Source organism: Sphingobacterium tenebrionis (assembly GCF_037126265.1).
GTDB lineage: Bacteria > Bacteroidota > Bacteroidia > Sphingobacteriales > Sphingobacteriaceae > Sphingobacterium > Sphingobacterium tenebrionis.
Window position 1 is genome coordinate 1 of the sequence record NZ_JAYLLN010000003.1, and the last position, 57,671, is coordinate 57,671.

Below are 57,671 nucleotides of genomic sequence, written 5' to 3' on the forward strand. Positions count from 1 at the left end.
CATTCGCCATCGCAAAATCTGGAAAGGGCTACATCGCAAAAGCGGCCTAATCAGAATATTATTTGGAGAAAATTTAATTTATTATTTGGATATATACACAGTTCATTGCGAGGAGGTACGACGAAGCAATCTTTGGACTAATCGAAAGATTGCTTCGTTCCTTGCAATGACGAGTGGTCGCTTTGTTCCTACGATGATAATATGTTTTAAATGCCTTTCACAACGCTTCTGAATTATTTTTTTTAATGATTTTTTTGACCGTCAGGTTTTGGCGGAGTGGCTTTGTTCCTTTGGAAAAATAAAGAGGTTGATGCAGAGCATATATTGTATTAAAATCATTGGAATATTGTATTTTACGGGAAACCTTTTTTTATTGTAAAACGGAAAATTTACTTTTGAAGATTTATCAGCCAAACCCTATTAGCAGATCAAATGATTAACAAAAAATTGGATTTATTATTTATTTCTTGGAAGAAAGAGATGGAAAAAAATGGGCATGAAGGATTTTGTTACGATGGCTTAATCTATCGTGGAGGACAGGAGGATGAACTGTGGACATCCGCCTCAAGGAAGATACTCTTTCTACTTAAGGAACAGAATGATAATGATGGAGAAGATGTACGCGAGTGGAGTGGTTCCATTAATGGAAAAAGTCCATACCGAAATTTCTATAATCGCATTTCTGCATGGCTGTATGGCCTTACCCACGCCACGAAAGCAGGCTATCTAAGTGCCTCAGAAGCCTTTGATGCTGGGAATCAAATGAAGGCATTATCAAGCTATTCCTATGCGTATGTTAATCTCAAAAAGCAAACTGGAGGAGCTCAAGCAAATGACAAAGAAATTTTGGCGCATGCTCTGATATATCAGGATTTTTTGAGGGGGCAATTGGATATTCTAGGAGCAAATATTGTGGTTTGCTGTGGAGATGTGGTATTTCAATCAGCTAAAGAGGTAATATATGGCGATTTAGAATTTATACAGGTCAATGATTGGATCTGGCTAAACAAGGAAAGGAATTTAATATTGATCCATAGTTTCCATCCTGCAGCGTTGAATAAATCCAACGAGCAGATGTATGATTGGATGATGGAGAAGTTTATCGAAGTGTTGTAAAAAAATAAAGTAAATGATAATAGATTTAAAATTAGAAAAACCAAAAGAGGATAAAATTATCCCATTGGTAATTGGAGGTATCTTAGGGGTCATAGGTTTATCTGTAGGTTTCGCTTATATTTTAGATAAAATTTTTAATAAACAGAATAAAATAAAACTCTCAGTCTTAGGTATGGAGTCTTCTGGGAAAACGCTTTTTTTACAGCAGCTCAATTCAGCTTTAAAAGGGGGGGTAGCATCAGGTATTTCTGATTACGATGAATTTGTAATTAATCTGGGTAAAGATAAGGATTTACTTGTCCGTGCGGGTAAAGATATCCCCGGCTCTAATGCTTTTGTAAATGAATATGAAAAATTATGTCAGGAAGGCGATGTAATTGTTTATCTATTCGATATCAGCAAATATCTAAATGAAGAAGATTTAGATTATAGACGTCAATGTAATAGCCGTTTGGAACTTATCTATGATTATGGTAGTCAATATCAAAAATTGAAGAATATAACCATCATTGGAAGTCATATAGATGTATGCAACAAATCGGAACGTGAAGCGAAAAAGATATTGTATTCGCAGTTGCAAGACAAAACTTACTTTAAGCTCCTCGAAAATCTGCATTTGGTAAATATTACCGATAAAAGAGTGGTGAAAGGACTAATAAAACCAATTTTTGAAAGATATGCATAGAATTTTAGTGAGCCAAACAGCCAATAACGACGGACAAGGTCTTTACGTCGTTGATGGCGTCTTAGTAAAAGATGCAGATCAAAAATTAGCTGCCCATCGTAAAACCATGGAGGCTAGTAATTGGCGAAAAGTATATCATTCTGAAGAATTCCAGATGCGAAGAAATGGAAATGCCCTTATTATGCAAGCTTATTTTACCAACAGAGATCATGTGGGGCGTAGGATCTTTTTCATCTATTTTCTGGATGACTTTAATTCTACAGATGAATTGATCGAAATCCTAAAAAAGGATGCTAACCAACTCGAACGACAAATCGATGCGGATACCATTTCTATGATAATTTCAAGTATTCAGAAAGACAAAAAATTAATGAAGATAATCACCGCTTTCTTAGCCGCAATTGTATTTGGATTGGCATGTTACTACATTATTAAGAAAATATGAGAAACTTAAATACCCCTGAAGTTATTTTATTTAAGACTGATGAGGCAGCCTTAAATTACCGTTATAAAATTCCGTACGCGTTGGATCCGACAATCAGCGTTAAATCCATTGATTATGAGAACAATTATTTTAGAGAAAATAATTTGGAGGTTGTTGGCGGTTTGCCCAAACTAAACTCTATATATTATAAACATCCCTATGAGCAAAATAAATATGTGTCGGCAGATCAAGGCGAACTCTACTTTTTAAAACAAAAAATGGCGCTCTATCGTATGGTTGGAACCAGGTTGGGGGCAAAGAAAATTAAAACCATTATTTGTTCAAGTCAATATCAGTCACAAAAATTGGATTTAGATAGTAAAGGGTCAGTTAAGATAGTAAGTGGGGAATTAAAGATAAAAAAAGATCGGAATGAGAGTACTGAACAAGTATTAATGGTGGAGAGATCATGTGAAGTTCTGCCAACCTTCGATATTGACAAGAATATAGCCTTCTTAAAGGACTATTTTGATAGAAATAATTTATATCATGAGGTTGATCTGCTGACGTTGATTGAAGGCAGGAATTTTAATGAAACCGGTGTGGTTACAAAATCTGAAAAAAGCAGATCAGAGGTGACGCATGAATTTAACAGTTTGGTAAAAAAAGGATTGGAACTAACCCATCCTGCTTTTAACCTTTCTGCGGATTACCAAAGTTCTGTTCAGACTATTAATAAATTGGTTTTAGAAATTGAGTTTGAATTTTAAATGGAATCGAAATACAAATTCTGCGTCTGGTTGATCGATTCCTTGATGCGAAAGCCTTTAAACTTTTTAGAGATCCAGCAGCGCTGGGAGCAATCCGCTAGTAATGATGAGGGTGCCAAACTTTTTGAGCGAAGTTTCAATCGCTATCGTCGACACGCCGAAAAATTGTTTGAGGTTTTCATCATCTTTGATAAGCGGATTGGAAAATATACTATTGCCAATCTGGATGATCTGAAAGGTAATAAATTGTTAGGTTGGATCTTGTCCAGTTACCGCTTTAGCCATATTGCTTCGGATATCCGAAAAAAACCTTATGTAAAATTAGAGGCAGCCGCCCCTGCATCGGAACTCCTGGATCCCATTTTAGAGGCTATAGAGGAAAAGACCGTATTGAATTTCGATTACAAATCCCATTATAAGGATGTCAAGAAGGTAAATTTCCTCCCGGTATTTGTGAAGTTATGCCAACAACGATGGTACGTGATTGGAATGAACATTAAAACTGGACAAGAAAGGATATATGCCTTGGAAAGAATCCATCATTTATCGAAATATGTGGAGTTTTCGAATCAAAAAAAGAACTATAAACATACGATAAACCCTGATGAATATTTCCATCATAGCTTTGGGGTAATCAACGAGGGTGAACCCCAATTAATTTCGATCAGGGCTTATTGGCCGCAGAATGCTTATCTAAAGGACGTGCCATTACATAGTTCCCAAGAATTATTGCTGGATTCGGAAGATTATTCAGATTTTGAACTTTACCTGCGACCAACCTATGATTTCATTCAGGCGCTATTGGCCCAAAGGGAAAAAGTAGTGGTTTTGGAGCCTTCCTCATTAAAGACTGAGATTAAAGCTGTGATTAAAGCCATGCTCAGGGAGTATGAAGCCTGCTAAATACGCTTTCCATCCACAAATCCGAATAATCCAGATTCACCTACAACAAAGGGCATCAATATTTTGTTATTTTAGCGTTTCATTTAAATAATCGCTTATATCAAAGGCAATTTGTTAAATTAGAATATGGATAAAACGATTCTCATTACCGGCGGTGCAGGCTTTATCGGTTCGCATGTGGTACGGTTGTTTGTGCAGAAATACCCGAATTATCGGATCATCAACCTGGACTCCCTAACCTATGCCGGAAATCTCGAAAACCTTCAAGATATTGAATCTGCGGAAAACTATACGTTCCATAAGGCCGATATCAGAGATAAGGACGCCATGGATGAGGTGTTCAATACCTACCAACCGGATGGGGTAATCCATCTGGCAGCCGAGTCGCATGTGGATCGTTCCATAACCGATCCTTTGGCATTTGTCTATACGAATGTGATCGGAACGGCAAATCTGTTGGAAGCTGCAAAACGTATTTGGGCAGGGAATTATGAAGGTAAAAGATTCCATCATATTTCTACCGATGAGGTATTTGGCGCATTAGGAGAAACTGGATTCTTCACGGAAGAAACCAAATATGATCCCCATTCGCCGTATTCGGCATCTAAGGCTTCATCCGACCATTTTGTTAGGGCTTATCATGATACTTATGGACTGCCTATAGTCATGACCAATTGCTCCAATAATTACGGTCCCAACCATTTCCCGGAGAAATTGATTCCATTATGTATCCTGAATATTCTGAACAACAAACCATTGCCGATCTATGGGGATGGAAAATATACCCGCGATTGGTTGTTCGTGGTGGATCATGCCCGCGCTATCGATCAGGTATTCCATCAGGCGGAGACCGGCACTTCCTATAACGTAGGCGGTTTTAACGAATGGAAAAATATTGATCTGGTTAGGGAACTTTGCAAGCAGATGGATACAAAATTAGGTAGACCCCCCGGAACCTCGGAGAAACTGATTGAATTTGTAAAGGATAGACCAGGTCATGACCTGCGCTATGCCATCGATGCGAATAAAATTAAAGATGAATTGGGCTGGGAACCCAGTGTGACTTTTGAGGAGGGACTTTCTTTGACGATAGATTGGTTCTTGAATAACCAAGAATGGTTGAAGCAGGTTTCCTCTGGAAATTATATGCAATATTATGAGGATCATTATTCGTCGAGGTAGGTGAAATCTCATCCTTGCGGAACTATCTCGTCATTGCGAGAAGGTACGACGAAGCAATCTTTCGATAAGGTGAAGATTGCTTCGTGCCTCGCAATGACGTGGGAATTTAACGATGAGCTGGGAAATTAAAAAATAAAAATGAAAGCTACAGAAACCAAACTTTCCGGATGTTTTATCCTTGAACCTAACGTATTTGGCGACCATCGGGGATATTTCTTCGAGAGCTTTAATAAACAATCCTTCGAAGCCGCCACAGGTGCCGAAGTAAATTTTGTGCAGGACAACCAGTCCTTTTCTTCCAAAGGCGTACTCCGGGGATTACATGCCCAAAAAGGAGAATTTGCCCAAGCAAAATTGGTCAGGGTCCTTCAAGGTGCGGTTTTAGATGTGGCGGTAGATGCCCGTCCGAATTCCCAAACCTTTGGGCAACATGTAGCCGTAGAACTCTCCGCAGAAAATAAAAAACAACTGTTCGTTCCACGTGGATTTTTACATGGATTCATTGTCCTGACCGATACCGCAGAGTTTTTTTACAAATGCGACAACTATTATCATAAGGATGCGGAGTGGGGCGTCAAATACAACGATGAACAATTGAATATCGAATGGCAAATGCCTTCCGAACTATTTAAACTATCAGAAAAGGATGAAATCCTGCCCAGCTTTGCAGAAGCAGTTAATCACATTTAAAGATTCAGTAAATCATTTTAAAGAAATCATAACAATTTCAAGACTTAATTAGCAAGCATGAAGAAAAGGATAGTTGTTACAGGGGCAACAGGTCAATTGGGATCCGAGATTAAAAGTATATGGCCATCTGACAGCGCCTATGAACTGATTTTTCTGGGGAGGGAGGAACTTCCTTTGGATGATGTGGAAATGATCTATGCCCGATTACGTAAATACGATCCTGATGTGATTATCCATGCTGGCGCCTATACGGCTGTTGATCTGGCAGAGTCTGAAACTGATATGGCCGATAGGGTCAATAACCAGGCGAGTCGAGAAATTGCCAAAGTAGCTAAGGAATGTTCGGCCAAACTTCTATATATTTCCACGGATTATGTGTTTCCGGGTGATGTTTCCCTGTCTCTTACCGAAGATCAGGATACGGATCCAATCAACGCGTACGGACTAAGTAAATTGCAAGGTGAACAAGGTATACAGGCCATTCTTCCCGATAGCATCATTATCCGTACCTCTTGGGTATATTCCAGTTTTGGGAAGAATTTTGTGAAAACCATGTTGAACCTCATGGCCAGCAGGAAATCGATCAATGTGGTCAATGACCAGATCGGTTCGCCGACCTATGCTAAGGATCTGGCCAAAGCGATACAACACATTATAAAATCGGATAATTGGCAAGCTGGCATCTACCATTACTCCAATGAAGGAGAAGCATCCTGGTTTGATTTTGCGAACAAGATCAAGGAATTTTCAGGATTGGCATGTGAAGTAATTCCCGTAGATTCGAATGCCTTTCCAACCGTTGCCAAAAGACCAAAATATTCGTTATTGAACAAGGAGAAGATCAAAAAGACGTTTCAGCTGGAAATTCCTCACTGGGAAGTAAGTTTGAAGGAGATGTGGGGGGGATTATAGATGTTAGATGATAGATATTAGACATTTAAAACTTTGATTAAGATAGAAGATATATGAAGGGGATTATATTAGCAGGGGGATCAGGGACGCGTTTGCATCCGCTTACGCAGGTGGTTTCCAAACAATTGTTGCCGGTTTATGATAAACCGATGATTTATTATCCTTTATCAGTATTGATGTTGGCGGGGATTCGGGAGATCCTGATCATCTCTACGCCTCAGGATCTACCCAACTTCCAACGCTTGTTCGGAAATGGGGAACAATTGGGATTGGAGATTTCCTATGCGGAACAGCCCAAACCGGAAGGATTGGCCCAGGCTTTCATTATTGGTGCTGATTTTATCGGGAATGATTCTGTCTGCTTGATCTTGGGAGATAATATCTTTTATGGAGCCGGTCTGCAAACCCAGTTGATGGAAGCGAGAACTAAAGTGGAAGAAGGAAATGACGCGGTTGTTTTTGGGTATTATGTAGAGGATCCAGAGCGTTATGGTGTTGCCGCATTCAATGCAGATGGTCGGGTAACGGATATTGAGGAGAAGCCTCAGCATCCAAAGTCTAATTATGCGGTGGTGGGCTTGTATTTCTATCCGAATTCGGTATTGGAAATTGCTAAGGGGGTGAAACCTTCGGCTAGGGGCGAACTGGAGATCACGACGGTAAACCAAACGTATCTGGAACAGGAGAAGCTTCACCTGCAATTGTTGGGTAGGGGTTTTGCTTGGCTGGATACCGGAACGCATGAGTCTTTGTCCGAAGCAACGGAATTTATTAAGACCATTGAAAAACGGACATCGTTGAAAGTTGCGTGTTTGGAGGAAATTGCTTTGAGCAAGGGGTATATTGATAGGGATAAGCTCAAATCGCAGATCGATGGGATGAAAGGGGTGTATTATGATTATTTGAAGAAAATTGTTCAGATTTGATTTATTTTTCTCGTTTTTGTGAGCGATATTTCCGTCATTGCGAGGAACTCCACCGTCATTGCGTGGAACGAAGCAATCTTTTTCCTTCGTCATTGCGAGAAACGAAGCAAGCATTCGACTAGGATAAAGATTGCTTCGTCGTGCCTCCTCGCAATGACGTAAGTGTGAATACTCCCTTCTAAACGATCTAAACCTCCACCTTCTTCTTTAATCTTTGCTTAGCTTTTTTTACCCCTTCAATAGAAACACCCAATAGATCACTCATGCTTCTATTGTTTAGATCCAGTTTCATTAAAGCAATCAATCTCAGGTCGCTTTCAGAAAGTTTTGGATTTTCCAGCTTTTGCGTTTCCAGGAATTCCGGATATACCTTATCGAACACATGCTTGAATTTCAGCCATCGTTCATCCGTCATAATGTGGGATTCCAACATGCTACTTAGGTTTTCGGAAATCTCCAAAGCCAATTTCGGATCATGGGTTTCCTTCTCTTGGATCTCTTTCCTTAAGTGCTGTATAGTTTGGTCGTTATGCCGAATGGTATCCGTAAATTCCTGTAGGGAATTTTTGAGTACCGAAAGCTCCTGATCCAGTAGCTGTTTCTCAAATTTCAGGGCCAACTGTTCTTTTTCCAGTTCTGTGCTCCGGATCTGTATCCTGGTCTTCGATCGGTTGATCAATAACAGCACAATGATAAATCCCAGGATCAATAACACCCCGACATACTGATAGTTCTGTTTGATCTGTTGCCTTTTTGCTTCTGCCTGTTTATTGGCCTGTTCATAACGTTCGATTTCCCATTGCCAATAGATCTTCTGCATAGCCTCATTATTGCTTCTGGCCTCTAAAGAGTCTTTCAGCACTAAATATTTTTTTAACTGTGCCAGTTCCAGGTCTTTTTGACCTTTCCCAGCAGCAATATCCGCCAATATTTTTGCAGCATCCCGCTTGAAAACTAAAAAATAGGGTTTATCAGCCATTAATGCCGTACTTTCTGCGATATGCTTTTCAGCTAGATCCCATTTTTTCTGATGGGCATACATTCGGGCAACCTCCAGGTTGGCGCGCATGGCATCCAACACCTCATTATATTTCAAGGAGAGTTCGATATTCTGTTTGACCAAAGCAATGGCCTGGTCTTCATTCCCTTTTTCCCATTCATAGTCTGCTAGATTCCCTGCGATAATACCCATCCATACCGAATCTTTGGCCACGGTGGCAATCTCCAAAGCCTGCTTATAAAAAGGATAAGCCTTGTCGAATAAGGCTGCTTTTTTATAATAAACACCTATGGCATTGGTCATATCGATCTTCTGGCGGCTATGTTCTTCGGTGTAAGGTAATGCAGTTTTGAGAAAGGAAATGGCTTTTTCCTGATCGCCGATGTAGGAATAGAAACTAGCGATAAAGTTATAATGTTCCGGAAGGAGGGGAACTTTCTCTGTATCTACCTCTGCCTCGAGATCAGCTGCCAATAAAAAATATGGAAACGCATCCTTCACTTCACGATAAGTATACAAATAATATCCCTGTCTGATATTGCCTATCATCCTTAGCTCGGGGAGATTTTCTCTTTCTATCAATTCCGATGCTAATTTATAATAGGCATTGCTTCGCGGATTTACCTGATCAAAGGCAATGGAAAAACCATCCGCCATCAGCATGTAATAGGCCCACTTTAGTGGGATGCTCCGTTCCTGATTGGCCAATTCCAATAAGGGGTGCAAATTCTTGATCAGGCCAACTGTATCTTTCTGAAAATCGACCTTCATCTTTAGGGCAAGTTCCAATTGTTCTCTTTGGTTCTTTTGCGTTTTGATGTTGGTAATTTCCTGGGCAGACAAATGCACTATACTACAAAGTACAACAAAATAGGTTAAAACTAATTTGGTTAATGTGGTTTGCATTGCCCTTAAATTTCGATAAAAAATTGTTAAAATAACGAGTAAGAGATAGATGTTTTTTCATTATTGATAGCAGGCGTGCTTTTTTTTGATTGGGTAGTGGCAGGGTAGTGGGTGATTTTCGTATAGTTTTTAGGTATTGTTTTTATGGTAATCGGTTGTTTTTCAATAAAAAAGAGTTTTTGTCCACCTTTTGTCCACCCCCGCTTGTTTTGAATATAGGTAGATGTCATGCTAACTTTGTTGCCGAACTATTTTTTTGAACTAATCAATCTAATTATGTATTATTTGTTATTCACGCTGGTCATTATTGTAGCTATAGCGAGTTTTTATTTCATCCGCAAACGGAAGGTTTCCAATTTTCAAGAACATGCAGAGATGCAGGTCCGGGTTCTATTGGACCGTAATAATGTGGATTATGTGAAGCAGTATGGTTGTGTACTCTTCCAATTGAATATTTTGGATGATCAGCTTAAGGAAGTGGTCATCACGGAGCTAAGAACTACCAACCGGAATTTTCTGATCAATAACTTTGAGAAATTGAATTTTTTTATCTCCCCATCGCATAAAGGGGAATCAGCGATGAGATCAGTTGGCTTTTCCATATATAATAATTATCTGAAGAATTACAAGCCGAAGAAGGAGGGATTGATTGTGAAGGGATATATCAAAGATTTGAAGAATATGAAAAGAGCTTTTATGGTGACATCGTATTTTAAGATGGAACCTTTGGGAAAGGAGATTGAACAGGAGACTTTTAATGGAAGGGCATCGTCATTGGCAATTTGATTTTTTTCTGAATTTCGGGGTTCTATCTGACATAGTAAGGAGGTTTTCCCCTGGTACCTCCTCGCTATGGATTGAATGTTCGACCATGACTATTTGCCTTCCATCAGCAAGTGCCAAATAAGTACGATGAATTAAAATGTAAGGAACTTTTAGCACTTCCCCTCACTTACTTGCGTTTACAACCCGAGGATCATGGAAGTCAGATGGGGCCAGATATAATCACCAACATTAATAAAATGTTAAGTTTTCTTGTTTACTCATCAAAATTTGGTTTATAAAAAATCAATGAGTACTTTTGTTGCTCACAATACTAACATGCTTGATACGATCATCACGTCCAAGACCAGGCTTAAGTTGCTGATTAAGTTTTTTGTGAGTTCCACTAACAAGGGATACCTTCGTGGGATAGCAGAAGAGTTCAATGAGTCGACCAATGCCATCCGGAAGGAGCTGAACCAGCTTTCTGATGCCGGATATTTGTCCAGGACCTCTGAAAACAACCGAATCTACTACCAGGCCAACACCCAACATCCCTTATTCCAATCCTTACAGAATCTAGTCCGTACCTATCTGGGTATTGATCAGGCCGTGGATTATGTTCTGGAACGCGCGGGTGATGTGGAAACGGTATCCCTATTGGGCGATTACGCCAAGGGGGTGGATTCTGGAACGATCGAGCTGATGGTATTGGGCGATGAGCTGGACAAGGCATACTTATTGCAGTTGAGTGCCAAACTGGAGAAACTTCTGGATAAGGAGATCAAGCTCTATTTCGAGCGGCCTGAGGAAGTTCTTCAGCAGATCATTTTGTACCAGGGTGAAGATTAGGAATATTTTTTACACTCCAACAGAAAAAGGAATTTATATTCAATGGAAATAAAGAAAATAACATGTATTGGCGCAGGCTATGTTGGGGGACCGACCATGTCTGTGATCGCCCAGAAGAACCCCGATATCCAGGTAACGGTTGTGGATCTGAATGCACAGCGTATTGCCGATTGGAACCAGGATGACCTGAGCCAATTGCCGGTCTACGAACCGGGATTGGACGCGGTAGTTGCTGAAGCGCGCGGAAGAAACCTTTTCTTCTCTACGGAGGTGGAAAAGGCGATCCAGGAAGCCGACATGATCTTTATTTCAGTGAATACACCAACCAAAACTTACGGTAAAGGCAAAGGACAAGCGGCAGATCTGAAGTTCATCGAACTTTGTGCACGTCAGATTGCAGATGTTTCTACCAGCTCGAAGATAATCGTGGAGAAATCTACCATTCCGGTCCGTACGGCGGCAACCATCAAGAATATCCTGGACCATACCGGAAAGGGCGTGCAATTCCAAGTCTTATCCAATCCGGAATTCCTTGCCGAAGGTACGGCGATACGGGATCTTCACCATCCGGACCGCATACTGATCGGTGGAGAAAATCCAGAGGCTATCCAGGCCTTGAAGAAGATCTATGAAGCCTGGGTACCATCGGAAAGGATCATTACGACCAATCTTTGGTCATCGGAATTGTCCAAATTGGTGGCCAATGCGTTTTTGGCACAACGGGTATCCTCGATCAACTCGATCTCGGAGCTTTGCGAGGCAACTGGGGCCAATGTGGATGAGGTGGCGAATGCCATCGGACAGGATTCCAGGATAGGATCCAAATTTTTAAAGGCCTCTGTGGGCTTTGGGGGGTCCTGTTTTCAAAAAGACTTATTAAATTTAGTATATATTGCCCGTTCTTATAATCTGCATGCAGTGGCGGATTATTGGGATCAGGTCATCAAGATCAATGATCACCAGAAGACGCGGTTTGCGGAAAAGATCATCCAAACGATGTACAATACGGTAAATGGCAAGAAAATTGCTTTCTTGGGATGGGCATTCAAGAAGGATACGAATGATACGCGGGAATCGGCAGCGATCTATGTAGCGGACCATTTGTTGGAGGAGCAGGCACAGATTGCAGTGTATGACCCAAAGGTACAGGATGTGCAGATTTACAAAGATTTAGACTATTTAGCGACAAGAAGCCTGGAAGAGAACAAATCCCTCTTACAGGTTAAAACTAACCCTTATGATGCAGCAGCAGGCGCGCATGGCCTGGCGATATTAACCGAATGGGATGAATTCAGAGATCTCGATTGGGGTAAGATCAAGACACAAATGAAGAAACCGGCCTTTATTTTCGACGGTAGGAAGCTATTGGATGGAAAGAAACTGACGGAGATGGGATTTGTGTATTATGCAATTGGTGAGTAACAGGAACAATATTATACCCTAGTTATTTTTCTTATGGAAAAAACAGAAAAGAAAATCAAGAAAAAATCTTTAAAAGATTATAATCCAGGTCCTAGAGTAGGAATTACTTTCAGTACGTTCGATCTATTGCATGCGGGACATATCATGATGTTGGCAGAAGCAAAACGTCAATGTGATTACCTGATCTGTGGATTGCAGATGGATCCGACATTGGATAGACCAGAAAAGAATGCGCCAACCCAAACGGTTGTAGAGCGTTATATTCAATTGAGGGGCTGTATCTATGTAGATGAGATTGTTCCATACTCTACGGAACAGGATCTGGAGGATATTCTGAAATCTTTTAAGCTGGATGTTAGGATTGTGGGTGATGAATATAAGGATAGGGATTTTACAGGACGTAAGTATTGTGAGGATAAAGGAATTGAACTTTACTTCAATAGCAGGGACCATCGCTTTTCTTCTTCGGGATTGAGAAAGATCGTAGCGGAGAAGGAAAATTTGAAAAACGGGAAATAAGAACATCTACACTAACAATTGGATCTACCAATGAATAACAAAAGGGATAAAATAGCGATACTGGGATTGGGTTATGTGGGATTACCACTAGCCTTGGAATTCGCTAGAAAATATCCTGTAGTTGGTTTTGATATCAACGAAAGCCGTGTAGAACAATTGAAGTCTGGTATAGATGAAACCTTTGAGGTCGATCTGCATGAAGAATCAGCTCTATTTGGTTATAATGAAGAAGGAAATGGTATTTTGTTCAGTTCCGAACTTTCAGATATTACTGATGCCAATATATATATCGTTACAGTTCCTACACCCATTAATTCCTTTAATGTTCCGAATTTAAAACCTTTATTGTCGGCTAGTAAAATGATAGCTGAAAGGTTAAAAAAAGGTGATTTGGTTATTTATGAGTCTACGGTTTATCCAGGTTGTACGGAAGAGGATTGTATTCCTGTGTTGGAGAGGATATCAAAATTGAAATTCAATCAGGATTTCTTTGTCGGTTATTCTCCAGAACGGATCAATCCCGGTGATAAGGTGAACACCTTAGTGAACATTAAAAAGGTTACCTCGGGTTCTGATGAAGAAACGGCTGAAAGAGTGGATAAACTTTATGCTTCAATCATTAAAGCAGGAACCTTTAAGGCTGCTTCGATTCAAGTTGCAGAGGCAGCGAAGGCCATTGAGAATGCACAGAGGGATGTGAATATCTCTTTTGTTAATGAGTTGGCCTTGATTTTTGATCGATTAGGGATAGATACTCAGGATGTGTTGGATGCGGCGTCTACAAAATTTAATTTTCTGCCTTTCAAGCCAGGTTTGGTTGGTGGGCATTGTATTTCCGTAGATCCTTTTTATTTAGCGCATAAAGCGGCTCAATTAGGATATCAGCCCAATGTGATTCTATCTGGAAGAAGGGTTAATGAGCGTATGGCAAATTTTGTGGCATCTAAGGTAGTGAAGCTAATGATTGCCAAAGATATTGCCATTAAGGGATCAAGAGTATTGATTTTAGGAATAACTTTTAAAGAAAATTGTCCGGATATCAGGAATTCTAAAGTTGTTGAGATATATAAAGAACTCGAGGATTATGGCGTTAAGGTAGAAGTATTTGATCCTTGGGCTAATCCTGAGCAGGTTTTAGCAGAATATGATATTGATTTGTTGAAGAATTTGATAGTAATTGAAGGTATAAAGGAAAGATCCCGAAATGGGATTACTGCACAACCAATCAATCAAGTAGAATATTTTAATGGCAATTTAATTGAAATAGAAGTAGCGGAAGGGACAGGGAAATATGATGCAGTAATTTTAACCGTTGCGCATCAAGAATTTAATGAAATGGATATCCGAAGTTTGGTTAAGGAAAATAGTGTTGTTTTTGATACTAAGGGTATTTTGGATAGAAATATAGTAGACGCAAGGTTATAATTGATTTTAATTGAAGATATGAAAAAAAATCTTATCGTGTTTGGTACACGACCAGAAGCTATTAAAATGGCACCATTAGTAAAAGCTTTTCAAAATCAAAATGATTTTGAAACCAAGGTTTGTGTAACAGCCCAACACCGTGAAATGCTAGATCAGGTTCTGGATTTTTTCCAAATCAAACCGGATTATGATTTAGATTTAATGAAACCGAATCAAAATCTCTATACATTAACAGCAGCAATTATAACTGAATTAAAGCCAATTTTAGAGGAATATCAGCCTGATTATGTATATGTTCATGGTGATACAACAACAACAATGGCTAGTAGCATTGCTGCATTTTATTCGGGTGCTCAAATTTGTCATGTTGAAGCAGGACTTAGAACACATAATAAAAGGTCTCCTTTTCCAGAAGAAATGAATAGGCAAGTTGCTGGGCGTATATGTGATTTTCATTTTGCACCTACAGAAGCCTCAAAAACTAATTTACTAATTGAAAACATTAAAGAACAGGATATCCTCGTAACTGGAAATACCGTCATAGATGCTTTATTTGATAGTTCTGAACGTGTTAAGGATTTGGAAAATGAGGAAATAGAGAAACTGAAAGGAATATTTGATCCGGCTAAAAAATTAATTTTGGTTACAGGTCATAGAAGAGAAAATCATGGTCAAGGATTTATCAATATTTGTGAGGCTTTAAAAGAAATTGCTCAAAAAAATAGTGATGTCCAAATTATTTATCCGGTACATTTGAATCCAAATGTTAAGAAACCTGTATATGAAATTCTTTCTTCTGTTGATAATATACAATTGATTGATCCTTTAGCTTATCCTGCATTTGTTTGGTTAATGAATCAGTCTTATTTAATAATTACAGATTCTGGTGGTGTGCAAGAGGAAGCTCCAAGTTTAGGAAAGCCAGTTTTGGTTATGAGAGATACTACAGAGCGTCCAGAGGCAGTAGAGGCAGGAACAGTAATTCTTGTTGGAACAAATAAGGACTTAATAGTGTCAGAGGCCCAGGATTTGCTGTTAAACAGGGATAGGTATCGGAAAATGTCTGAATTACACAACCCTTATGGTGATGGGTTAGCTTGCAATAGGATAGTAGAATTCATTTCTAATTTATAAAATGAAATCAGAAATCACTTCAAAAAATGGAATATTAAAGGAGACTTTGATTTATTCTATTGGTAGTTTTGGGTCAAAAATTTTTTCATTTCTATTAATTCCATTTTATACTTTCTTTTTAACAAAAAAAGAAATAGGTGATTTTGATTTATTATTTACTTCGATTACTCTATTTGTACCATTAGTTTCACTACAAATGTCTGATGCTGTTTATAGATGGCTAATAGAGGATCATGAAACTGATAAAAGGAAGACTATAATTATTTCGAATGGATTTTTTGGTTTAATAATAGCATTTACAATCTTTCTGTTATTTTTTGTTTTTTACACATGGAAATATCCTTTTCGATATAGTCTTTATTTTATAATATTATTATTTCTGAATTCCTTATTACCCATTCTTCAAAATATTTTGCGAGGCTTAGGTGATACAAAAAAATTTGCTTTTAATGGGGTAATTACTTCCATTCTATTAGTGATATTTAATATTATTTTTATTTATGTTTTAAAATTAAAACTTGATGGAATTCTACTCGCTAACATAATTGCGTTTTCAATAGCAATTATTTTGATTTATTTTCAGTTAAGATTATATAAGTATATAAAATTATCTTTTTTTGATCGATTAGTTCTCATAGATTTTTGTAAATATACACTTCCATTGATTCCTAATTTAATGAGTTGGTGGTTAATTAGTTCTGCTAGCAAATTTATTATTCTGCATTACCTAGGTACAGAAGCAAATGGAATATATGCTATAACTTCAAGGTTTCCCTCAATTTTAATTATTATTAATTCAGTATTAATTTTACCAATTCAAGATTCTTTTTTAAAAAAGGATTCAAAAAATTCTGAATTAAATTTTATTATAAAACATTTCATTAAGTTGGAATTTTCATTGATATTAATGTTAATCGTCACTGCTCCATTTTATATGAGGATTATAGTAAGCAAAGAGTTTTATGAATCTTGGCCTTATATGCCTTTTTTATATTTAGGTGTGGGTTTTAATACTTTAGGGGCACTATTTGGATTAATTTACCAAAAGAATAAAGCTACTAAACAGATTACTGTTTCAACTATGATAGGAGCTTCTATATCAATAATTTTTTCAATCCTTTTTGTTCGGCAATATCAATTAATGGCAATTTCTGTTGCATTTTTGTTAGGGTATATAATTATGACGATGATAAGATTTATAGATTTGAAAAAATATTTTAATGATTCTAGAATATTAATTGAATTATTGATGTTTTTATCTTTATGTATGATAGCTTTCTTTATATCATATTATTCTACTAATGTTGTAAGGCTTTTTATTATATTAATATCGGGCATTATTTCCATTTATTTAAATATGAATTTCATTCGAATATTATTAAAAAAAATAAATATTAACATATAAATTTTATATTAAAAATCAAGGATACGCGTATAGATGTGTATGTATTTTGTTACAATCGTAGGGTGATGCAATAATTTAACATTTTGATAATAATATTTAATAGTTGTAGAAAATAATTATTATGGTCAGAATTTAATTAAATAATTAAAATTGATTAATAAATCTTTTATTTGATAGCTATTCGATTACAAATAAAAAAACTTTAAAAAAGTAAAAAATTGATAAATGAGTTTTTAATATAGTTTTGTTTCTCAACACTAATTATTTATAAATTCTTTATCAAAATTCAAATGAAACTAAAACAATTACAAATTATACTATCTTTTTTAGTGCTATTACAGTATTCTTGTTCCAAAAAACCAGAATTACTTGTTGTTCCACCCAAAGTTGTGGATACACTCACAGTGCGGAAAATTGATACAACAACTAGGTTTGATGTTGTTATTTATGGTGCAACCATGGCTGGTATTATTGCAGCAAAAGAAGTTCAAAGTTCTGGCAAAACAGTAGTTATTATTAATCCAATGCCTAAAGCATTAGGTGGCATGACCACAAATGGCTTAGGGATTACTGACGTTATTAATACTAATATTTTAGGGGGGTTAACTAGAAAATTTTATCAGGATATTCAAAAATATTATTCAAATCCAGCGACTTGGGTCTTTAGTAAAATTTCTGATTATGCTAGATATAATTATAATGGAGATGTAATGATTTGGTTTGAACCCAAAGCGGCTCAATATGTTATCAATAAATATATTGTGGAAAACAAAATTCAAATATTATATGATGAAAGGTTAAATTTAAGCAAAAAAATTGTAAAAGACGTTTCAGGAAGAATTAACTATCTTGAAATGGAATCCGGGCTTCGAATTAAAGGCCATTATTTCATTGATGCAACTTATGAAGGAGATGTAATGGCAAAGGCTGGTGTTTCATATATAATTGGAAGAGAAAGTAATTCTGTTTATGGAGAAACAGCAAACGGTATTCAAAGAATGTGGGCTAAAGATAGAAATGAGTTGCCTGATGGAATTACTGGTCTACCTGGGGAGGTGTATGCTCCTATAGGTTCGCATGGATCTGGAGATAAAAAAATTCAAGCTTATTGTTTTAGAATGTGCCTGACTAATTTACCTGAGAACAGAATTCCTTTTCCTAAACCTATAAATTACAATGAAAATGATTATGCTATATTATTTGAATATGTAAAATCATATGAGGGTTTTCTTTTTTGTGATTTTATGCCACTTCCAAATAGGAAAACTGACTCTAATAATTTAGGTCCATTCTCCACAGATTTTGTTGGAGCAAATTATGATTATCCCGATGGGAATTATGAAAAAAGGAGAGAAATAATAGAAAAACATAAAACTTATCAAATGGGTTTAATGTGGACATTAGCAAATCATCCTAAAATTCCAGAAAGAATTCGTAATTATTATAAGGAATGGGGTTTGCCTAAAGATGAATTTACGGATAATAATAATTGGCCAAATCAACTTTATATTAGGGAAGGTAGAAGAATGATAAGTGACTATGTAATGACCGAAAAAAACTGTAGTGGTAAACTGTTGTCCACAGAGGGGATTGCACTTGGTGATTATCCTATGGATTCGCACATTGTATCCAGATATAAAGATGCAAATGGTTTTATTAAAAATGAAGGGCAGGTCATGGCAGGAGTACCAAAGCCATATCCAATTGATTATAAGGCAATAGTTCCCAAAAAAATAGAATGCTCTAATTTATTTGTTCCTATTTGTTTATCTGCTAGTCATATTGCATATGGATCAATTAGGATGGAGCCCGTATTCATGTCTTTAGCTCAAGCATCAGCTGTTTCTGCGGTATTGGCTCTTGAATCAAAAATAGCAGTGCAGGATGTAAAATATGAAAACTTAATGCCCGAATTGGTAAAAAGAGGGTTGGTTATAAAATAAATTAAATGAGTGATTTAAATTTCAATGTAATTGGCGCGTATGGTGAAACAAATTATGGGGATGATTTGTTAATGCATGTTTTTGAGAATTATTTTATTAAGGAATTTCCAAAATCTAAATTAAATTTTGAAGGTGAAAGAGCAAATTATCCTAAAAAACTTCTTAAAAAAGGAACTTACAATAAAGCTCAAAATACTGATTGGTTAATTTTTGGTGGTGGGACACAATTCTTTGCATTTCATTCACAAAATAATCTAAGTTTCATCGAAAAGGTTAAAATTGGAATCAAAAATCCTCAAATAGTAATTAACAAGTTAAAGCCCAAAAGGAAAGCTAGTAAACATATAGCTTTCCTTGGATTTGGCTTGGGGCCATTTAATGATAATTTTAATGCTATTAATAATGCGAAAAAAGCAGTCAGTGCCGCTAATTTTGTTGCTGTTCGGGATTTTGTTTCTTGGGAATATTGTAGAGAATGGGGAATTGATGCAGTATTAGGTGCAGATGTTGTTTTCTCATCTTATTTCAGTTTGCCAGAAAATTCAGATCGTAATTCTAAAAAGAAGAATAAAAAGCATGGTTATATTGTTCGAGATTGGGATTATGAAGGCACTGGGCAAGCCTATATTAAACAGCTCAATGATTATTTATTAACGACGTCTAATGATGATAAAGTTATTATTTTAGCCCCTTTAAAAGATAAAAATTGGATTAAGGCTATTCCTCAGGAAAAACTATTAATATGGGATCCTAATAAGTTTACAATAGAGCAGTTTCTTGAAAAGTTAGATGAATTTGATGGTTTTATCAGTGCAAGATATCATGGTGCTATAATAGCGGCATTGCTAAACAAGCCTGTTATTTGTATTGAAATTGAACCTAAACTTAGAATATTAGCTGATCAAATAAAGGAATTTCAATTATGGGAAAAACCCTTTGTTGTTGAAAAGTTAAAAAAAATGGTGGATAGTTTTGATTATTCGATTGATTATTCGGCTTCTTTAATGGAAAGAAAAAGGTTGGCAGACTCTATGTTGGCTAATTTTAAATTAGAATTATATGCAAAATAGGATTTATTTTTATTTACCTCCAGGAACTATTAACGATGCTACTAATTATTATTGTAATTTACTTGAGAATGGATTTTCAAAAGCAGGATTTGAAGTTTTACGCGTAAGTAATAGTAAAGTTGTTCCAAAATTTTCTACAGTATTAACCATACGTTCCGGTGATCAAATTGATTTTTTATTTAAAAAATGTAAATTTCTAAATTGGTTTCAAGGTATTGGTCCAGAAGAATATCGTTTATTACATAAAGGTGAAAAAAAGGCATATGTTATTAGTAGAGTTCTTGAATTTTTTGAAAATAGAGGTCTGAAAAAATCAAAGGTATGCTTCTTTGTTTCTGATAAAATGAAAGAGCATTATGAAAGTAAATATAAATTAGACCTGAATGAAAAGGCTATTATTATACCGTGTTATAACATTCCATTAAACGAATCTTATTTTAATAATGAACTAAAACACGAATTAAAGTTTGTGTATGCTGGTGGTATTTTTGCCTGGCAATGTATTGATGAGACTTTGTTGATATTTAAAGAAATAGTAAATTTAAGAAAAGACGCAACGCTCACTTTATTAACGGGCGATAAAGAGAAAGCGTTAGATTTAATTCACAAATTTGATGTGCCCAACGTTAATATTGATTATGTTAAACTCAACGATCTCCAACATGAGCTTTCAAAATATACTTATGGATTCCTGATTCGAAAAGATGACCCAATTAACAACGTTTCAACTCCTACAAAAATGAATTCTTATATGGCAGCGGGAATTATACCTATATACACACCAGTAATTTCTGCTTTCGAAAAAAATATTGATATGAATAATTTTAATTTAAAGTTTTCTTTAGATCAAAGTTATAAAACTATTGCTGAATCCATTATACGTTTTCATGATTCTGGCTTTAATAAATTAGAAATGTATCAGGAATATAAAAGAATATTTGAACATTTTTATAATGATGAAAAATATGTAAATAATATTGTCCAATATATTGCAGATAAAAATGGAACAATTTGATTTAATATATAATCTAATTTATTCAGCCTTATGTATCATAATCTTAATTGCAGCATCTTCCACCGATTTTAAAGGGACTCAATTTAGTTATTCAACAGGCAAACGTACTATTTTAATTTTTCTAACAATTTATCTTTTATTATTCGGTTTAAGAGATATTGAAGTTGGAACAGATACTAAGTCTTATGTATTAATGTGGGATATTCATAAAGGGTTCACATTAGATAAAGAGTTTTTCACTAGTGCTTTAATTAGCATTCTTAAATATTTTGGATTTGGGTATGGGGTATTTCTTTTTAGCTATACCTTATTTTTGGTAATTCCATTATATTTTTCTATTATATATATTTCTAAAAGATTTGACGTAAATCCTTTATTTATATTGTTTGTCTTCACAAGTTTGTTTTTTTTTAAAAGTATAGGTATAAATATTATTAGACAAGGGGTTTCATTAGCATTAATTTTAGTTTTTATTTGTCAGTTTAATTTTAATAAGTGGTATGCACTTTCATTAAAAACTATTATAATTGGTGCATTGGCTTTTATTATACATAATACGGCGGTAATTAGTTTACTTGCAATTTTTGTTGTTTCTGTTTTAAAGAACTTAAATTTCAGATATTATATTTTAATATATTTTTTATCTATAGTTTTATCAAGATTAGAATTTGGTATACACCAAATATTACCTAATATTAAAGATTTTGATGAACGACGAGTTGAATCATATGTAGAGAATTTAGGTGATATTTTTGTTGTAGGTTTTAAACCTCAATTTGTTGTTTTTAATACAGTTTTTTTATTTATTTTTTTATTTATACGGAAAAAAATTGGAAAGATACCACAATACGAATTTATCTTCAAATATTATCTTTTAATCAGTGTTTTATTCTTTTTTTCTTTTCAGATGTCATACTCTGATAGATGGGGTATTATGAGTTGGATAGTTATCCCTTTCTTAATTGCCCCTATATATTCAAAACTTATAAATATTCGAACAATTAAAACGAGTATGAGCTTCTTTTTTATTATAGTTTATATTTTCTTCTCTTTCTATTCATAATTTCATGACTAATTTGAAAAATCCTAAAGTTTCTATTGCAATACCATTTTACAATGCTGAGAAATATCTTTCATTAGCAATTGATTCTGTAATTTATCAATCTTATATTAATTGGGAACTGTTATTAATCGATGATGGTTCAAATGATTCTTCCGTCGTAATTGCTAAGAATTATGAAAAAGTTGACAATAGAATTCGATTATATAGCGATGGATTAAATAAAAATTTGGGATATCGTTTGAATCAGATTCCTGACCTTGTTCATGGTGAATTTTTATGCCGTATGGATGCTGATGATATTATGCACCCAAATAAAATTGAAAAGCAAGTTGATTTTCTTATTAAAAATCCAACTGTCGATGTTTTAGGAACTAATGCATATTCGATCGACGAGAATGGGAATGTTCAAGGGATTAGAGCTAACACTGATGTTTTAATAATAGATAATGTTAGAGGTTTTATTCATCCAACTATTATGGCTAAAACAAGTTGGTTCAAAAACAACCCTTATGATGTAGATGCCGTTAGAATTGAAGATGCTGAACTTTGGTTAAGAACTGCTAGAAAAAGTAATTTTAAAGTGTTAGGAACCCCATTGTTCTTTTATCGTGAATTTGGTACTCATTATTATAAAAAATACCTTAAGGGAATTCCTTCATTGTGGTATTTGTTGAAAAAGCATAAAATGGGCCTGAGTTTTGTTATGTTTAGCTTAAAGTACCTTATAAGTACATTAAAAATATATTTATATTTTATTTTTGGAAAAGAACATCGCCTGATAAAAAAACGCAATCAGAAGATTATTGAAAATGAAATAAATTGGAGGAATTATGTTTAATAAAAAAATAATATTTTGTTTAGTTGGACCTATTTTTTTATTTGTTAATTTGACTTATGGTCAATATAGAAATATAACAATCTCTCAATCGGTAATTAATAAATATTATACGAATGCTGTGACGATCCCCAATATTGTAGGGATGAAAAATATTACAAATTATCTTCCAAAAGGATTTAAAACTGATGGATCAGTAGATTATACTCCATTTTTACAAAAAGGCATCAATGAAAACAAGATTGTGGTAATGCCAAATTTTCCAGTTCTCATCAATAATAAAGGTTTAAAAATCCCTTCAAACAGAAAAATTTATTTTCAAAGAAATTCTAAAGTGATCTTTTCTGGTCCAGCATTAGGTAAGTTTTATGATATAATTATTCTCGATGGAGTATCTAATGTTGGTTTATATAATGCTAATATTGTTGGAAGTAGAAATATTCCAAAAAAACAGCATGGAGAATGGAGTTCTGGAATATCTATTAAAGATTCTTATAACATTACTATCAAAAATGCTAAAATTTCAGATACATTTGGTGACGGAATTTTCATTGGATCAGAAACTGGGAGAAAAAGTTCGAATATTTTAATTCAAAATGTATGGATTAATAAAGCGCGTAGAAATGGGGTGTCAATCACATCTGTAAGTGGACTAAATTTAGAAAATATTCTGGTAACAAATACAAATGGCACTTCACCTGAAACTGGAATTCATATTGAACCATCTTTGCCTTCAGAGGTGCTGAAATCCATTAGTATTAATGGTATTTTAAGTTATAATAATAAAAACGGAGGATTTGGAATAAATTTAAGTCTACTTAATGGTGCGCCTAATACTAAATCTAATTTAGTGGATATATCCGCAAGTAATTTTAAAGATTATGGTTCCACTAATTTCATTGGCTTTACGTTTAATCCAGAAGGTAAATCTAATGCTGTTGTTGGAAAAGTAAACTTGAGAAACTTTGAAGGAAATGGAACAAAGAAATATAAAGTTTGGTATGATCCAAACCATTCAAACGTAAGTATCACTTCTGATGAAATTTTTAGCAATGATTCAAAAGGGAATAGAATAAAAATTGATTTAACTAAAAAAAGAACTCAATAAAAAGATTTTAATGAACAAAATTATTAGAGTTTCAACTGTTCCTGAATCACTATATGCATTACTTAAAGGACAGCTAAAATATTTGTCAGAAAGTTTTGAAGTAGTTGGGGTATCGTCTTCTGGTGAATATTTGGAATTGACTTCAGAAAGGGAAAACATCCCAGTTATTGCTGTTGATATGGAGCGAAGAATAAATCCAATTAAAGATATAAGATCCTTAATTAATTTATATAAGATATTTAAGAGAGAGAAACCTTATATAGTACATTCCATAACGCCGAAAGCAGGTTTACTTTCCATGATAGCAGCTAAATTTGCGGGAGTTCCAATTCGAATACATACATTTACAGGAGTTGTTTTCCCTTCTAAAACCGGATTGTTTCAAAAAATATTGATATTAATGGATCGGATTCTTTGCGCTTCAGCCACTCATATTTATCCTGAAGGAAATGGAGTAAGAAAAGATTTGATTAATTTTAATATCACTAAAAAACCTTTAAAAATCATTGCGAATGGTAATGTAAATGGAATAGATTTAAATTTTTTTGATCCAAAACTATATACTTCAAGCGCCAATATGCAATTAAAAGAGGAGCTAGGGATTAAGGAAAATGATTTTGTTTTTATTTTTGTAGGACGTCTAGTTCGAGATAAAGGAATTGAAGAATTAATAATGGCCTTTAAAGAAATAAATGTTGTCAATGCTAAGCTTATTCTTGTTGGACCATACGAAAATAAAATTGATCCACTTTCACATCTAACATTAAAAGAAATTAAAAACAACCAAAATATAATTGAAGTAGGATTTCAAAAAGATGTAAGACCATATTTTGCTATTGCCGATGCGTTAGTGTTCCCAAGTTATCGAGAAGGCTTTCCAAATGTGGTCTTACAAGCTGGTGCAATGGGAATTCCAAGTATAGTAACTGATATCAACGGGAGTAACGAAATAATTGAAAATGGTATAAATGGTATTATTGTTCCCCTCAAAGATGTTGATAAGTTAAAAAAAAATATGACGCTAATATTAGACGATGTAAATTTTTATAAAAAGTTAAAGAATAAGTCAAGGTCAATGATTGAAGAAAAATATCAACAGGAACTTGTTTGGCAAACTTTATTAAAAGAATATATTGAATTGATTAACTCTCAACAGAATAAATATTCATAAAATGTATAAGAATATATTTAAAAGGATGATAGATTTATCAATTTCAGCAATTGCTCTATTTTTATTTACTCCTATTTTTTTAATTATTTTAATTTGGTTAGCTATTGCAAATAATGGCAAACCCTTTTTCTTTCAAACTCGGCCTGGTTTAAATGGTAATCTTTTTAAAATTATTAAATTCAAAACGATGAATGATAAAAGAGATAGTCAAGGCAATTTACTTCCAGATAGTGAAAGAATGACTCGTATCGGAAATTTAGTAAGGAAAACATCCTTAGATGAGTTACCACAGTTAATTAATGTAATAAAAGGGGATATGGCCTTGGTAGGGCCAAGACCTCTTTTACCTCAATATATTCCCCTTTATTCTGAAGTGCAAAGGAGAAGACATGATGTTCGCCCAGGAATTACAGGTTGGGCTCAAGTAAACGGAAGAAATGCAATTAACTGGACGCGTAAATTTGAATTAGATGTTTGGTATGTTGAAAATCTCTCATTCAGATTAGACATAAAAATAATCTTATTAACAATAAAAAAGGTTTTTATTAGAGAGGGAATATCGGCGGATGGTCATGCGACTACTGATGGCTTTAATGGATATAATTAATTAATACTATGAAAAAAAATTTAATTGAATATTTGGTAGAAACAGTAAAACTGAAAGGTAATAATATTGCCGTTATTGAAAATGATAATTCGATTACCTTTGATCAACTCTATCAAAATATAAGCGTTGTTGGGGAATTGCTTTTGGAGAAATCAAATGTTCTAAATAAACCAATTGCTATTTATCTGCCTAAATCTATTAATTGTGTAATAGCTGATTTAGGCGTGATGTTAAGTGGAAATGCCTATTTAAATTTAGATATAAAAAGTCCTTCACAAAGAATTGGAAATATACTTGATTTGGTTCAACCGGAACTGGTAATTACCACAAGTAATTTGAAAAAAGGATTAGAGGGTATATATCCAGAAGATAAATTACTTTTAATTGATGAGATTGATTTCGAAGTTGAAACAGATATTCATTTTTTGTTAGAAAGATTGGAAGAAAGAAGTATAGATACTGATATGTCTTGTGTTATCAACACCTCAGGATCTACAGGGACACCGAAATCAGTTGCGCTAAATCATAGAAGTTTTATTGACTTTATTGAAGTTTCAGATGAAATATTTCAATTTTCGGAGAATGAAGTTATAGGTTCGTTATCCCCTGTAATATTTGATATATTTAGTTATGAACTATGTATGTTAATTTCTAAAGGAGGATGTATTGTAGTTCTTCCTGAAAATATGGCTGCTTTTCCAATAAAAATTTTAGAAGAAATGCAAAGAACAGAAGTAAGTTTTATTTTTTGGGTACCAACAATAATGGTAAATATTGCAAATATGGATTTACTTTCAAAAATTGATTTAACCTCACTTAGGTTGGTTTGGTTTGCAGGAGAGGTATTTCCTACTAAACAATTTAATTATTGGAAAAAATCACTTACTCACACAAAATTTGCTAATCTTTACGGTCCTATAGAAATAACGTTAGATTGCACTTATTTTATTGTAGATAGAGATTTCGAGGATAATGAACCATTACCAATAGGAATTCCATATAGAAATACGGATGTATTAATTATCACAGAGGAAGATAAATTGGCAGAAAAGGGAGAAGAGGGTGAACTTTGTGTAAGAGGAAGTTCATTAGCTTTGGGCTATTATAATAATCCAGAAAAAACCGCTGCGGCTTTTGTTCAAAATCCTCTTAATAAACATTATCCAGAGATAATATATCGCACTGGGGATGTAGTGGCATTAAATGATAGGAATGAAATAGTTTTTAAAGGGAGGAAAGATACGCTAATTAAACATCAAGGATATAGGATTGAAATGGGTGAAATTGAACACATTGTTGTAAATTCATTAAAAATAGCTAAGAATGCATGTTGTGTATATAATCGAGCTAACAAAGAAATAGTTTTATATTATGAAAATACAACAGATATTGAGCCTTCATTGTTTAGAAAAGAGCTATTGAAAAATCTACCAAAATATATGATTCCAACAGTTTATATAAGGTATGATGAAATGCCTAGAAATCCAAATGGAAAAATAGATAGAGCATTTTTGAATCAGCAAGCTAATGTATAATTACAATGGAGTTAATACAATCTTTCACATTTTCTGATATCAAGGCAGAGTTATTTAGATTAAAGTCAAAAGAAATGAAAACAAATTTCTTTATGACTGAAAATCAATTTTATAATCTCTATGTTGAAAATAAAGTTCAATTTTTCAAAGCTGAAAACGGTTGCTTTCTGTTAGTTGAAGATTCTAATTTCAAAAGGATTTATTTTATAGTTTCAAATGTGACAGAATTAGGTTCATTTTTGGATTATTTGATGAATACCTATGAAATAGAAATTACTGCAGAAATTGTTGGAAAATCTGATTATATAAAAGATATTAAGAAACTATTCGTTACTTACGGATTTTATGAGTACTCCTCCATGGTAAGAATGAGTAGAATTAGAAAAATAATTGATCAGCCAAATTTTGAAAACATTCATTTATTAACTGATAGCAAGAAAGAAGAATTTCAAAGTCTTTACCAAAAATATTTTGATAAATTTGTAGAACGGATTCCATCGTCAGTTGAAATTGATGAATTTATTGAATCAAATAATGCATACTACTTTTCTGATAATAATGAAATTCAGGGATTTATAGTGTTTGAACATTTAGGACTGACAAGTCATTTGAGATATTGGTTTGTACACCCTAAATATAGAGATAAAAAAATTGGATCAAAATTGATGCAACTTTTTTTTAATTCAAATGAAAGCGTAAAAAGAGAGCTGTTTTGGGTTATCGAAAGCAATGAAAATGCAATAAAAAGATATAAACATTTTGGATTTGTGGAGGAAGATATGCATAATGTAATTTTAATAAATAAAAATAAAAAATATGAAGAACCAAATAGTTGAGATATTGAATGGAATTCGTCCAGAGTTTGATTTTGCTACGGAAACTGAATTCATTTCTAAAGGAATGCTAGATTCATTCGATCTGATAACTTTAGTAACGGAATTAGATGAAAGTTTTGGAATTTCAATTGATGGGACAGATATTTTGCCTGAAAATTTTGAAACAGTATCTGCAATAGAAGCCTTATTAATCAAAAATGGAGCGAAATAATGAACATTAATTTCTCAAATAAAAAGATTACTGGGATACTTAGTATTTTACCCTCAAATGAAGTAATGTTTGAGGATGAGATCCATAATTATAGTTTTTCAGAGGCCAAATCGATGAAATTAAAACAAGCTATGGGATTTAAATCTAAGAGAGTGGTATCTGATCAATCTACGACCAGCTTTGATTTAATTGTTAAGGGTTTAGATTATTTGTTTGAGAACGAATTATTATATAAAGACTCTATCGATGTAATTCTTTTTGTGAGCCAAAGCCCTGAATATATTATGCCACCAACGAGTAATCTCATTCATGGTAAATATGGATTAGACGAGAAGGTATTTTGTTTAGATATTAATCAGGGATGTGCAGGTTTTATTATAGGATTACAACAAGCCTTTATGTTATTAAATACTGAAGGTATAAATAAGGTTGTTTTATGTAATGCGGATGTTTTAAGTCCTAAGGTCTCCAAACACGATCGGAACAGTAATCCATTAATAGGTGATGCCGCAGCAATTACGATTGTTGAGAATACTTTAGAAGAGACTAAAATAGTTGGCGAGGTTAGAATGGATGGAAGTGGTGCAATGGCTTTGAATGTTCCTGCGGGGGGTGCAAGAATGCCTATTACGGAGGAGACTTCCACTCTTTATGAAGATTCTTTCGGAAATAAAAGGAGTAAAAACCATTTAGTGATGCAGGGTGATAACGTTTTTAATTTCGTTCAAACGAAAGTTCCTGAACAAATTAATAACATAGTTAAACGATCTAAAGATAGTGTTGATTCAATAGATTATTTTTTATTTCATCAACCAAACCGATTTATGCTTCAAAAACTAGCTGATAAAATTGGAGTAAACAGAGAAAAGTTACCTTCGAATGTAGTTGAAAATTTTGGAAATTCAAGTGGGGTTACCATTCCTATAGTTACTTGTTTCAATCTAGGGGAAAAACTAGAAAATTCAGATTTTAAAGTCTGTTTTTCTGGATTTGGAGTAGGGTTAACTTGGGGAACTATCATTATGACTATAGGAAACTTAGATTTTTGCAAATTAATTTATAACTAATATTTAAAATACATCATTATATGGAAAATTTCTTAGAACAAATGGCGGAAATTATGGAAGTTGATACAGTTAATCTTTCTGATGAATTGACCTCCTTCGAAGCGTGGGATTCTTTAACAACTCTATCTATAATAGCATTAGCAGATGATGAATTTCAAGTTTCATTAACTAATGCAGAAATTGCTGAAGCAAAAACGATTGAAGGATTGCATCAATTAATTTTAAGCAAGCAAAATGCATAACAACTTTTTAGACTTTTCAGAAAAAAGAATCTTAATTACTGGTGCTGGATCTGGAATTGGAAAAGCTACTGCTTTGTATTTATCATCAATAAATGCAAAACTTCTTTTAATAGATATTAATGAAGAAACCTTAATGGAAACCCATAAATCTTGTAATGAAAATTGTGATTTTTTGTTGGTTGATTTATCTGACACTCATGGATTTAATGATGTTGTTGCAAATAAATTAAAATCGTTCGGCTCATTGAATGGATTGGTCCATGTTGCAGGGATCCCTTATGTGTCTCCATTAAAAACATTGAAAACTGATTCTGTCGAAAGGGTTTTGAGAATTAATACAATAGCAGCTTTAGAGTTGGCAAAAATATTTACTAAACATAAAATGTATAGTAATAATAATCCTTCAATAGTATTCATTTCTTCTGTATATGGATTAGTTGGATCTGCCGCAAATGTAGCTTATGCAATGTCAAAGTCAGCTTTGCATGGAATAACAAAATCTTTAGCTATAGAATTAGCACCTAAAAATATCCGAATTAATTGTGTTGCTCCAGGATTTATAAAAACTCAAATGCTAAATGACGTATCTGGAGCATTTGACAATGAATATAACGATCGTTTAAATCAGTTACATCCTTTAGGATTAGGAGAAGCGGAAGATATTGCATATGGTATTACTTATTTATTATCTGACATGAGTAAGTGGGTTACTGGATCAATTTTATCAATTGATGGAGGCTTTACTTCCCAATAATTTATATTATGAAAGAAACACTTTTTTTAACTGGAGCAACAGCTGGAATTGGAGAAGAAATCGCGATAAGACTTTCTAGTCAATACAATATAATATTAAGCGGAAGAAATAATGAAAAGTTGGAAGCTTTGAAAGCTAAGTGCTCCAAAGAAAACGCTGTGTATGTGTTACAGTTGGATTTATCCGATTTAGACAATTTGGAGAAAACTATTTCTTTATTTATTATTCAAAATCAATTAAATATTGAAAAATTTGTACATTGTGCAGGTTATATGAAAATGATTCCTTTAAAATTGGTGAATCAAGATTTGATTTTTGATACGTTTAAGACTAATGTTTTCTCAGCAAATATTATTGTAAAATTATTAACAAATAAAAAAGCCAATAATTCGGCTCTCAATAGTGTAGTTTTAATTTCTAGTAATATTAGTAATCGAGGAGCAAAAGCTATGAGTACATATGGTTCTTCAAAAGCTGCTTTAGATGGATTGATGCGTTCTCTAGCAGTAGAGTTGGCTCCAAAAGTTAGAATTAATTCAGTATTACCAGGAGCAGTAATTACTGAAATGACAAAATCTATTTTTGAGAATGAAGAAGTAAATCAAAGGATGTCGGCACAATATCCATTAGGAATTGGGCAACCAGAGGATATAGCAGAAATTGTCAGTTTTTTATTGTCTAATCAGGCAAGATGGATTACTGGACAACAAGTAACAGTAGATGGGGGTAGAAGTATAAACATTACAGGATAATGGTTAAAATACAAAGGTTTGAAAATTCACCGATAGATTCTGTAACCTATATCATATCTAATCCCGCTAATCTCGAAGCAATAATTGTCGATCCAGGAACTGAAAACGATGAAAGAATTGTTAAATACCTAAATGATAATCTTCTGACTTTGAAATATATTTTTCTTACTCATGAGCATTTTGATCACATTTTAGGGGTTAATTTCATGAGGAGCATTTTTCCAAAAGTACAGCTCATATCTTCACAAAAAACTTCAGAACGTCTTCCAAATTCAAAAAAAAATCTAGCTATATTCCATAATTATTTCAATTTAGTTGTTAATGAGGCTGATCACATCGTGTCTAATGGAAAAATACAAATGATAGATTTAGATTTTGAAATATTTGAAACTCCAGGTCATACTGATTCTTCTATTAGTTTGAAGTTTGAAAAATATTTTTTTTCTGGAGACTTTTTATTAAAAGGAACTCGAATAGTTACAAATTTACCAAGTGGCTCAAAAAAACAATATCAAGAAAGTGTTGAAAAATATTCTGATATGTTAGATGAACTAATAATACATCCAGGCCATGGGGATATTTACGTTTTTAACAAATAAAAAAAAATGAAGCCAATAATTTTTATAGGAAGCGGTGCGGTTGCCTCTGAAGTAATATCTTACCTTGAAGATATAGAAAATTTTAATCCCTCAAATACATTTGAAATATTTGGATTTTTAAATGATAATGAGGAAGATTTTAATACAAAAGCTGAAAAATATGGTTTTCCAAAGTGTTTTTTAGGATCGATAAAAGAACACGATTTTTCGAAGGAATTCAGTTATGTTTTTGGATTTGCTTCTCCTACAGGAAAAGCAAAAATTGCTTCGAATTTAGCTCCTTTAAATTTAGATTTCCCTAATATTATTCATCCATCTGTAGTATTTTCCAAGTCCGCAAAACTTGGTATGGGAAATATTATTTACCCAAATTCCGTAATTGGTCCAAATGTTCAAATTGGAAATTTTAATTTGGTCACATCCTATAGTTTTATTAGTCATGATTGCATAATAGGTGATTTTAATTTTCTATCAACTGCAGGATTAGCAGGTAATGTGAAAATTGATCACCAGAATTTTTTTGGCATTAGAAGTACAGTTATACCTTCCGTTGAGATTGGGTCTAATAATATCATTCAAGCTGGAATAGTTATTGATAAAAATGTTTCAAACAATGAAACGGTATTTTACCGTTTCAAAGAAAAGGTTTCTATAATAAAACAATAATAATTATGTATTTATATGGAGCAAATGGACATTGTAAAGTTGTATTAGAAATTGCCGAACTACTTAATATCCCTATAAATGGAGTTATTGATAAATCTCCAAATTCTAGTAGTTTATTTGGATATCCTATTTACAAAGAAATTCCAAAAGATTGTAAAAACCTTTTTGTTTCTATTGGTGATAATAGTATTAGAAAAGCATTAGTAAATCAAAATTCAAAATATAAATATTCGTCATTAATTCATCCTAATAGTTCTATCTCAAGTCGATCAAAAATTGGAAAGGGAACAGTTATAATGGCGGGGGTTTCGATTAATTCACAAGTAATAATAGGTAATTACTGTATTATCAACACAAATTGTTCAATTGATCATGAATGCTTAATTCATGATTTTGTTCATATTTCTCCAAATGTTGCACTAGCAGGAAATGTCGAAGTTGGAGAAGGTACGCATATTGGTATTGGTTCTTCAATAATTCAAGGTATCAAAATAGGAAAAGAATGTATAGTGGGAGCGGGAGCGGTTATTATAGATGATATTCCAGACGGCTCGACAGTGGTAGGGAATCCGGGGAAAATCATTAAGACAAAAATTATCCAAGATAATAATGATTAAATTTGCATAAAAGAATTGTAAAATGACTGAAAAAATATGGTTATCCTCACCACATATGGGAGGTAATGAATTAAAATATATTCATGAAGCTTTTGAAGAGAATTGGGTAGCACCACTTGGCCCTAATGTGAATGAATTCGAGAAAGAATTAGAAAAAAAATTGCAATCGAATGTAAAAGTTGCAGCACTATCTGCTGGTACTGCAGCTTTACATCTCGCATTAATTGAATGTGGGGTTGAATATGGAGACGAAGTCATATGTCAGTCAATGACATTTTCTGCATCTGCAAACCCTATAGCCTATTTAGGAGCAGTTCCCGTTTTTGTAGATTCAGAAAAAGATACCTGGAATTTATGTCCAAATGCTTTAGAGGATGCTATTAAAGATAGTATTTTGAAAGGAAAAAAACCTAAAGCGATAATTGCAGTACACTTATATGGTATGCCATTTAAGGTAGAAGAAGTAATGTATATTGCGGATAAATATGAAATTCCAGTGATTGAGGATGCAGCAGAAGCTTTAGGTTCTACATATAAAGGCAAAGCTTGTGGAACTTTTGGTAAATATGGTGTATTAAGTTTTAATGGGAACAAAATAATTACAACTTCTGGTGGTGGAGCCTTAGTATGCCATAATTTAGAAGATAAAGAAAAAACAGTTTTTTTATCCACGCAAGCACGTGATAATGCTCCTCATTATCAACATTCCCAAATAGGCTATAATTATCGTATGTCTAACATTTCAGCTGGAATTGGTAGGGGACAAATGGAGGTTTTAGATGAAAGGGTTAATGCAAGGAGGTCTATGCATAACTTTTATGTAGATTTATTTGAAGATATAGATTCTGTAAATGTATTTTCAGAGCCAAACTCGGATTACTTTTCGAATCATTGGTTGTCAGCAATAATTATTGATTCAAAAATGTTGAGAAAAACAAGAGAAGATTTAAGAAAAGAATTTCTTATGGTGAATATTGAATCAAGGCCATTATGGAAGCCAATGCATTTACAACCAGTATTTAAAGATTGTAAATATTTTGGTTCTAACATTTCAGAAAATCTTTTCGAAGATGGACTATGTTTGCCTTCAGGATCAAATTTAAATGAAAGTCATAAAGAAAGAATTTCCAAACTTATTGAGGGTTTCTTTTTATAATGTTTTTTGATTTGTAATAAATGTTTATTTAATATAGATTGGACTAGTTTTTGCTAATCAAATTTAAGCTATTTTTTATTATGAAATTTTTTCTTTATTTAATAATACTTTTGAGTCTGTTTTCGTCTTGTGCTTCGAGGAATGACCTTGTATATTTTCAACAAGATTCTACGTCCTTAAATACTGCTTTCGAGCTTAATGCGCCTAAATTGCAACCAGGTGATATTCTTACTATCTCCGTTACTGCGGATGATATCCGAGCAACAACGCCTTTTACGCTTGTTAATGCATATCAAAGTGGATCTTTACAATCAACTAATCCTTTTATCCCAACTTATACAATTGATGAGAATGGTGAAATTGATTTTCCAAAATTAGGTAAATTAAAACTTCAAGGTAAAACTCGACTAGAAGCCACTTCGTTTATAAGAAACCAAATTAAACCCTATATTGTAGACCCTGGAGTTAATATTGGCATTCAAAATTTCAGAGTAACCGTATTGGGAGAAGTTGTTAAGCCAGGGACTTTTACAATCGATAATGATAGAGTCTCCATCCTGGAAGCTTTAAGTTTAGCTGGTGACTTAACAATAAATGGAGTAAGAAAAAATATTTTGGTTGTTCGTGAAGAAAACGGTCAAAAAAGTGAATATAGAATTGATTTAACACAAAGGCAGTCTCTTAATTCTCCAATTTACTTCCTAAAACAAAATGATGTTATATATGTAGAACCTAACGGCGCTAAAATACAATCTTCGAAATATACCCAAAATACCTCTATTTTTGTATCTATTGCGGGTTTAATTATTACTATTATAGCAGTTATTGTTAAATAATACATTCATGAACGAAAATTTACCTACTAGTTCTTCAAGTTTAAGCGATCAAGATATTAATTTCAAGCAATTATTTGAACAATACGCTTTTTATTGGAAATGGTTTATTGTTTCAATATTGATCTTTCTGATAGGTGCAATAATTTATTTGAGGTATGCGGATAATATATATAATATTACCGCAAAAATTTTATTACAAGATGAAAATAAGGCCACTGGTGAACTTTCCGGTTTATCAGAAATGTCTTCCTTGTCTGGATTAGGAAGTAGTACTCCTGCATTTGTTTCAGATCAAATTGATGTTTTAAAATCTCGTAGGATTTTTAGGAAAGTTGTTGAATTAAATCGCTTGAATTTTAATTATAAGATCAAAGGAAACGTTAAGTCTTCCGAAATGGTTGAATCTAATTCTCCTTTGAGGTTAGTGTTTCTAAACCCTCATGTATCAAAATTAGATTCTATATCCTATTCAGTAAATGTTAATAAAAGAGAAGATGCCTTAACAATTGAAGATAAAGAAAGTGGAAAGCGGACGGTTAAAATAGGACAGAAATTTAATACAACTTTAGGTCAAGCAATGATATTAGCTCAGAGTAATAAGAATTATTCTGGAGATCTGCAAATAACCTATACACCTGTTAATTCAGTAGTTGATCGATTATTAGGAGAGGTAAATATTTCACCTAATAAGGAGAAGCAATCCTATGTGGTGAATTTTTCCATGAATTCAGTTGATATTAACAAGGCAGTTATATTATTAAATTCTTTGATTGACCAATATAATATGGATGTAACTGAAGATAAAACACGAGTTTCTCGAGCTACTTCTGATTTTATCGATTCGAGGTTAGAATTAATATCAAGAGATTTAGCAAGTGCAGATTCTAAGGTCGCGGATTATAAGGATCAAAATAATATGGTCGATATGACATCCGAAGTACAGCTTTATATGCAAAATGCTTCTGAAAATGAAAGAAGATTAATAGAATATCAAACTCAACTTCGCTTAGCTGATATGATGGGGGGGGCTGTAAAAACTAATTCAGGAAATTTGCTTCCATCAAATATTGGTTTGGATGATCCCACTATACAATCTACTGTAAAAAGTTATAATGATTTAGTTTTGGAAAGGGATGATATGCTTAAATCCGCAACGCCTGATAACCCTATTGTTCAGAATTTAAATAAGAGTATAACTGAATTAGGTTCAACACTCAATTCATCACTTTCTAATTATAGACAGGTATTACAGAGCAATGTTAATTCTTTGCAATCACAAAAGAATAAATTTGAAGGAAAGATCAATCAAGTTCCTAATCAAGAACGTGGTTTTAAAGATATAACCCGCCAACAACAAATTGTAGAATCACTATATTTATTCTTATTACAGAAGAGAGAAGAAACTGAAATAAAAGCTTCAGCTACACCAGCTATTTTAAAAGTTATTGATGAGGCTTATGGAGCAAAAACTCCTGTTTCTCCCAAAAAGGGGATTATTTTAGCCGGGGCTCTTATTGCTGGCTTACTTTTGCCTTTCATAATATTATACATTAAATTCCTTCTTGACAATAAAATTCATTCACGCAAAGACATTGAAGAGAAATTTAATTCACCAATCCTTGGAGAATTACCAAGTTCTGAGGATCCAATTGTAAAAGATAACGATAGATCCTCACTTGCTGAAGCTTTCCGGATCTTGAGAACTAACATAAGTTTTATGTTGGGGGCAAAAAAGGATTCTGCGGTTATCTTTGTTACTTCGACAACATCGGGTGAAGGTAAGTCATTTGTCTCTACAAACTTGTCGAGAATCTTGGCAATGTCTGGTAAGAGGGTTTTATTGATTGGTGCGGATATTCGTTCACCAAAAGTACTGGATTACCTAGGCTTATCACATTTACAGCATACCAACATCGGTATTACCCAATACCTGATCAATCCGGATATGCCAGTTGAAAATATCATTCTAAAAAAACCTGCACCTTACGATTTTGATATCATCTATTCAGGTTATATCGCTCCAAACCCTGCTGAGTTATTGATGAATGGTCATTTTAATGATGTGATTGAATATGGTCGTAAGAACTATGATTACGTATTAGTGGATACTGCTCCGGTTAGTTTGGTAACAGATACCTTATTGATTGCTGATAATGCAGATTTAACTATCTATGTAGCTCGTGCGAATTATCTGGACAAACGTTTATTGAATGTTCCTAAGGAACTTTACGAAGATGGCAAGTTGAAGAACATGGCTGTTGTAATCAATGACGTTGACTTTGCAAGAGGATATGGTTATGGTTATGGATACGGTTATGGATATGGTTATATTGATTCGGACTCTGTATCCCTGAGGGCTAAATTGAAAAAAGAATTCAAGAAGCTCTTTAAGAAAAATAAAAAGAAATAACGATAGATAATTAAGACTACCACTCAAAAAAATGTTCAGCTAATTTATTAGCAGGGCATTTTTTTTCCTGGCGGACCAAATGATTATGCCCCGGGACGTTTTAATGCCTATTATGAATCGGTAGAAGGAACCACACCTGGAACTTTCTATGGGGTAATGAATCGTCCGGATGAATTTGTGAAAGCGAGGTATCAGTCCTATGAACTACATGATTGACTTTTCAATAATTTGCTTATAGTTCTGGGAATACAGCTCCTTTAGCTTTTTATGGTTTATAGATGCTATGTTGAGGAGTGTGTATTTTAGCCATTGGAATGGATTTACCTCATGTTTCTTACAGATGGCAAAGAATGAATATATCATGGCCGATCGTTGGGCTGCTTCATGACTTCCTGCAAACAAGTAGTTCTTGCGTCCGAGTGCTACCGGGCGAATGGCATTCTCTACAAGGTTGTTGTCGATCTGCAGATTTCCATCATTTAGGTAAGCCGAAAGGGCATCCCAACGTGCATAGGCATAGGCCATAGCTTTTCCGATCTGGCTTTTGGGTAAGGTTTTCTTGATCTCTTGGAAGATCCATTTGCCCATTTTATTGATGATCTTCAGTGATTTTTCCAGGCGCCGTTCTTTTATCTGTTCAGCAGAAAGCTGTTCCTCTTTTGCCTCATGTTCTATTTGGTAGAGTTCCTGTTGTATATTTCGGATCGATTTGTGCCATTATTAGTTTTTAAGAAACTTTTGGTTACATATTCTCTCTTTAAATTGATTTTACGGTTCGATTTGTGCCACGGTCCGTCAATCATCATCTATGTCCCTACTATCTAAACAACAATGGTTTACGGTTTGATTTGTGCCACTTTCTGAGATCAATAAATTACCTTGTCGCCAAAAAAATCAGCGACACATAGTCACTTATGGTTGAAAGCATTCCCACATGCCGAATTGCTCAATGATGTAACCCTCCCGAAAAGTCGGACTGTTTGAAATGCGAAAATTCGTAACTTAGAACAGTACAATGAAAAAAACAAGAATCAGCGAGAGTCAGATCGTTTCGGCGATCAAGCAACATGAATCAGGTAAATCCACTTCTGATATCTGCCGGGAGTTGGGTGTCCACCAAGCCACATTTTACAACTGGAAGAAGAAGTATTCCGGGATGGACAGCCAAGAGCTGCGACGTATGAAGGAACTTGAGGAAGAGAACCGCCGTCTCAAACAGATGTATGCGGACCTTGCCCTGGACCATAAGATTCTCAAGGACGTACTATCAAAAAAGTTCTGAGGCCCTGCCAGAAGAAGGATGACAGCGAAACGATAGCGAAGCTCCGAGAGCTGGCCGATCGGTATCCAACCGAAGGACAGGACCTTTACTATTCACGGATCCGACATGAGGGACTGAAGTGGAATTACAAACGAATACGCAGGGTGTACCAACTCTTGGGGATGAATCGTCGCAGAAAGACCAGAAGACGACTTCCAACCCGGGTAAAGCAACCATTGTCGATTCCAGATAAGCCGCTAAAAACATGGTCTTTGGACTTCATGAGCGATGTACTAACCAATTAGCGCAAGTTCAGGACACTGAATATCATTGATGACTTTAATAGGCGGGCCATCGCTATTGAGGTTGCACATAGTATGCCAGCAAGCAAAGTAACCTATCTATTGGAACGCATCATAAAAGAGCAGGGAAAGCCTTCACGTTTCCGTACGGATAACGGCCCGGAATTTATCAGCAGGGAATTTCGAGAATGGTGTGCTGACAAAGAAATAGAGATACAGTATATCCAACCAGGCAGGCCTATGCAAAATGCCTACATTGAACGTTTCAACCGCACCTTTCGTGAAAGTATCCTAGATGCCTACCTCTTTGAAGATACTCTGCAAGTACAGATACTCGCAGAAGAGTGGTTACAGGATTACAACTACAAAAGACCACATGAATCACTGGGAGGAAAAACACCAATGGAATACGATGCCCTGCCGGCGGCATGTTATCAATAGGTCAACTTTAAAAAAGATTGACCTATTGATAACAACTATATTTATATTTGAAAACTCGCCTGGATGCCAGTCCGAAAATAGGGAGGGTTACATGATAATCCAGCCATTCGTATCATGCCTGATGGTAAATGTTTTATTTATGGAACTCCATGGAGCGGGAAGACCGCCTGTTATAAAGCGATGAGAGTGGAACTGGCCGGTATTGTTCGATTGCATCAGTTTAAGGAAAATCGTTTTGAACACTTAGAGGGGATGAAAGCTTTCTTAGCGTTGCTCCCCAGCTGCACCGGTATTCGCTGGCATAGCGAATTGTTCCGAAGGATGAACGACATCGTTGAAGGAATTGTTAATAATGTTCCAATTGGTTTTTTACGATGCTTAACAAATGTTGATGCTGCAACCGTTTGCAGAAAAGGATTTTTATTGAATAGGTAAAATCATGTTGTTAATTTCATATTATTTTTTTCTGTAAATTAAGTTTTCTATATGCTTAGGCATATTTTATTGTATTTTTGTTCGGGCATTTACCTGTTTAGAGATATTAACCATATCATACTAATTAAAAGCATAAAACATATAACATGGTTAATGGCATCAACTTTGCATGTTTATTATAAACATTCCTGAAACTAAACTTGGTTCCGCACGTTTGCTATAATATTAATAAGCTCGAATTAGAATAAAATGAATTTAACAGGTTATAATAAATATTTCCGAAAGGATAGCCCTCGATGGGTTATTTTGATGATTGATATATTGATGGTAATATTTTGTTATTACCTGTCAAATTTTGTAATCACGAGTTTTAGTGGCAAATTCTCCATCGAATTAATGGTGAAAAAATCCATAATAGTCACCATTGTGTATTACTTCTCCTTCCTGTATTTCAAAACCTATAGAGGGATTATCCGTCAAACCGGATTTCGAGATGCTTGGTCTATATTTAAGGCGGTAGCAGTGGCTTGGTTGGCTTTGATGTTGATCGCCTTTTTTATTCGAGGAAATTTTGAAGATACGGACGTCATAGGTCAATATTTTAGGCTTTCCTATGCCGTTTTATTTACCCACGCTTTCTTTACCACCGTTTGTTTGGTAGCTGCGCGCGTACTCTACAAAAACATTTACGAGATGTTCTTTTTCGGTGGAAGACAGGTGGAACGCGTATTAATTTTTGGCGCCGGTAATATGGGAACAACTACTTTGAATCTTCTACGAAATGATGTGAGAAAGAAAGTTAAAGTAGTGGCCTTTGCCGATGATAACCCGAGCCGTATTGGAAAGTTAATCAATGGCTATAAAATATTAGACCAAAAGGAACTCAATGCAGAATATGTGCGTGGATTGAAGATCGACAGCATCATCATTGCATTGGATGATAATAATAAAGACAGGTTGTCCCGCATATCCTCTTTAATTGAACCCCTACCGGTAAAATTGAAGATCATGCCTACCTCCGCCAAAATGTTGAGCGGAAAGGTGGCAACAAGACAACTACGCACCTTAAAAATCGATGATCTATTAGGTAGGGAGGCGATAAAACTCGAAAACCCGGTAATCCACGAGATGTTCCGCGAAAAGATCATCCTGGTTACCGGTGGTGCAGGTTCCATTGGATCGGAATTGGTCCGTCAGATCGGATTCACCGATTTCGATAAACTGATCGTTATTGATCAGGCGGAATCAGCGCTATATGATATTCAGCAGGAGTTAAAAAGCAATTGCCATAAGGACGTGTTATTTATGGTAGGAAACGTAAGAGATAGACAGTTCATGGACTCTGTTTTTGAGCAGTTCCTTCCGCAGATTGTATTCCATGCAGCAGCCTACAAGCATGTACCGTTGATGGAGCAGAATCCGTACGAATCAATCTTGACCAACGTATGGGGTTCTAAAAACTTGGCCGATATGGCCGATAAATACGGTGTTAAAAAATTCGTGATGGTTTCTACCGATAAGGCGGTGAATCCGACCAACGTAATGGGAGCCACCAAACGTGCTGCCGAGATCTATGTTTCTGGATTGAGCAGACGCAGCAAAACCAATTTCATCGTCACCCGTTTTGGAAATGTGTTGGGTTCCAATGGTTCCGTTATTCCATTGTTCGAGAAGCAATTGAAAAAGGGCGGTCCATTGACCGTGACCCATCAGGATATTACGCGGTACTTCATGACCATCCCTGAAGCCTGTCAATTGGTACAGGAAGCGGCCGTGATGGGTAAAGGTGGGGAGATCTATGTGTTCGATATGGGGCAACCAGTTAAGATCATGGATCTGGCTATCCGTATGATCCGATTGAAAGGTTTCAATTATCCAGAGGATATCGGTATCGAAGTTACGGGTTTGCGTCCAGGCGAAAAGATTTACGAAGAATTGCTTGCCGATAATGAGAATACGACCAAAACACACCATGAAAAGATCATGATTGCAAGGGTCAATACAGATGATCTCGAGATGAAACAGTCTAAGATCGAGCATTTATGTGGAATTGTGGTAAAACAGAGTGGAGACCATAACCCGATGTTATTGGTCGAGCTATTGAAGGAAATCGTTCCAGAATACATCTCCAAGAACTCCATATTCGCAAAACTGGATAAAAAAGAAATTGCATAGTTTTTAACTATTTTTTAAGGAAAAGGTTGTCTGCATAGTAAAGACAACCTTTTTATTTTTCCCTATATTTGTGAGAAAGGATATTAGCTTTGATTACTAAAGAAACGATTGATAAGGTACTGGATGCGGCTCGTATAGAAGAGGTGGTGGGTGATTTCGTGGATCTGAAAAAGAGAGGAACTTCCCTGATCGGGAATTGTCCCTTCCACAACGAGAAAACGCCTTCCTTTCATGTTTCTGTTTCCAAAGGTATCTATAAATGCTTCGGATGTGGAGCGGGAGGCGACTCCCTCAAATTCATCATGGCGCATGAGAAATACCCTTATCCTGAGGCCATTCGATACCTCGCCAATCGCTATAATATTCCCATTGAAGAAGTAGAACGATCGCCGGCGCAGATTGCTGCGCAGGATAAACGCGAAAGCCTTTATGTCACCAATCAATGGGCAAATAAGTTCTTCCGCGAACAACTCTGGGATTCTGATCTTGGTCGTTCCATTGGTCTATCCTATTTTAAGGAACGCGGATACCGTGAAGACATCATCAAGAAATTTGAGTTGGGTTATTCCCCTGATGCCTGGACCAGCTTGGTCGACAAGGCGCAGGAGGAAGGATACAGCAAGGAATTCCTCATCGAACTGGGACTGGCCGTAGAAAGGGATGATAAATCGCTCTACGACAGATTCCGGGGAAGGGTACTCTTCCCGATCCATAACCTAACCGGTCGTGTATTGGGATTCGGCGGTAGGACCCTAAAAACGGATAAGACCGTTCCGAAATATGTGAACTCTCCGGAATCGGAAATCTATCATAAATCGAATATACTTTATGGTCTCCACCTGGCAAAAAAAGCAATTATGGACAACGATGTCTGTTATTTGGTGGAAGGCTATGCCGATGTCCTTTCCTGCCATCAGGCTGGGGTAGAAAATGTCGTATCCTCTTCGGGAACCTCCTTGACGACTGGACAGATCAAATTGATTTCCCGCTATAGCAAGAATGTGGTCATCCTCTATGACGGGGATGCGGCAGGAATCAAGGCTTCCTTGCGAGGAACGGATATGTTGTTGGAGGAAGGCTTGAATGTAAAGGTTTTGTTGTTCCCGGATGGCAATGACCCCGATTCGTATATAAAGACCTTCGGCGCCAGTGCATTCAAGGAATACCTGAGCAAACATAAGGAAGATTTTGTTTTCTATAAAACGAATATATTATTGAAGGATACCGGTGGGGATCCGATCAAGCGTGCAGAAGTGATCCGGGAAGTGGTGCAGAGTATCGCTTTGATTCCCGATGAGATCAAGGTGTCTGTCTATCTGAAACAATGTAGTACCTTGTTGGATATCGAGGAAAGGGTATTGTTGAGCGAACTCAATAAGATTCGGATCGATACAGCGAAGGCAAAGGATAGGAAGGAGGCTAATCAGGCCGCTAACCAAGCTGCCGCAGCTTCAGCCCCTGATCTGGATGAATTTATTCCGGCAGAAATGTTGGCGGCCATGCAGGCAGAAGGAATCGCTTTACCGGAAGTTTCAAAACCGAAGGTTATTTCTTCCGAGCTCCTCATGGAAAGGGAATTTGTTCGCGTACTGTTGAATTATGGTCGGGAACTGGTTACCTGGGAAGGCAATGGCGATGTGCCGGTTGCACCATTTCTGTTGGCAAGTCTGAGTGATGTGGAGCTAGTGGATCCAGCCTGTAAGCTCATTGTCGAAGAATTTAAAAAACAAGCGGAAAAATACCAGGTGCCTGAAGCGAAGTTTTTCTTCGCCCATGAAAATGTGGAAGTATCTGCCTTGGCTGTGGATTCCTTGGCCAATAGGTACGATATTTCACCGAATTGGAATGATGATAAGCGCAAGATTTTTGTGCCTGAGGAGAAAGATCAACTAAAAGATTTGGTGAATCAGTTGATTTTCCGGTTGAAAAAGAATAAAATTGAACAGCAAATTCATCAGATTCGGGAAGAATTGAAAACGGTGCAGGATGCTGACGAGATATCCATGCTGTTGACAAAATACCAGATGCTGAAGGAAGGAGAGAAATTGTTGGGGAGCTTACTGGGGAATACGGTGGTTAAATAATTTCTGGAGGATATGACGTGTCGGATTTAGGAAAGAGAGGCGAAGAAATGGCACGGTTATTCTTAGAGAGGCAAGGACTGAAGGTGTTGGAGACGAATTGGCGATTTAAGCACCTGGAACTTGACCTGATCGGCATGGATGGAAAGGTACTTGTCTTTGTGGAAGTCAAGTTACGGGGAAAGGGAGAGTTTGTGGAAATCCATAAGATCTTAAGCAAGGAGAAGATACAACGATTGAGCAGGGCAGCGCTGGCCTATCTACGGATCTCCGGCTTTGAAGGGGAAATCCGTTTTGATCAGGTCACATTTATTGAGAATAAAGTAAACTATATACGAGACGCATTTTGGAAATATTAATATGAAAATGAGCACGAAATTATCGGGTTTAAGCCTTTTGATGACACCTTTTTTGTTGGTCATGAGCTGTAAATCACAAAAAGGAGAACTGGAATTTGTAAATCCGGTCACTGGTAGTAAGGTGTTGAAAGGAGATAAAGTTCAGGTGAAATTGAACTTTACAGATGCCAGTCTGGATTCAGTGGTCTATGCGATCGATGGTGAAGTATTCGAACGTAAATCGGATACGTCTACCGTGGTATTTGATTCCAATGAGATTGGTTATGGAAATAAACAATTGACAGCTAAGATCTATTCAGGCGGAAAAGAGGATATGGCCTATAGTGAATTATTGATCGTTCCACCTACACCTAAGAACTATGTATTTGAAGTGGTCAATACCTTTCCACATGATTCAACAGCCTTTACCCAAGGGCTATATTACGATAACGGGGTATTGTACGAATCAACTGGAATGCAGGGACGTTCTTCCCTACGTAAAGTGGATCTTACTTCGGGAAAAGTATTGCAGAAACATGATCTTCCTTCGGAGAGTTTCGGAGAAGGGATGACCGTGGTAGGAAATAGAATCTACATGCTGACCTGGGAAGAGATGAAAGGGTTGGTGTTCGATAAATCCAGCTTTAAGCAATTGAGTACTTTTGCCTATGGGGAGAGTAAGGAAGGTTGGGGTTTGACCTATGATGGGCAACGTTTCATCAAATCGGACGGTACGAATAAGTTGTTCTTTTTGGATCCTACTACCTTGAAGGAAACAGGTTCCATCGTGATCTATGATGATTATGGCCCGGTTGATAGCATCAATGAACTGGAGTTTGTCGATGGTAAGGTATATGCGAATCTTTACCATGCAGACAGGGATATCATGGTGATCATTGACCCGAAAACCGGTATAGTGGAAGGAAAAGTGAATTTTGTTGGTTTATATGATGGCAAACGCGCTTCGACAGGCAATGAAATGAATGGGGTAGCTTATAGGGCTGATTCGAAAACTCTATTGGTAACTGGAAAGGATTGGACCAAGCTTTACGAAGTTAGGATAAAGTAAACAGATTATTTTTAGATTTCTTTGTTGAAAATTTACTATTCTTCCCAATTCCTATCTAGCCATCTCTCTCTTTAGACTTACTATAAGGGTAGATATTTCCTGTTGATTTGTGTGAATGGGAAGCTGATTGCTTTCATTGGGGCTACTCTAATATTCCTATAAAAAGAATTAGATAGCCGTGAGGACGATTGATCCTAGAAAAGGGGATCTCAATATCGGGATTCCCGGGGTCGTAAAACGAGAAGTTTCCACCCCTTAGAATGAGCTCAAGCGTCTGATCATTCCATTTGGAATGTCTCTTAGTAGCAAATGAAAGAATTGGTACCCAGAGATAACAAAAAAGATGTCTACGCCTAGATAGCCGTTCTTAAAATATGGTAAATGTAGATGGTACAGTACCACAGCGATGATGGCCATCCCTCGCAGGAAAGCGATGTCGAACCGAAAATCCATTTTATCCATATCTTTGTTAACTGGTTTAAGCACAAGGTCGTACACGGCGATCAACTACCGAATTTACGTCACTTCACTGAATTGACCATTCTTTTGGGTAATGGGAACAAGGAAGTAGGTCAGGATCGGCTATTCAGTCTGAAAAAAAATGCGCAACCGAATGGACATATTGGTCAGGGCCCACCCTATAATGGCCTTGTTCTGCGAATTTCCCAGTTTAAGTTAACAATAAATCATGACTATACCAAGTTTACTCGGTACGATAGGGGCATGGAAATAGGTTTATTTTGTAAATAATATATTTAGGTCTTTATAATTCCCTTTACCAAAGCCTCCCATTGTACAGAAGAGGCACCCAACTTTGCTCCAAGAGCTACAAACAGGTTCCTTATCCTGTCCATAAATGAATCTAATCGCAGATTCATCAGCTCGTTTCGACCATAATAATTAGCGGTTACGGTATTGCCCACCCTTCTTACTTGGAACGTGGAAGTTGCCAAGTTTTTAAAGAAATGTTTGGTTTCATGGTCATCTTCGACATTGGGTTGTGAGCTCGGACGGACAGTTAAAGTAATAAGATCCTGGTCAATCCCAAAAGTTACACTTATCTGTTCGATTTGCACATAGTCGTACCCTCCTGTACTCTTTAGGCCAGGACCTGGAATATCAATTTTTATAAAATCTCCTTCTTGCGGCTCTTCATTACTGTGTTGTCCGAAAGCATCCAGATGCTCAAAACTTGAAGCGGGCAGTTCAGCAACTTGAAACCATTTGTTGATGCTGAGTAATCGAGCCTTTGCCTCTGAGAAAAATTCTTTTGCAATGGTTTCATTTTGAAAATCTACGGATTCCACAATGTCCATCTTTTTGCCTTCGTGATGGGCTGGTATCTTATGCTCCATAATACGTTTTATTAAAGAACAGCCACAAGACTGGATTAGTTTAATTTTATCTGCGATTTAGGGAGATTTCCCAAGGATTGGAAGTGTCTTAAATTTAGCTTTGTGGCTATTTCTGCCAGATAAGAAATGGTAACCTAGAATACCAGCTCGGAAGCTCTATGTGGCTTTTTCAAGAATCCCAATCAGGAAATCAGGCCATTGGGGAATTTGGAATCGTTTGAATTTGCCGGTTCCAAATGGGGAATCACTATGTAGGACAGGTCCGTTTTATGTAGATATACTGTTGTGGTCAAGTAATTGATTGGTTGGTTTGTCACTTTGGAGTATTTGAAAAAAATATGGCAACCTTCATTGGCAAAGGGCCAACAATGTGTATTTTTGTCCTAAAAGTAAAGATATGCGAATAATGGCCTTTGATTATGGGACCAAGAGACTGGGGATAGCGGTTACCGATCCCTTGCAATTGATCGCAACGTCCCTAAAGACCCTTCACCCAGATGCGATATGGGATTTTCTGACGGAATATTTTAAGACGGAAGAAGTGGTAACGTTTGTCGTGGGAAGCCCCAGGCAGATGGACGGGACTGAATCGCAGTCTGCCCAACATGTTCGCGGCTTCATACGTAAATTACGGAAGCGTTTCCCCAATATCCCTGTGGTCGAAGTTGACGAGCGGTTTACTTCAAAAATTGCCCAGCGGACAATCACCGAATCTGGTCTTAAAAGGAGACTACATGATAAAGGTCTTGTGGACAGTATTTCTGCCACCATTATTCTGCAATCTTACATGCAAAGTAAATCATCATAATGGCATTAAAGGATATTCATTTTTTCTCGGAGGATATAGATTTTTCCATAAAAAATAAAAAGAAGATAAGGGAATGGATCGCTGCGGTAATCAAGCAGGAAGGTTTTAGGCGCATTGGTGAACTGAGCTTCGTGTTCTGCTCTGATGCCTACCTTCTGGAGATCAACAGGCAATATCTGGCCCATGATACCTATACGGATATTGTAACCTTTGATTCTTCCCAGGATGGGGATACCATTGCGGGAGATGTTTTTATCTCCGTGGACAGGACGCGAGAGAACGCGATAAAATTTGGGGTAAGCCAGACCGATGAACTCCATCGCGTGCTGATCCATGGGATCCTCCACCTCTGCGGCTATCAGGATAAGGACAAGGGAGATAAATCCCGGATGAGGGCTAAAGAGGATGAAGCACTCTCTCTTAGGGGATTCGTTTAGAAGTTCCATCTTGTGGGCTACAATCCTTCCAATCAATTGTAAGGTTTACCTTGGTCCACTCCTACATTTGTTATAGCATGAATTTCCAGGGATGATAAGGAAGATTGGACAAATCATTTTTTTGAAACGACCAGGTGCCTGAGGGAAGGATCGGACAATAGCCTGTCCATTTCCGATATGACCAGATCGGATACCTCGGATTTTACTAACCTGTAATTATCATGGACATATTTCTCCTGTAGGTTTCCAATCTGCTCAGCGGGGGAATACTCCTGTTCCTCGAGTTGCAGTGAGCGATGGTCATTGATGATCCTGGCATGGAATGATTTCAGTTCAACCGGGTTCTTTGGATCATCAGCGACAAGACCTACGAATTCTCCGGCGGATAGGGAGGAGATGACCGATGCAGGGATGGCCGTATCCAATTGTGTTGAATGGTTGACGGAGGTGTCATTGGAATTGACCGAAATACTCCTTTTGGGCTGGACGATCCGCCCGAAACGGTCCGATAGCTGTTTTGCGGTCTCACCTGAAACCTGACCTGATATTACATTTCCCACGATGTTCAATATGACATCAGCGAGATCCCTGCCATAATCTTTTCTTAATTGACTGATATCCTGTACGCAAAGTGTCGTGGATACCCGGTTGCTCCGGGCAGTAGCGATCAGACTGTCTATGTTGTTTAGATAGATCGTTGGGAATTCATCGAACACCAGGCTACTTTTGAGCACACCTTTTCTATTGACCTGTTTGATCAAACGGTTCACATAGAGCGAAAGCACGGCACCATAGGTCTGTATCTTTTGGGGATTGTTTCCCATACAAATTATCTTCGGATTGTCCGGATTGTTGATGTCAAGGTCAAAATCGTTACCTGAGAGAACATAGTAGATCTGGGGCGAGGAAATTCGGGCAAGGGCGATCTTTGCCGATGCTACCTGTCCCTCGAGCTGCTCCATGGCATCATTCAAATAAGCGTTGACAAAAGGGTTCACCAGGACCTGGATCTCTGGCTGGCTCCTCAGAATTGAGAAGAGCCGGTCATAGTCCTGTTGCATGAGTTCGATGACATGGGGGAGGGTACAATAGGTCCCCTCATCATATATCCTGAGATACCATATGACTGCAGTCAGGAGGTTGATCGCTGATTCCACAAAGAAATCGCCCTGACGTTTAATCCAATCCCTGTTGAGCCCCAGGAGAATCGTTCTTGCCGATTCGGCAGCATCGGTAATGTCCTTCATGGCCGAAGGTTCCAGAGGGTTACATCGGTGCGTCCTTTGGAGATCATCGAAATCGATCCTGAAGAATGATGTGGATTTCGTTGAACCGCTGCGGTTTTTCTTCCAATGGTGGTAGGCGATCCGGCTAAGGTCGTCATATTTGAAGTCGTATACGAACATGGTGAACCCTTTTTGGATATGTTGAGAAATGATATGTCTTATGACATAATAGGATTTTCCTGATCCAGGGTTTCCAAGTACCAGGATTGCCCGGAACGGATTGATAATGTTGATCCACCCATTCTTCCTTTTACTTCCAAGGGGGAATTCAGTCGGCAGATTGATCGAATATTCATTCTTCAAAAGGACCTGTTGCTGGGGGAAGGTCTGGTTGATTGAATTAAAGATATCCTGAATACCCATTTCCAGATGGATGATCCTGGCAAATTGGGTCATACCGACAATAAGGAGAAGGTATCCTAGTGAATTAATGGTGGTATAGCAGATCAGCGAAAGAAAAAGGTTCCCGGTTACCGCAAGAGCCATATGACCAAACAGGTAGAATGAACATCCTATCAAGGAGATGGACAGGGCAATGTGGCTTTTGCGGCTCTTATCCTTTTTGCCTTTGACCCCCAATAGGGAAAGTACCAGAAAGAATATAATCGCAGATTTTATGACCGGAACATCCAGAAATCCTGTTTTGTATAAACTGGCCAAGAGCCTGTCGGAAAATCTATTGGTCAGACCGGTACCTAGCAGTTCTGGATAGAACAGAACGTAATAATGGAGCATCAGAAGTACTACTGAAATACTTCGGCTCAGATCGCCCACTTTTCGAAGGCCCTGGATATTCTCTCCGGTATTCATGATATGTCCTGTTTTAACTGCTGCATATGAACTCCCTATGAAATCAGATGCTCAATAAAGTTAAGTGTAGAATCATTCAGGAAATATACCCCTAAAAAAATAGCTATATCCATGTGCCTAGAAAGAGGGGTAATTGACCATAGACTTTAGGATAAGCTGACATGTATGCTGCCTGGACCACTTTTTTGGATTTAACCCGAAATCTTCGGATCATGGGCATTCCGGTTTTCCCAGGTTCTTTTTTGAAACTAAAATGTTTTAACATCTATCCGACTATCGAATATTTTCCATATTTTGGCTATTTCAAAATTGAATCAATTGTGTCTCTTATACTCAATAACAATCGACCTACGGTCAGACTTAGGGCATTTCGCGCGATCGATGATCCTGAAACGTGCAGAAGGTTCATCAAGGGGCATGAACACGTTCTGACTGCCATTGGAGTCAAAAAGGTCACTTCCTCAAAAGATGATTGGATGTTCAATCCCGCAGCTTTCGTACTGATAGTTGAATCCCTTGATGGCAATTTCGTTTATGGGGGTGCCCGGATCCATGTGGCTGGCGGAACACAGGCCCTTCCCATAGAAGAGGCGACGGGAATGATGGATCCCAAGATTTTTGATCTAGTTTGGGCCCATGCCCAGTCCGGCACGGGTGAGGGATGTGGACTGTGGAATTCCCGGGAGATTGCAGGCTATGGTATCGGAAGTATATTTTTGACCAGAGCAGCAATTGCCATTGCACCGAAGATTGGGTTAAAGTCACTTTTTGCGCTCTGCGCGCCATACACCATAAACCTTACGAAGGCTGTCGGTTACCGGCAGGAGACGGGTGTGGGTAACAATGGCACCTTCTATTATCCTAAATTGGACCTCTTGGCAACAACCATGGTCCTTGATGATGTTGAGGAGCTCTCCCAAGCCAGTGAACTGGATCGTCAGGCCATTCTGGACCTGCGGCAAATGGGGGTCGGAGCAAGGATTGAGACCCTTCGCTCAAAGGAGATAGAGATACATTACGATCTTGGCCTTAATGATCTGGAGGGATGGGACCTGAATCGGATCATACAGATGTCCAATGGTCCCCGCAGCATAACAAAAGAGAACGATCCTGATAAAATCATAATCCTATAGTATGAAAGAACCTGATTTCCCGAACCGGGAGTGGCAATACCGCCCCAGTTTTTACGATCTGTCTAACCCCAGTGACCTACTGAAGCTCAATATGCTGCGGATGGACGGCCACATCGATCAGGAATACGATCAGATACAGAGCCAGTTGGTGGACCTCTATCTGTGCCGATTTCCATCTGATGGGGAGCTTTCTGGTTTCAGTGATTTTCTCCATTCCGTTCTAAAAGGAATTCCAATTGAAGAATTTGGCCTATGGGTGTATTATCCCTGGAGGCGTAGCCTAGTGCACATTCTTTCTGAGGAGGAATTCATAGAGGTCAGGACCAACCGTAACCAACTGAAGATCCGATCGGAGGAACAACAACTTTTAAGGGGAAAGACAATCGGCATTATTGGTCTGTCTGTTGGAGCAGCTATCGCACAGACGATAGCGATGGAAAGGACTTGCGGGAGGCTTAAACTGGCAGATTTCGATACACTGGATCTGAGCAATATGAACCGTTTGAAATCCGGGGTGATGGATCTAGGGATGCCGAAAGTTGTCCTGGCCGCCCGAGAGATCGCCCAGATAGATCCTTACCTTGAAGTGGAGATCTTCCCTTTAGGGGTGGGAAAGGACAATTATACGGATTTCTTCGGCGGAGGATCACCATTGGATCTATTGGTGGAAGTCTGTGATGGATTGCAGGTGAAGATCGAAAGCCGTATGATGGCGAGGGATTTGGGTGTACCTGTCATCATGGAGACAAATGATAGGGGGATGTTGGATATAGAAAGGTTCGATCTGGAACCGGGCCGCCCGATCTTCCACGGTTTATTGGAGGGAACGGATATTGGGGATCCGGAGAAAATCGACCCTGCCAAACGTTTGGAGATACTGATGAAGATCGTTGATCCGCGGAAAATCTCTCCGCGGATGCAGGAATCCCTTCCGATGTTGGGTTCAAGGCTAAAATCTTGGCCACAGTTGGCCTCCGAGGTCATGTTGGGGGCAGCCCTTTGCTGTTGGACCGCAAGAAAGCTGTTGTTGGGTGAGGCTCTTGCTTCAGGAAGGCAATATTTTGACCTTCATGAACTTTTGACCGGTAAACCATATTAAAAAATAACAAATGCGAAAGTTCCGTCCCTTTTTCCTTTGCCTTGTTCTGTTATCCATTTCGGCCAAAATCCTGGCAGGGGACAACATTATACGTTACAAGGGCGAGGATATCCTTTACTTGGGGAAGAAACTGCAAATTTATTCCCAGGAGTCGGACCAACTTGAATTACGCGAAGTTCTTTCCAGGCCGGAGCTTTTCGAACAGAGCCGTATCGAGGTCCCAAATCTCGGTATCGACCGGGGTGTCCATTGGATAAAATTGGAGATACTCAATGAATCCGATAAGGAGAACCTGATGTTGGACCTTTCCATGCCTAATATAGACCGGGTGAAATTTTATCGTGTAGGACCTAGCGGAACCGACAGCACGGTCTACTTTCTGGGAGAGCCCTTGAACAGGAGGAAGTTCAAGCATCAGTTCTTTCTTTTCGATCTGCACCTGAAAAAGGGAGAAAGGGCCATCTGTTACCTGCAGCTGACCAGTAGCACACAGCTGACTGTACCCGTTTCTCTTCATTCGCTTACTGGGCTTTTCCGTTTCCTCCAGCAGGAGGATACCCTCTCGGCCATATATTTTGGTCTGATGCTCTCCCTTATCTTCTATAACGGCTTCATATACATATCGACCAAAGACAGGAACTACCTCAGCTATGTTGGCTATGTGTTCTGGGTGATGTTCGCTCAACTAGCCATACTTGGCCTTTTCGAGCGGATATTCCAGGTGGGCAATGAATGGATCAATTCCAGGGTACTGACATTCGGGGGTGCTATGTCGGGAATTGCGACCATAAATTTCGTTAAGACCTTCCTCCAGACCTCCACAAGAACAAAGCATTTCAATTCCTTGTTGAACATATTTTTGTTGGGTTATCTCCTATCGATGGTCCTATTATTGATGGGTTATATATCCTTATCCTACAAGGCCGTGAACATGATCGCCGGAGTGGGTGGAATAATCGTACTGTTGATGGCCTCCATTTTGAGAAAGAATGGAGGAAGACAGACTAGGTTGTTCCTGTTCGCCTGGTATGTTTTTATCATCTCAGTTCTGGTTTTCATTCTAAAGGATTATCAGATTCTTCCGACAAATGTCTTTACTACACGGGCCATTCAGATCGGATCTATAATCGAGGCGCTGATCCTGTCGTTTGCTCTTGCCGATAAGATCAACAGTTATCGAAAGGAGCTCATTGCAGCCAAACTACGTGAGCTGGAAATCTCCCGCGAGAACCAAAGGCTGATCATGGAACAGAATATGATCCTGGAAGATCAGGTTCAGAAACGTACCCATGAACTTCAGATGTCAAATGAATCGCTCAATAAAACGCTGGTCGATCTTCGTGAGACTCAGGCTCAATTGGTGGAATCGGAGAAAATGGCATCCCTGGGACAGCTTACCGCGGGGGTAGCTCATGAAATAAACAACCCGATCAATTTTGTGACATCCAGTATAACCCCTTTAAGAAGGGACATTGAAATACTCTGGGAACTCTTGGAGAGGTTGGAGGATATAGCGATCTCCGATGGTCTGGGAACGGAACAGAAAAAGGGCTTGATCGAGCTTGCCAAATCGGACCAGGATATTCCCTACCTCAAACAGGAGATCCACTTTTTGCTAAAGGGTGTCCAGGATGGGGCGGAGAGGACCTCGGAGATCGTCAAGAGCCTGAGGGTCTTTTCGCGTGTTGATGAGGATTCGCTGAAGTTCGCTGATATAATCCAGGGGATCGAGTCCACTCTGGTAATCCTAAATACCATGATCAGGGAATCTATCCAGGTCCAAAAGGAATTCCAGGAAATCCCCCTCATCGAGTGCTTCCCGGGAAAGCTCAACCAGGTTTTCATGAACATCCTTACTAATTCCATACATGCCCTTAGTGAAAAGTTCGGTGAATCCTTTGGTGCCAGGATAACCATCCAGGTCCGTCTGATCGAGGAAAACGGTGAGGTAGAAATCCGGTTCCAGGATAACGGAACTGGGATCCCAAAGGAGATCATGAACAGGATATTCGACCCGTTTTTTACTACCAAGGAAGTTGGCGAGGGTACAGGTCTGGGAATGTCCATTGCCTACAAGACGATTGAGCGCCATAACGGAAAGATCCTCGTTGAGTCAGTTCAGGGTGAGGGGACTACATTTATAATCATTCTTCCGGTCAGACAGAACAATTAGGCATTTGAGCGGTAATTCATTAAAAAGTGTTAACAATGGAAAAGAAATTTGATATATTATACATAGACGATGAACAGGCCAACCTGTATTCCTTCAAGGCACTCTTAAGGCTTAGATACAATGTCCACATTACCGATAATACCACAGAGGCACTCAATCTGCTCACCATGAATCCCAATATCAGGATCATCTTCTGTGACCAGAAGATGCCTGGAGAGCAGGGTGTGGAATTCTTTGAGAGGATCCAGGTTGATTTCCCGCGACCTGTTCGGATCCTCCTAACAGCATACGCAGATCCCCAGATCGTCTTGGATTCCATCAACAGGGGACATGTTTTCCGTTTCATGGGCAAACCCTGGAACGAGGGAGAACTTCTTTCATGCATTGAAGAGGCAAATAGGTACTATCTCGCAAATACACTGCTTGACCAGAGGAACCAGGAACTGGTCAAGGCATATGATGAACTCGATAAATTCTCTTACAGCGTCAGTCATGACCTGAAGGATCCATTGGCAGGGATGATGAGCGCCATAAAACTTGCCCTTGAGTTCAACAGTGTGGACCAATTGCACGAAATACTAAAGCTCATGAGCAAGTCATTGGTCAAATTGGAGGACTATATCGACAGTCTAAGGGACTATTACCTCTTGCGGAGAGGGGGGCTGAACCTGTCAAAAATTGATTTCCAGGAAGTATTTGATGATTTAACGGATTTCTATAAGGTCTATGCAAATGGGAGTGGTGTAAATCTTGATACGCGTGTCGACCAGGTCTATGCCTTCATAAATGATAGATCGATCATCGAACTCATCATCCACAACCTGGTTTCCAATGCCATCAAGTACCAGAAGGAAACCGAGAAGAACAAGAGCATATTTCTGTCCGTGGTCACCCATCCCGATCATGCGGTTCTGGAGGTCATGGATAACGGGATCGGGATCCCAAAGGAGAGCCAACAGATTATTTTCAATCTATTCCAGCGTGCAAGCGACCAGGCGCATGGAATGGGATTTGGATTGTATAATGTTAAGAGCGCGATCCAGAAGCTCTCAGGTGAGATCCTAGTGGATTCAGAGCTTGGGATGGGGGCAACCTTCAAGGTCATTATTCCCACCAAGTGATTGCTAGGAGATTCCTAGGACAGGAGTTTCTGCCTTAATAGGAATTCAAGCTGTTCATTGGAAAGTTCCAGCCTGGAGTTCTGTTCGATTATCTCCTTCTTGTTCAGGTAGATCTGGAAGGCCTTGGAAATGATCCCATCTATTTCGCTCTCGGTCCAGGGCTTGTTCAGGTAGTGGAATACCTTACCTTTATTGATTGCATCGACCACCGCGGTCATATCCGTATAACCTGTAAGGAGTATCCTCATAGGACTGGGGTCCAGTTCGATCACCTTTTCAAGGAACTCCACTCCAGTCATCCCCGGCATTCGCTGATCGGTGATAATGATGTGGATTTCATTCTTGGAAATTATATCCATTGCATCAGGGCCATTCAAGGCGGTGAAAACATTATATTTAAGCCGAAAGCTGGCCTTGAAGGAGAATAGATTGTTTTCTTCATCATCCACATACAAAATATTGATCTTTTCGCCTGTTTCCATCTACTTTTAATTTCTTACAAAATTAGCAATATTTTCCCGAATCTCGGAATATGTATTTTAAGCGGGGAACGGGGACGAAACGGTTACTTCACCTTTTTGGTCCGTGAATTCGTAGAGTCCGTTCCCTATTGGATTGCTTTTGGGCGGTACATTGAGATGGAATTCCTTTTATTATGATGTCCCTTAGGAACGGCTGCTGCAAACGTGATATGCTAATAGTACAGCATTGTAGGTGGTCTATGAATATCGTATCCGTTGGGGTTGCTGCATTATTAATCAGCTGGATCCCTTGTTGAAGAAGAGCATCTTCTATTTTCCTGTCGTTTTCAGGCAACAGTGCCTGCTCTCCAAGAACTACTCTGATCCTGCTCAGCGATGATCCTACCTGCTCTCCATGGGCACGGAATATTTCCTCCAGTGAAGCCAGTGTTGGTCGGTTTTTAAGTCTTGATGCGGGAATGCCTACGCTCAGGGAGACACCATTTCTGTTGGTTATGAAATATAGAAGGCCGGTAGAGGACCTTTTTTCGGATGGTTGGAGCAAACTGCACTTTATGCCAAAGGTCTTGAGCAGTGTGTTCCATTCACGAAGGTCGCCAAAGCTATATCTTTCCATCAGATGGGCAGTGGTACGTTCAATGGATAGTTTTGTTGGAACTTTTCCGTAATCCAATTCCTGGATGTTATTGGTGTCTGATTGCCGAATGAGGGGTGTTGTCTGCTTTGCCCTTACAAGTCCAAAGATCCGTTCAATTTCCCTCTGTGCAGGATCTGATTTTAGCAGACCTATCCTATGCATTCTTATCCTTCTACCATTTGCCAGTATATTGGTTGTTACAATATGTATATGGGGATTCTGGGTGTCTCGATGTCTATATGCGAGGTATGGTTGTTTTCCAAATCCTACGGCTTCCATGAATTTCCAGCAGATGGCCAGCTGGTGCTGGTCAATTCTGGAAAGATCACTTGGATGGAAATTCAGGATGATATGTACAGCCGGTAACAGCACATTCTCATTGAGGGAACATCGTCTGGCCAGGTATTTATTCTTTAATCCCAGATCAAGCGATTGCGTTCCTAAGGGAAAATTTCCCGCTAGGATATAGTCCGCCCTATCCAATGCCACTTTTTTTTCATTATATAATAGGATCTCCGTTGTTCCCTTTAATTCGTATATCAATGCTACCATACCTCCAACATTTTCTCAACAGCCGAATCAAGGGAAAATAGTTCTTCTCTCAGGATTTGAAGGATTCCTATGGTGTCCTCCACTTCTGTTTGACCGATCCGCACATACAGCAGTTCTAGGTTCTTTCGCACCTGGGAGACCTCATGTAGG

General features: G+C 37.3%; 57 protein-coding genes and 1 pseudogene (1 of these 58 running past the window's edge). 50 read left to right on the top strand and 8 right to left on the bottom strand.

The annotated features are described in order from the left end of the window. Nucleotides 1-432: 432 nt before the first annotated feature. From VJ786_RS01985 to rfbA, 9 genes are all read left to right on the top strand, one after another. Entirely contained in the window at nt 433-1,116 is a 684-nt protein-coding gene (locus VJ786_RS01985) for a hypothetical protein (RefSeq protein WP_336557112.1), read from the top strand. Nucleotides 1,117-1,129: 13 nt separating this feature from the next. Next, nucleotides 1,130-1,801: a hypothetical protein gene (locus VJ786_RS01990; protein ID WP_336557113.1), complete on the top strand. Its 672-nt coding sequence runs from the start codon at nt 1,130-1,132 to the stop codon at nt 1,799-1,801. Further along, the gene (locus tag VJ786_RS01995; protein WP_336557114.1) at nt 1,794-2,246 is read left to right on the top strand and encodes a hypothetical protein; all 453 of its coding nucleotides are present in this window, start codon (nt 1,794-1,796) and stop codon (nt 2,244-2,246) included. The genes VJ786_RS01990 and VJ786_RS01995 overlap by 8 nt, the downstream gene beginning before the upstream one ends. After that, complete coding sequence (locus VJ786_RS02000; RefSeq protein ID WP_336557115.1) at nt 2,243-2,995, top strand: hypothetical protein; 753 nt, start codon at nt 2,243-2,245, stop codon at nt 2,993-2,995. Before VJ786_RS01995 ends, VJ786_RS02000 begins: the two co-directional genes overlap by 4 nt. Continuing rightward, the gene (locus tag VJ786_RS02005; RefSeq protein ID WP_336557116.1) at nt 2,996-3,898 is read left to right on the top strand and encodes a WYL domain-containing protein; all 903 of its coding nucleotides are present in this window, start codon (nt 2,996-2,998) and stop codon (nt 3,896-3,898) included. 126 nt (nt 3,899-4,024) lie between these two features. Continuing rightward, nucleotides 4,025-5,080: a dTDP-glucose 4,6-dehydratase gene (rfbB, locus tag VJ786_RS02010; protein WP_336557117.1), complete on the top strand. Its 1,056-nt coding sequence runs from the start codon at nt 4,025-4,027 to the stop codon at nt 5,078-5,080. 138 nt (nt 5,081-5,218) lie between these two features. After that, on the top strand, nt 5,219-5,770 hold the full coding sequence (gene rfbC, locus VJ786_RS02015) for a dTDP-4-dehydrorhamnose 3,5-epimerase (RefSeq protein WP_336557118.1): 552 nt from the start codon (nt 5,219-5,221) through the stop codon (nt 5,768-5,770). 57 nt (nt 5,771-5,827) lie between these two features. Continuing rightward, nucleotides 5,828-6,682 (top strand): dTDP-4-dehydrorhamnose reductase, encoded by an 855-nt coding sequence (rfbD, locus tag VJ786_RS02020; protein ID WP_336557119.1) that lies wholly within the window; start codon nt 5,828-5,830, stop codon nt 6,680-6,682. A 53-nt stretch (nt 6,683-6,735) separates the two neighbouring features. Continuing rightward, complete coding sequence (gene rfbA, locus VJ786_RS02025; RefSeq protein WP_336557120.1) at nt 6,736-7,608, top strand: glucose-1-phosphate thymidylyltransferase RfbA; 873 nt, start codon at nt 6,736-6,738, stop codon at nt 7,606-7,608. A gap of 187 nt (nt 7,609-7,795) precedes the next feature. On the opposite strand, the gene VJ786_RS02030 is transcribed toward rfbA, so the two are convergent. Then, on the bottom strand, nt 7,796-9,514 hold the full coding sequence (locus VJ786_RS02030) for a tetratricopeptide repeat protein (protein WP_336557121.1): 1,719 nt from the start codon (nt 9,512-9,514) through the stop codon (nt 7,796-7,798). A gap of 26 nt (nt 9,515-9,540) precedes the next feature. Continuing rightward, complete coding sequence (locus VJ786_RS02035; RefSeq protein WP_336557123.1) at nt 9,541-9,744, bottom strand: hypothetical protein; 204 nt, start codon at nt 9,742-9,744, stop codon at nt 9,541-9,543. A 46-nt stretch (nt 9,745-9,790) separates the two neighbouring features. On the opposite strand from VJ786_RS02035, the gene VJ786_RS02040 reads away from it, so the two are divergent. The 28 genes from VJ786_RS02040 (at nt 9,791) to VJ786_RS02175 (ending at nt 37,526) form a co-directional block, all read left to right on the top strand. Then, a complete protein-coding gene (locus VJ786_RS02040) occupies nt 9,791-10,300 on the top strand; it encodes a hypothetical protein (protein WP_336557124.1) in 510 nt (169 codons plus the stop codon). A gap of 315 nt (nt 10,301-10,615) precedes the next feature. Then, complete coding sequence (locus VJ786_RS02045) at nt 10,616-11,128, top strand: winged helix-turn-helix domain-containing protein (protein ID WP_134778205.1); 513 nt, start codon at nt 10,616-10,618, stop codon at nt 11,126-11,128. A gap of 42 nt (nt 11,129-11,170) precedes the next feature. Continuing rightward, complete coding sequence (locus VJ786_RS02050) at nt 11,171-12,550, top strand: nucleotide sugar dehydrogenase (RefSeq protein WP_336557125.1); 1,380 nt, start codon at nt 11,171-11,173, stop codon at nt 12,548-12,550. A gap of 33 nt (nt 12,551-12,583) precedes the next feature. Next, nucleotides 12,584-13,069, top strand: coding sequence for an adenylyltransferase/cytidyltransferase family protein (locus tag VJ786_RS02055; RefSeq protein WP_336557126.1), 486 nt, complete (start codon nt 12,584-12,586; stop codon nt 13,067-13,069). A 30-nt stretch (nt 13,070-13,099) separates the two neighbouring features. Beyond that, nucleotides 13,100-14,494, top strand: a complete 1,395-nt coding sequence (locus VJ786_RS02060; RefSeq protein WP_336557127.1) for a nucleotide sugar dehydrogenase — start codon at nt 13,100-13,102, stop codon at nt 14,492-14,494. An 18-nt stretch (nt 14,495-14,512) separates the two neighbouring features. Next, nucleotides 14,513-15,628: a non-hydrolyzing UDP-N-acetylglucosamine 2-epimerase gene (gene wecB / locus VJ786_RS02065; RefSeq protein WP_336557128.1), complete on the top strand. Its 1,116-nt coding sequence runs from the start codon at nt 14,513-14,515 to the stop codon at nt 15,626-15,628. 1 nt (nt 15,629) lies between these two features. Further along, complete coding sequence (locus tag VJ786_RS02070) at nt 15,630-17,033, top strand: lipopolysaccharide biosynthesis protein (protein ID WP_336557129.1); 1,404 nt, start codon at nt 15,630-15,632, stop codon at nt 17,031-17,033. Between the two features lie 290 nt (nt 17,034-17,323). Further along, on the top strand, nt 17,324-18,976 hold the full coding sequence (locus VJ786_RS02075) for an FAD-dependent oxidoreductase (protein WP_336557130.1): 1,653 nt from the start codon (nt 17,324-17,326) through the stop codon (nt 18,974-18,976). Nucleotides 18,977-18,981: 5 nt separating this feature from the next. Beyond that, nucleotides 18,982-20,046: a polysaccharide pyruvyl transferase family protein gene (locus VJ786_RS02080; protein WP_336557131.1), complete on the top strand. Its 1,065-nt coding sequence runs from the start codon at nt 18,982-18,984 to the stop codon at nt 20,044-20,046. After that, nucleotides 20,036-21,061 carry a glycosyltransferase family protein gene (locus VJ786_RS02085; protein ID WP_336557132.1) on the top strand — a complete coding sequence of 342 codons (1,026 nt, stop codon included), beginning with the start codon at nt 20,036-20,038 and terminating at the stop codon, nt 21,059-21,061. Before VJ786_RS02080 ends, VJ786_RS02085 begins: the two co-directional genes overlap by 11 nt. Further along, entirely contained in the window at nt 21,048-22,124 is a 1,077-nt protein-coding gene (locus VJ786_RS02090; RefSeq protein WP_336557133.1) for an EpsG family protein, read from the top strand. Before VJ786_RS02085 ends, VJ786_RS02090 begins: the two co-directional genes overlap by 14 nt. 4 nt (nt 22,125-22,128) lie before the next feature. Continuing rightward, nucleotides 22,129-22,962, top strand: coding sequence for a glycosyltransferase family 2 protein (locus VJ786_RS02095; protein WP_336557134.1), 834 nt, complete (start codon nt 22,129-22,131; stop codon nt 22,960-22,962). Then, nucleotides 22,955-24,067 (top strand): right-handed parallel beta-helix repeat-containing protein, encoded by a 1,113-nt coding sequence (locus VJ786_RS02100; RefSeq protein ID WP_336557135.1) that lies wholly within the window; start codon nt 22,955-22,957, stop codon nt 24,065-24,067. Before VJ786_RS02095 ends, VJ786_RS02100 begins: the two co-directional genes overlap by 8 nt. 10 nt (nt 24,068-24,077) lie before the next feature. Beyond that, complete coding sequence (locus tag VJ786_RS02105) at nt 24,078-25,238, top strand: glycosyltransferase family 4 protein (RefSeq protein ID WP_336557136.1); 1,161 nt, start codon at nt 24,078-24,080, stop codon at nt 25,236-25,238. 1 nt (nt 25,239) lies between these two features. Then, nucleotides 25,240-25,845: a sugar transferase gene (locus VJ786_RS02110; protein WP_496196875.1), complete on the top strand. Its 606-nt coding sequence runs from the start codon at nt 25,240-25,242 to the stop codon at nt 25,843-25,845. An 8-nt stretch (nt 25,846-25,853) separates the two neighbouring features. Next, nucleotides 25,854-27,380 (top strand): amino acid adenylation domain-containing protein, encoded by a 1,527-nt coding sequence (locus VJ786_RS02115; RefSeq protein WP_336557138.1) that lies wholly within the window; start codon nt 25,854-25,856, stop codon nt 27,378-27,380. 74 nt (nt 27,381-27,454) lie between these two features. Continuing rightward, a complete protein-coding gene (locus VJ786_RS02120) occupies nt 27,455-28,216 on the top strand; it encodes a GNAT family N-acetyltransferase (RefSeq protein ID WP_336557139.1) in 762 nt (253 codons plus the stop codon). Beyond that, nucleotides 28,197-28,427, top strand: a complete 231-nt coding sequence (locus VJ786_RS02125; RefSeq protein WP_336557140.1) for a phosphopantetheine-binding protein — start codon at nt 28,197-28,199, stop codon at nt 28,425-28,427. Before VJ786_RS02120 ends, VJ786_RS02125 begins: the two co-directional genes overlap by 20 nt. Next, the gene (locus VJ786_RS02130) at nt 28,427-29,494 is read left to right on the top strand and encodes a 3-oxoacyl-ACP synthase III family protein (RefSeq protein ID WP_336557141.1); all 1,068 of its coding nucleotides are present in this window, start codon (nt 28,427-28,429) and stop codon (nt 29,492-29,494) included. Before VJ786_RS02125 ends, VJ786_RS02130 begins: the two co-directional genes overlap by 1 nt. A gap of 20 nt (nt 29,495-29,514) precedes the next feature. Further along, on the top strand, nt 29,515-29,736 hold the full coding sequence (locus tag VJ786_RS02135) for a phosphopantetheine-binding protein (RefSeq protein ID WP_336557142.1): 222 nt from the start codon (nt 29,515-29,517) through the stop codon (nt 29,734-29,736). Then, entirely contained in the window at nt 29,729-30,490 is a 762-nt protein-coding gene (locus VJ786_RS02140) for an SDR family NAD(P)-dependent oxidoreductase (RefSeq protein WP_336557143.1), read from the top strand. The genes VJ786_RS02135 and VJ786_RS02140 overlap by 8 nt, the downstream gene beginning before the upstream one ends. Before the next feature lie 8 nt (nt 30,491-30,498). Beyond that, nucleotides 30,499-31,242, top strand: coding sequence for an SDR family NAD(P)-dependent oxidoreductase (locus VJ786_RS02145; protein WP_336557144.1), 744 nt, complete (start codon nt 30,499-30,501; stop codon nt 31,240-31,242). Beyond that, the gene (locus tag VJ786_RS02150; RefSeq protein WP_336557145.1) at nt 31,242-31,841 is read left to right on the top strand and encodes an MBL fold metallo-hydrolase; all 600 of its coding nucleotides are present in this window, start codon (nt 31,242-31,244) and stop codon (nt 31,839-31,841) included. Before VJ786_RS02145 ends, VJ786_RS02150 begins: the two co-directional genes overlap by 1 nt. 6 nt (nt 31,842-31,847) lie before the next feature. Continuing rightward, on the top strand, nt 31,848-32,507 hold the full coding sequence (locus tag VJ786_RS02155) for an acetyltransferase (protein WP_336557146.1): 660 nt from the start codon (nt 31,848-31,850) through the stop codon (nt 32,505-32,507). A gap of 5 nt (nt 32,508-32,512) precedes the next feature. Beyond that, nucleotides 32,513-33,124, top strand: coding sequence for an acetyltransferase (locus tag VJ786_RS02160; RefSeq protein WP_336557147.1), 612 nt, complete (start codon nt 32,513-32,515; stop codon nt 33,122-33,124). 22 nt (nt 33,125-33,146) lie between these two features. Beyond that, nucleotides 33,147-34,280, top strand: a complete 1,134-nt coding sequence (locus VJ786_RS02165; RefSeq protein ID WP_336557148.1) for an aminotransferase class I/II-fold pyridoxal phosphate-dependent enzyme — start codon at nt 33,147-33,149, stop codon at nt 34,278-34,280. 80 nt (nt 34,281-34,360) lie between these two features. Beyond that, nucleotides 34,361-35,116, top strand: a complete 756-nt coding sequence (locus tag VJ786_RS02170) for a polysaccharide biosynthesis/export family protein (protein ID WP_336557149.1) — start codon at nt 34,361-34,363, stop codon at nt 35,114-35,116. Nucleotides 35,117-35,123: 7 nt separating this feature from the next. Beyond that, nucleotides 35,124-37,526: a GumC family protein gene (locus VJ786_RS02175; RefSeq protein ID WP_336557150.1), complete on the top strand. Its 2,403-nt coding sequence runs from the start codon at nt 35,124-35,126 to the stop codon at nt 37,524-37,526. A 204-nt stretch (nt 37,527-37,730) separates the two neighbouring features. Here VJ786_RS02175 and VJ786_RS02180 read toward each other — a convergent pair whose 3' ends face one another. Beyond that, nucleotides 37,731-38,231, bottom strand: a complete 501-nt coding sequence (locus VJ786_RS02180; protein ID WP_437129005.1) for an IS66 family transposase — start codon at nt 38,229-38,231, stop codon at nt 37,731-37,733. Between the two features lie 310 nt (nt 38,232-38,541). Here VJ786_RS02180 and VJ786_RS02185 point away from each other — a divergent pair. From VJ786_RS02185 to VJ786_RS02215, 7 genes and pseudogenes are all read left to right on the top strand, one after another. Continuing rightward, nucleotides 38,542-39,530 (top strand): annotated as a pseudogene (locus VJ786_RS02185) (IS3 family transposase). A gap of 114 nt (nt 39,531-39,644) precedes the next feature. Beyond that, nucleotides 39,645-39,965, top strand: coding sequence for a hypothetical protein (locus tag VJ786_RS02190; protein WP_336557151.1), 321 nt, complete (start codon nt 39,645-39,647; stop codon nt 39,963-39,965). Between the two features lie 249 nt (nt 39,966-40,214). After that, nucleotides 40,215-42,140, top strand: coding sequence for a polysaccharide biosynthesis protein (locus VJ786_RS02195; RefSeq protein ID WP_336557152.1), 1,926 nt, complete (start codon nt 40,215-40,217; stop codon nt 42,138-42,140). 89 nt (nt 42,141-42,229) lie between these two features. After that, nucleotides 42,230-44,224, top strand: coding sequence for a DNA primase (gene dnaG, locus VJ786_RS02200; protein ID WP_336557153.1), 1,995 nt, complete (start codon nt 42,230-42,232; stop codon nt 44,222-44,224). 17 nt (nt 44,225-44,241) lie between these two features. Then, entirely contained in the window at nt 44,242-44,580 is a 339-nt protein-coding gene (locus tag VJ786_RS02205; RefSeq protein ID WP_336557154.1) for a YraN family protein, read from the top strand. 7 nt (nt 44,581-44,587) lie between these two features. Continuing rightward, a complete protein-coding gene (locus tag VJ786_RS02210) occupies nt 44,588-45,628 on the top strand; it encodes a glutaminyl-peptide cyclotransferase (protein WP_336557155.1) in 1,041 nt (346 codons plus the stop codon). Nucleotides 45,629-46,015: 387 nt separating this feature from the next. Next, nucleotides 46,016-46,378: a hypothetical protein gene (locus VJ786_RS02215; protein ID WP_336557156.1), complete on the top strand. Its 363-nt coding sequence runs from the start codon at nt 46,016-46,018 to the stop codon at nt 46,376-46,378. Between the two features lie 5 nt (nt 46,379-46,383). Here VJ786_RS02215 and VJ786_RS02220 read toward each other — a convergent pair whose 3' ends face one another. Then, nucleotides 46,384-46,983 (bottom strand): hypothetical protein, encoded by a 600-nt coding sequence (locus tag VJ786_RS02220; RefSeq protein WP_336557157.1) that lies wholly within the window; start codon nt 46,981-46,983, stop codon nt 46,384-46,386. A 397-nt stretch (nt 46,984-47,380) separates the two neighbouring features. On the opposite strand from VJ786_RS02220, the gene ruvX reads away from it, so the two are divergent. Then, nucleotides 47,381-47,791, top strand: a complete 411-nt coding sequence (gene ruvX / locus VJ786_RS02225; RefSeq protein WP_099364909.1) for a Holliday junction resolvase RuvX — start codon at nt 47,381-47,383, stop codon at nt 47,789-47,791. After that, complete coding sequence (gene ybeY, locus VJ786_RS02230) at nt 47,791-48,228, top strand: rRNA maturation RNase YbeY (RefSeq protein WP_336557158.1); 438 nt, start codon at nt 47,791-47,793, stop codon at nt 48,226-48,228. Before ruvX ends, ybeY begins: the two co-directional genes overlap by 1 nt. Before the next feature lie 113 nt (nt 48,229-48,341). Here the strand turns inward: ybeY and mobC are convergent, their stop codons facing one another. Continuing rightward, nucleotides 48,342-50,324 (bottom strand): conjugal transfer protein MobC, encoded by a 1,983-nt coding sequence (mobC, locus tag VJ786_RS02235; protein WP_336557159.1) that lies wholly within the window; start codon nt 50,322-50,324, stop codon nt 48,342-48,344. A gap of 161 nt (nt 50,325-50,485) precedes the next feature. Here mobC and VJ786_RS02240 point away from each other — a divergent pair, with 161 nt between their 5' ends. From VJ786_RS02240 to VJ786_RS02255, 4 genes are read left to right on the top strand one after another with little or no spacing between them, the layout of a single operon-like run. Continuing rightward, nucleotides 50,486-51,457 carry a hypothetical protein gene (locus VJ786_RS02240; RefSeq protein WP_336557160.1) on the top strand — a complete coding sequence of 324 codons (972 nt, stop codon included), beginning with the start codon at nt 50,486-50,488 and terminating at the stop codon, nt 51,455-51,457. A gap of 1 nt (nt 51,458) precedes the next feature. After that, nucleotides 51,459-52,556 (top strand): ThiF family adenylyltransferase, encoded by a 1,098-nt coding sequence (locus VJ786_RS02245; RefSeq protein ID WP_336557161.1) that lies wholly within the window; start codon nt 51,459-51,461, stop codon nt 52,554-52,556. A gap of 10 nt (nt 52,557-52,566) precedes the next feature. Continuing rightward, nucleotides 52,567-54,729 carry a sensor histidine kinase gene (locus VJ786_RS02250; RefSeq protein WP_336557162.1) on the top strand — a complete coding sequence of 721 codons (2,163 nt, stop codon included), beginning with the start codon at nt 52,567-52,569 and terminating at the stop codon, nt 54,727-54,729. A 35-nt stretch (nt 54,730-54,764) separates the two neighbouring features. Beyond that, complete coding sequence (locus tag VJ786_RS02255) at nt 54,765-55,850, top strand: ATP-binding protein (protein ID WP_336557163.1); 1,086 nt, start codon at nt 54,765-54,767, stop codon at nt 55,848-55,850. A gap of 14 nt (nt 55,851-55,864) precedes the next feature. On the opposite strand, the gene VJ786_RS02260 is transcribed toward VJ786_RS02255, so the two are convergent. The 3 genes from VJ786_RS02260 to VJ786_RS02270 form a co-directional block, all read right to left on the bottom strand. After that, nucleotides 55,865-56,332, bottom strand: coding sequence for a response regulator (locus tag VJ786_RS02260; RefSeq protein ID WP_099364903.1), 468 nt, complete (start codon nt 56,330-56,332; stop codon nt 55,865-55,867). An 88-nt stretch (nt 56,333-56,420) separates the two neighbouring features. Further along, nucleotides 56,421-57,521, bottom strand: a complete 1,101-nt coding sequence (locus tag VJ786_RS02265; RefSeq protein WP_336557164.1) for a relaxase/mobilization nuclease domain-containing protein — start codon at nt 57,519-57,521, stop codon at nt 56,421-56,423. Continuing rightward, nucleotides 57,515-57,671, bottom strand: partial view of a plasmid mobilization protein gene (locus VJ786_RS02270; protein WP_336557165.1) — the 3' end only. 182 nt of this gene lie beyond the right edge of the window; only the last 157 of its 339 coding nucleotides appear in the window; its start codon lies beyond the right edge, outside the window; its stop codon occupies nt 57,515-57,517. The genes VJ786_RS02265 and VJ786_RS02270 overlap by 7 nt, the downstream gene beginning before the upstream one ends.

What these genes read in the sequence shown, in the direction of transcription:
- VJ786_RS02175 (WP_336557150.1), top strand. Translation starts at nt 35,124, where the DNA reads ATGAACGAAAATTTACCTACTAGTTCTTCAAGTTTAAGCGATCAAGAT.
- VJ786_RS02085 (WP_336557132.1), top strand. Translation starts at nt 20,036, where the DNA reads ATGCAAAATAGGATTTATTTTTATTTACCTCCAGGAACTATTAACGAT.
- ybeY (WP_336557158.1), top strand. Translation starts at nt 47,791, where the DNA reads ATGGCATTAAAGGATATTCATTTTTTCTCGGAGGATATAGATTTTTCC.
- mobC (WP_336557159.1), bottom strand. Translation starts at nt 50,324, where the DNA reads ATGAATACCGGAGAGAATATCCAGGGCCTTCGAAAAGTGGGCGATCTG.
- VJ786_RS02090 (WP_336557133.1), top strand. Translation starts at nt 21,048, where the DNA reads ATGGAACAATTTGATTTAATATATAATCTAATTTATTCAGCCTTATGT.
- VJ786_RS02140 (WP_336557143.1), top strand. Translation starts at nt 29,729, where the DNA reads ATGCATAACAACTTTTTAGACTTTTCAGAAAAAAGAATCTTAATTACT.
- VJ786_RS02055 (WP_336557126.1), top strand. Translation starts at nt 12,584, where the DNA reads ATGGAAAAAACAGAAAAGAAAATCAAGAAAAAATCTTTAAAAGATTAT.
- VJ786_RS02170 (WP_336557149.1), top strand. Translation starts at nt 34,361, where the DNA reads ATGAAATTTTTTCTTTATTTAATAATACTTTTGAGTCTGTTTTCGTCT.
- VJ786_RS02240 (WP_336557160.1), top strand. Translation starts at nt 50,486, where the DNA reads ATGTATGCTGCCTGGACCACTTTTTTGGATTTAACCCGAAATCTTCGG.
- VJ786_RS02075 (WP_336557130.1), top strand. Translation starts at nt 17,324, where the DNA reads ATGAAACTAAAACAATTACAAATTATACTATCTTTTTTAGTGCTATTA.
- VJ786_RS02110 (WP_496196875.1), top strand. Translation starts at nt 25,240, where the DNA reads ATGTATAAGAATATATTTAAAAGGATGATAGATTTATCAATTTCAGCA.
- VJ786_RS02045 (WP_134778205.1), top strand. Translation starts at nt 10,616, where the DNA reads ATGCTTGATACGATCATCACGTCCAAGACCAGGCTTAAGTTGCTGATT.
- VJ786_RS02070 (WP_336557129.1), top strand. Translation starts at nt 15,630, where the DNA reads ATGAAATCAGAAATCACTTCAAAAAATGGAATATTAAAGGAGACTTTG.
- VJ786_RS02135 (WP_336557142.1), top strand. Translation starts at nt 29,515, where the DNA reads ATGGAAAATTTCTTAGAACAAATGGCGGAAATTATGGAAGTTGATACA.
- VJ786_RS02255 (WP_336557163.1), top strand. Translation starts at nt 54,765, where the DNA reads ATGGAAAAGAAATTTGATATATTATACATAGACGATGAACAGGCCAAC.
- VJ786_RS02260 (WP_099364903.1), bottom strand. Translation starts at nt 56,332, where the DNA reads ATGGAAACAGGCGAAAAGATCAATATTTTGTATGTGGATGATGAAGAA.
- VJ786_RS02050 (WP_336557125.1), top strand. Translation starts at nt 11,171, where the DNA reads ATGGAAATAAAGAAAATAACATGTATTGGCGCAGGCTATGTTGGGGGA.
- wecB (WP_336557128.1), top strand. Translation starts at nt 14,513, where the DNA reads ATGAAAAAAAATCTTATCGTGTTTGGTACACGACCAGAAGCTATTAAA.
- VJ786_RS02250 (WP_336557162.1), top strand. Translation starts at nt 52,567, where the DNA reads ATGCGAAAGTTCCGTCCCTTTTTCCTTTGCCTTGTTCTGTTATCCATT.
- VJ786_RS02265 (WP_336557164.1), bottom strand. Translation starts at nt 57,521, where the DNA reads ATGGTAGCATTGATATACGAATTAAAGGGAACAACGGAGATCCTATTA.
- VJ786_RS02120 (WP_336557139.1), top strand. Translation starts at nt 27,455, where the DNA reads ATGAAAACAAATTTCTTTATGACTGAAAATCAATTTTATAATCTCTAT.
- VJ786_RS02150 (WP_336557145.1), top strand. Translation starts at nt 31,242, where the DNA reads ATGGTTAAAATACAAAGGTTTGAAAATTCACCGATAGATTCTGTAACC.
- VJ786_RS02105 (WP_336557136.1), top strand. Translation starts at nt 24,078, where the DNA reads ATGAACAAAATTATTAGAGTTTCAACTGTTCCTGAATCACTATATGCA.
- rfbB (WP_336557117.1), top strand. Translation starts at nt 4,025, where the DNA reads ATGGATAAAACGATTCTCATTACCGGCGGTGCAGGCTTTATCGGTTCG.
- rfbD (WP_336557119.1), top strand. Translation starts at nt 5,828, where the DNA reads ATGAAGAAAAGGATAGTTGTTACAGGGGCAACAGGTCAATTGGGATCC.
- VJ786_RS02115 (WP_336557138.1), top strand. Translation starts at nt 25,854, where the DNA reads ATGAAAAAAAATTTAATTGAATATTTGGTAGAAACAGTAAAACTGAAA.
- rfbA (WP_336557120.1), top strand. Translation starts at nt 6,736, where the DNA reads ATGAAGGGGATTATATTAGCAGGGGGATCAGGGACGCGTTTGCATCCG.
- VJ786_RS02080 (WP_336557131.1), top strand. Translation starts at nt 18,982, where the DNA reads ATGAGTGATTTAAATTTCAATGTAATTGGCGCGTATGGTGAAACAAAT.
- VJ786_RS02060 (WP_336557127.1), top strand. Translation starts at nt 13,100, where the DNA reads ATGAATAACAAAAGGGATAAAATAGCGATACTGGGATTGGGTTATGTG.
- VJ786_RS02160 (WP_336557147.1), top strand. Translation starts at nt 32,513, where the DNA reads ATGTATTTATATGGAGCAAATGGACATTGTAAAGTTGTATTAGAAATT.
- VJ786_RS01985 (WP_336557112.1), top strand. Translation starts at nt 433, where the DNA reads ATGATTAACAAAAAATTGGATTTATTATTTATTTCTTGGAAGAAAGAG.
- ruvX (WP_099364909.1), top strand. Translation starts at nt 47,381, where the DNA reads ATGCGAATAATGGCCTTTGATTATGGGACCAAGAGACTGGGGATAGCG.
- VJ786_RS01995 (WP_336557114.1), top strand. Translation starts at nt 1,794, where the DNA reads ATGCATAGAATTTTAGTGAGCCAAACAGCCAATAACGACGGACAAGGT.
- VJ786_RS02145 (WP_336557144.1), top strand. Translation starts at nt 30,499, where the DNA reads ATGAAAGAAACACTTTTTTTAACTGGAGCAACAGCTGGAATTGGAGAA.
- VJ786_RS02100 (WP_336557135.1), top strand. Translation starts at nt 22,955, where the DNA reads ATGTTTAATAAAAAAATAATATTTTGTTTAGTTGGACCTATTTTTTTA.
- VJ786_RS02005 (WP_336557116.1), top strand. Translation starts at nt 2,996, where the DNA reads ATGGAATCGAAATACAAATTCTGCGTCTGGTTGATCGATTCCTTGATG.
- VJ786_RS02210 (WP_336557155.1), top strand. Translation starts at nt 44,588, where the DNA reads ATGAGCACGAAATTATCGGGTTTAAGCCTTTTGATGACACCTTTTTTG.
- VJ786_RS02030 (WP_336557121.1), bottom strand. Translation starts at nt 9,514, where the DNA reads ATGCAAACCACATTAACCAAATTAGTTTTAACCTATTTTGTTGTACTT.
- VJ786_RS01990 (WP_336557113.1), top strand. Translation starts at nt 1,130, where the DNA reads ATGATAATAGATTTAAAATTAGAAAAACCAAAAGAGGATAAAATTATC.
- VJ786_RS02190 (WP_336557151.1), top strand. Translation starts at nt 39,645, where the DNA reads ATGCCTGATGGTAAATGTTTTATTTATGGAACTCCATGGAGCGGGAAG.
- VJ786_RS02125 (WP_336557140.1), top strand. Translation starts at nt 28,197, where the DNA reads ATGAAGAACCAAATAGTTGAGATATTGAATGGAATTCGTCCAGAGTTT.
- VJ786_RS02195 (WP_336557152.1), top strand. Translation starts at nt 40,215, where the DNA reads ATGAATTTAACAGGTTATAATAAATATTTCCGAAAGGATAGCCCTCGA.
- VJ786_RS02165 (WP_336557148.1), top strand. Translation starts at nt 33,147, where the DNA reads ATGACTGAAAAAATATGGTTATCCTCACCACATATGGGAGGTAATGAA.
- VJ786_RS02215 (WP_336557156.1), top strand. Translation starts at nt 46,016, where the DNA reads ATGGTACAGTACCACAGCGATGATGGCCATCCCTCGCAGGAAAGCGAT.
- VJ786_RS02095 (WP_336557134.1), top strand. Translation starts at nt 22,129, where the DNA reads ATGACTAATTTGAAAAATCCTAAAGTTTCTATTGCAATACCATTTTAC.
- VJ786_RS02040 (WP_336557124.1), top strand. Translation starts at nt 9,791, where the DNA reads ATGTATTATTTGTTATTCACGCTGGTCATTATTGTAGCTATAGCGAGT.
- VJ786_RS02220 (WP_336557157.1), bottom strand. Translation starts at nt 46,983, where the DNA reads ATGGAGCATAAGATACCAGCCCATCACGAAGGCAAAAAGATGGACATT.
- VJ786_RS02035 (WP_336557123.1), bottom strand. Translation starts at nt 9,744, where the DNA reads ATGACATCTACCTATATTCAAAACAAGCGGGGGTGGACAAAAGGTGGA.
- VJ786_RS02000 (WP_336557115.1), top strand. Translation starts at nt 2,243, where the DNA reads ATGAGAAACTTAAATACCCCTGAAGTTATTTTATTTAAGACTGATGAG.
- VJ786_RS02155 (WP_336557146.1), top strand. Translation starts at nt 31,848, where the DNA reads ATGAAGCCAATAATTTTTATAGGAAGCGGTGCGGTTGCCTCTGAAGTA.
- VJ786_RS02130 (WP_336557141.1), top strand. Translation starts at nt 28,427, where the DNA reads ATGAACATTAATTTCTCAAATAAAAAGATTACTGGGATACTTAGTATT.
- VJ786_RS02245 (WP_336557161.1), top strand. Translation starts at nt 51,459, where the DNA reads ATGAAAGAACCTGATTTCCCGAACCGGGAGTGGCAATACCGCCCCAGT.
- rfbC (WP_336557118.1), top strand. Translation starts at nt 5,219, where the DNA reads ATGAAAGCTACAGAAACCAAACTTTCCGGATGTTTTATCCTTGAACCT.